The sequence below is a fragment of the Bradyrhizobium murdochi genome, assembly GCF_000472965.1.
Classification (GTDB): domain Bacteria; phylum Pseudomonadota; class Alphaproteobacteria; order Rhizobiales; family Xanthobacteraceae; genus Bradyrhizobium; species Bradyrhizobium murdochi.
This window is the reverse complement of the sequence record NZ_AXAU01000034.1, coordinates 1-42,881: the sequence shown is the minus strand read 5'-3', so window position 1 is coordinate 42,881 and position 42,881 is coordinate 1. Positions and strand designations below refer to the sequence as shown.

Below are 42,881 nucleotides of genomic sequence, written 5' to 3'. Positions count from 1 at the left end.
TCGGGCGGTACTGGCCCACAGCTAAAGTTCTCGGGTGCGCCGGTCACGGCCGGCATGTGGACTGGGTGGGCTCCAATAGGGGCCGAGCAGACGGGTAGCGGCTACGACGTCGCGTGGAAGAATGCGAGCACCGGCCAATACAACATTTGGAGCACTGACCCGAGCGGCAACTACATTACCAACCTTGTTAGCTTTGCATCTGGCACCAGCACCGCTTTGAGATCGTACGAGACCACGTTCCACCAAGACCTGAATGGCGATGGCACGGTCGGTGTTGCATCGTCGACTGCTCCTGCCGTCTTGCCATCCGCGACGGCACCAGCAACCAGCAATGCATTTGCGTTCCGTCCGGGAAGTCAGACAGTAGATAATGTGCTTTTCGATGCGGCATCAAACAGCGCAGGATTACTGAATTATTGGAGTGATGTTCGCAGTGCAGGACCTCAGTTCGCGCTGCAAACGGTGGGTACTGAAGAATTTTGGACCCCTAATCACACCGCCATAGAGGGCTCGATCTCTCATTCTCATGATCTTGTAATGCAAGGGTTCCTCACGCATTAAGGTATCAATCCGCTGAAGGCCGCCTTGCCGAGTGAGGCGTGTTTTTGAGAACTGTCCTTATGGACAGTGATAAGGGCACCCAGGTCGAGCAGCTTGACGTAGTGGAGAGGGGCCGGCGCCGACGCTGGTCCGAGGGTGAGAAGCTCAACATCGTTCTGGAGAGCCTACAGGCGCCGCGTCAGGTTGCGGCGACGGCGCGGCGGTACGGCGTTTCCCGCTCGTTGCTGCTGCGGTGGCTGGCGAAAGCCAATACCGGGCCATATCGAAGCGGCGAGAACCAAGAGGCACATGAGAGCGAACGGTCCGTCCGCGGCGGATAAGTCGGCGGTGAGGGTCGCCTGCCAGCAGCTCATCGACGACTTTCTGAAGCCCGGCTTTCTGTTTACTATCCGGCCCACGCAGTTCAACTATCCCGTCGATATCCTGGGAAAATGGCACGGCACCAAGTATCGTTTCATTCAACGCTACCGCTCAGGCTTCCCGGAGAATCTCGGCGAAGAATTCGGCGCCCCGTTCGCCCGCCTCGGACTGGATCAGCCGCAATCGCTTCGACATCCAGTGGCACCGTCACATCGGCGAATGGTTCTGTCTCCATCGTGGCCAATTGACTTAGGTTCATTTTATCGAAAGCCGAGTATTTTAACTCATGGTGTCAATATTCACCAAACGCCCCTCTTTTGCAGGATCGAGACGCAATCGAGTCCGTCCTCACCCCAACCTTCCGCGCGGCCCTGGATCTTCTGAACCGCGACATCAAGACCGAGTGCAGCGGCATACTCCCGCATGATTTTGCCGGACATGTCGGACCGCGTACCGATGTTCGTGGCCCAGTTGCTGTCGGGAGCCGTCTCACCGAAGTTCGAATGATGTAGGAACGCCGATCCACCAGGCTTCAAAACCCGCTTGATGTCGAGCAGATAGTCGCGAACGATCAACTTGTCGAAATGAACCATCGAATCCCAGCTGTAGACGAGAGTGATGCCGTCGTTCGGGATCATCTTGAGGTGATTGCCGTCGGTGACATGATAATAGAACCGCGTCCCGTCTTTGGTGTCACCGAACCGCGCGCGGCAGGCGTCGATGCACGTTTTGTTGATATCCACGAGGTGCATGAACTTAGTGTGTCGGCGTAGAAACTCGGAATTGCGGCCATGTCCGCAGGCGAGGTCGAGCACCGTGGTAAAATCGAGATCCCTAATCAAGGGGAAGATGATTTGATTCCACTGCAATTCCATAACCGGCTCTGCATCGATGAAGTAGCCCTTGGACACGTCGTGCGAGTGGCCGCACTGGATGGCCGTCTTCCACTTTACGAGTTCCTCGATCGCAGGCTCCACGTTCTTGGTCGGATCGGCCGCTAGACGTTCAAGGGCCTCTCCCCCTTTCTTGGCAATATCTGGTGCGAAAAAGTGGACCGCATGCCCAGTCGGATAAAGGTCATGGGATTTGATCAGGGCCATAGCGTGGGGGCTCAAGCTTCTGGACAGGGCACGCGTGTCGATCAATCTGATCCACGCGAAAATATCACGCGGGTTTGCCTTGATCGCCGCATCGTGATCACTTGGAACGAACATGCGTTGGAACGCGGACAACAAGAACTTCATGCTAGGTCCTTTCCTCGATCCAGTTGGGAGCAACATCAACGAACTTGCGGGCCGCCTCCGACTTGTTTCGAACCTTCGTGGGCCACGGATAGCCAGGCCCTATTTTGATTTGATAGTTGCATACTCTTCGGCGCGCTTTTTTTGCCAAGCATCATAGGCCGGGGGTGCCAGGTCTCGGGGGAGCGCCGGCTGGCGGGGCTGAACATGTCCACGATCGGATTGAAGCCGATGCTCGCGCAACCTGCAAGCGAGGTTTAGCGTCGGCCTTCGCATGGAACAATGATGGTGTCTCTTTCCAATGGCGGTGTTCCTTCGTGACGAAGACATGATGAAGCCGCTGATCATGAAAAATGTCGAGCCACCAAAAGAATTCGGTCTGAGGTCCCATTTTCCCACAAGCCGATGCTGGCCTGTTTCCGACCTCGGGTGGCCTAAGTTGAAAATCAGGGGGCCTGATTTGAATGGAAGTAGGCAGCTAACTTAGGTGGCGGCATCTCTAATTCACGCTGGAAGCGGATCGCGACGTCGCACGAACCCTCTGCGCTCAACTTTTGGTGTCAGGCCTTTTCTTGGTTAGTTACCGGCGGGGAACCGTCGCATTCCCAACCAAATTTGGCTTCGGTTCCATTCGAAGATTTTCCCGCAGCTCTTGGACTGTCGATTGTGCGTACCTTGGGAATCTCTGCGGCCGCTATGGCGGCTGGGCGTTGCTGTACTGTCGACCATTTTCATCGGACTGGCTCACAGCGATGGATGGTCAGTCTGGTCCGCCCGCTCGATGGCTGGGAGCCTCTGCCCGCCGGCCCTCCGCTTCTACCCGTGGCGGTCCTGGCGGCCACAGCGTGGGGCCTGATGCTGCTGACGGACACGTAGGGTCGCCTCGGGTCGTCGTAGTTTCCGCTCCACTCAGGGAGGCGCATAAGTTGAGCAAGTCAGCGTAGGTCACCGTAGTAGCTGTAGTGTCGATCGCTTGGCTGCTGAGCTGGACGAGCTGGGCCTTTGTCCATTCACGGCAAGCGATCGACCCCGCCGATATATCTCCGCAACCCTGGCGCCCTTATTGGGAAGCAAAGTCTTCGTTCGGTCCGGAGCAACTGGTGAGCATAGTGCCGCGAATTAAAATCCAAGCCTGCGTGAAAGCCGAGATGGCCGTCAGACCCCACATGCGACCTTCGCCACGGGTACTCCCACTCTGTGGCATTGATGATCATGCCGAGATCGATGCCGATCTGGCCAACATCATGGTCTCTGGCGTTGCCCTTGTTGGAGAAACCAAACGCCCTTTCACGGTCAAGCTTCAGCATTATCCGCCATCGGCTTCTGAAACGGGATTGATAGTGCTTTCGATTGATCATGGACAGGTGGATTAAGACCTTTATTTATTGAGCTCCCACAAGCCACGCCAAATTCTCCGATTTCAGGGTTTTCGCATGGGGTTGTGGTGAGAGGCCCCTCCCGATAAGGGAGGTCCGGAATGATTTGGTTCTTAGGATACGTGGTAGCAGTCCTGGTACTGTTTCTTTTGTGCGCCGTGCTTCTAACGCGATGCCAAGGCCAATCTTACAAATGTCACGTTGGTCGACCGCGTGGCTGACGAAGATCTCGAGGCATTTCTTGCGGCCGCGGATGGCTGGCTCATTCCCTACTGCAAGAACGTCGCCGGTGTGCCAGTGCCGAGCCGGTTCTACAATCTGCTTGCAGTCGTCGTTCTCATCTCGGGGCGGGACTCCGAAGCCGCGCTTACGGTAAAGGAAAACAGTTTGGTAGGGTTGTGAGGCCAGGCCACACATGTCAGATCAATCGGTAAGGCGATACGCGCTGGGTGTCTGTCGCAAGATGTCTCGACGGCTGAACGCGCGGTTGCGACCGCCGGCAACCTCAGTCCTGATCGCGCCTTGACGAGCTATGCCATATTGAATTAGGGGGGGCTGCTTTGCGCAATCCGAAACGAGCAGGGTCGATGTCATGAAGGATGAGCGAGGCGTCGTCCTGGTAACCGGCGCGAGCGGTTTCGTGGGCCGGCATCTGGTGCTCGCGCTGGCGCGCGATGGATGGGTTGTGCGCCGCAGCGTTCGCAAGCCATCAGGACGCGAGGGCGAAGTCGTGGTCGAATCGATCGGCGCCGCGACCAATTGGCAACACGCGCTTGCCGGCGTGGACGCCGTGGTTCACCTTGCGGCCCATGTCCACCGTCCACATGAAGAGCGCGCAGTCGAAGTCTACCGCAATGTCAACATTGAAGGCACGCTGCACCTTGCGAGCAGCGCATTGAACGCCGGTGTGCGCCACTTCATCTTTGTCAGCACCATTCTGGTGCACGGCCGCAGCAATGACGGTCGCACCCCGTTTCGCGAGGACGACGATCTGATGCCGCGCGGCCTTTATGGAATGTCGAAAGCAGCCGCCGAAGCCGGCTTGAAGACGTTGGCGCAAGGCGCCGAGATGTGCTTGACCATCATCAGACCGCCGCTGATCTATGGTTCCGGCGCAAAAGGGAATTTCGCGCTACTGCAGAAGGCGATCGGACTTGGCATCCCGCTTCCGTTTGCGGGGATTCACAATCGTCGTGCGTTCTTGGCCGTAGACAATCTGTCGTCGTTTATCCTACATCGGCTTCCGCGCCGAGACGAAAAGTTCGAGGTTTTCCTCCTAGCGGATGAGGAGCAGGTTTCCACCCCGGAATTCATCACGCGGCTTGCACACGCGGCGGGCGGTTCGGTGCGCCTTTTTCACATCCCGAGACCGCTGCTGAGCGCGCTGCTCAGGGTCAGCGGCCGCAAGGAAGTCAAAGAGAGCCTTCTCGGTTCCCTGGAGGTTGACCTTTCCAAGGCCAATGCGACGGGCTGGCGGCCGCCGATCACGCTCGATGAGGGGCTGAGACGGGCATTGCGCGAGCCCGATCACTGACCTATCGAAAGCCGTCCGGCTCTGGATTGTCGTCTCCAAGAGAATGTGCAGAAGTAGTGCTACCGTTAACTCTCCGATCAGGAGCGACGCGATGTTCGGCCGCTGAACGGTTCCTTGCACGATCGCCGCTGAACGCCTGCCACGAGGTCGCCAACATCAATTTCGTCCAGACGTCGGGCGCTGCTGACCTTCAATCGGAATGGCAGCTTGACCGCCTTTACACGGCCGTCAACGCAGCCGCGAGCACGCCGCAAAGCAGCATGATGAGTTTCATGTTATCTCCGATGATGTTAGGGTTTGCGCGATGCCGTCGCGCGGCGGTTAGGCATTCCGTTTGCGACGAGAACTATCTTCCGAACGTTGGCAGGCTGCACGTTGTAGATCGGTCGGCGCGCCTTATAGGGCCGCGATTTCGCAGTTCGCGTGATGCAGACCTGATCGGACTGGTTGCCGCCGAGGCAATGATAGGCATCTTCACCGACACACAGCGCGACATGGCCGTCGCCGTCTCGTTTGAAGGTCAGGACATCGCCAAGCATAGCGCCGCCGTCCGCCGGCTTCCCAAAAGTCGGCCCACGAAAGCGCCCAACGCGGACTATCAACCACCTCTTTGCCGGCGCGTTTGGCGACCACGGCCGCGAAAAGCCCGCACCACGGGATCGAGTCATGGCTGTACGTTTTTGCCAAACCCGACTTCCGCAGCCCATGCCAGGATCGTTGGATTGTCCTTGGAGCCGGCCGCCTCGACCGTGCCGAACAGCTTCAGGACCTCATTTTCGGGCCCGGCTCTTGGGACAGCCAGCCGTATTGCGCCGGGAGCGCCATGGCAAATTCTCCGATTCAAGGGTGATCTAGGGTGGGTTGTAGTGGTAGGAGGTTGTCATCGGGAGTGCGCCCAATGACGACCGTGGAATTGACCTTACGAAGAGGCTTGCGTTACGAGCATGTGGCGCTGGGGTTCGCCTTTACCCTGCTGCTATGCGTCTCGATGGTGCTTGTTTCGCGGGATGTCGAAGCGGCCCATCACATTGCATTCGATAGCCGCGCTATGCTGCCTGCCGCCTTTTCAGTTGCGGCGTTCAGCCTGTGCGCCTACCTTATGTTCTCGTCGAACAACGCGTTCAGTGTTGCTGTGTCGTTCTATCTTTTTGCGATTACGGCTGGGTATCTATGGCTCAGTTTCTTCACGCAGCTTTCATACGATCACGCAACAGCTCGGCTATCGGCCGTAGCCATGTGGGCGGCTTTCGCAATACCGGCCCTAACGATCAACAGATCGTTGAAATTCCGTGATTTTCTGACAATCAAGCAGATGGACTTGATATCCGTCTTTCTGATCTGCGCTTCCGCCGTGATCGCTCTACGCGGCTATTTCCTTGGCTTCCATTTCGTGGGCTTCATCGAAGGTGATCCCCTGCGGAACACTCTTATCTTGCCTACATGGATGCGTTACGCCGTCCCAATCCTGACGACTGCAGCACTACCATTTTGCTGTGCGTGGCTGCTCTTTCGAAAGCGGTATATTTTGGCCTTGGTCGCGCTCACGGTATGTTTGGCCTACTACCCCATCACACTACACAAGACGGCGCTGATGACACCGATTTGGCTGGTCTTTATCTCCATACTGTTGAAGCTTGTGCGGTGGAGGGTCGCAGTCGTCCTGTCCCTTCTCATTCCGCTCGCAATCGGGCTTGCCGCCTTAGCCGTGGCGCCGCTCTACTACACACCCATTTTTCGGGTGATAAACTTTCGGATGCTGGCGATACCGGCAAGCGCGCTGGACCACTACTTCCACTATTTTTCGACGCACCCGCTGACGAACTTCTGCCAGATCTCTATTATCGGGAAGCTGCTCAATTGCAGCCTGCCCGATCAGCTCGGCGTATTGCTGGCCCAAGAATACAAGACCGGTAATTACAACGCCTCCCTGCTTGCGACGGAAGGGATTGCATCTGTGGGGCCCTACGTTGCCCCGGTCTCTGCGTTTTTTTGCGGTCTCGTATTCGCCGCAGCGAACTTGGTCAGTAACCGCCTAAATCCATCTTTCGTGATCTTGTCGGGCGCGGCCATGTTGCCCGCTATAATGAACGTGCCGCTCTCCACCGTGGCGCTTACGCATGGAGGGATAGTTCTGGTTATTCTTTGGATGCTGACGCCAAGCGATGCGCCCAGATAATCCGAATGATGTAGTTGGTGATGATGGTCCAAATTCTCCGATTTCAGGCGTGTTCCAGGTGGGGTTGAGAAGCCACACTCTTCGCGAAAGGCGATTGGCTGGCTTGTTCGCTGTGGAGTTGTGGTGTTAGATTCTCCCGGCCGGGGAGAAATATGTTTCCCGGGGTGGCCGTCGCCGTAAAGACGGGTGCTCATGCAAGATTTGCTGCAGCTACCTCAAATAATCCAAGGTCTAGGGGGGACTCTAGCATGCTTTGGTTCTTCGGATCTGTAGCGGCAGTCTTCTTGCTGCTTGTTTTGTGCGCCGTGCTCTTAACACGCCACTTGACTAAGTGGCCGGAAGATCGGAGTGGAACTCAAAATTGAACCGACTAGTGCGGCCATTTTCTCTCTCGGTTGCCAGCAAGCAGGCCGCATTAATATTGGCGCTTCTCGCGCTGCTGATTGCATCCAACTCTCATGTTGCCTTGATTTTCCCAAGTTACATTTCGCCGCTACATTTTTCGAGGCTGTCGGACGCGGTCACAGCTATTGCGCTTAATCTCTGCCCACTCCCGCTTTTTATTCTGGCGCGATTCAGCTTTGGCTACGTGGTAGCCCTGTGGATGTACGGCATGATCGCCGGGTTCATTTTCCTGAGCTACTCGACAACGCTCGAATACAACCACGATCAGGCGAGGATATCGGCACTGCTGTGCCTCATCTCGTTTCTAGTTCCCGCACTGTTCCTCAGATTGAAAATCACGCCCTTTTCGATAATGCCAAGGACGATGGATGCGCTGATGATCGGCGCATTGATCGCGAGCGCCGCCGTCGTTGCGGCATGCGCGATGTACGGTTTCAGACTTGCTGGGCTGTTGGAGTCTTTAGCAATGCGGGAAGAAGTCGTCAGGCCGAGGCTGCTGAACTACTTAAGCGGCATCGCGTCCGGCGCGATACTTCCTTTCTGTTTCGCTTACTTTGCTCTGAACCGGCGCTGGGTGCCGACTGCGATCGCGGCTATCCTGCTGCTGTCTTTTTTCCCCGTGCTGCTGAATAAAACCGTCTTGATGGCGCCGGCGTGGCTTGTCTTTCTGCTAGTGCTCTACACGGTATTCAACCCCAAGATGGCAACTGTCCTTTCTATTCTGATTCCGCTGACCTTGGGTGCCGGGGCCTACTTTCTTCTACCCGACATTGGCAGATACGCCATTGGCTACATCAATTTTCGGATGATCGCGATACCCTCTCTGGCGCTCGACCACTATTTTGCGTTCTTCAGCACCCACCCGTACACCAATTTTTGCCAGATCAATTTCGTTCGTCTCTTTACCGATTGCCCCTACACCGAGCAGCTTGGGATAATCCTGAAGCGCGAATATGATCTTGGAAACTTCAATGGCTCCCTGTTTACAACAGAGGGCATCGCGTCGGTTGGGCCCGTGCTTGCTCCCATCTCAACCTTCGTTTGCGGCATCATTATCGGCCTAGGCAACGTCGCCTCAGCACGACTTTCGCCACCGCTGATTGCCGTTTCGAGTGGGATACTCGTGCAAGCCCTCATGAACGTGCCGCTTTCAACTGTACTGCTTTCCAATGGAGGAGCCGCACTGTTCGCGCTTTGGTTTATCTCTCACCGCGGGAAGTAGACGGCCTACGCGAGGTAAAATAGTCTGCGCCGCATGACGACATCTCACTGATTTCCCACGCACTGCGTAAAGCCGGGATTTTCATTTTGCAGCGCCACCAGCGGTATTCGTGAACAAAAATCGCATGGTAGTCGTGGTCTGCGCCTGGTTTGCGCGCCTCACGAATCGCCGCATCCGCCACACCGTCATTTGACCCCATAGCTGTGCAGACGTAATTGGTACCCGCAAATGCCGTACCAGCGACAGTGCTAAATCGTGCTATTTCAATGGCTTACGGGGACTGCATTGCGGCCGCTTAGCAGCTCCTGTAGATAGACAGCGGCAGGGTAAACCAAACACTCCGCGATCGCTCTCGGTCCGCTCTTCAACTAAGCAGCAAATGCGCTTCTTGTTTTTCGCGGCACGGGCCTAGTTCTCCGGTCATCGGGTAGCTGAGCTCATTTGCTGATCGATGTCGCGATGCCTTGAGGACGTTGACGGTCGATCTGACGAGCAAGCTAAGCAAAGTGCGATGGCCCGATAGCTAATATGGGATTGAGAAAAAGCCCGACCGATCTACTGAGTAATTCTGCCTGGAACGCGATCGCCTTTGTCGTGGCCGTAGCACTGAATCTGGTGATTCTGCCGTTCGTGGTGTTTCGCCTCGGGGTCGCTGCGTTCGGCGTCGCTGGGCTCGTCACGGCATGCGTTGCGCCCGCGCTGGCATTCAGCAACGCTCTTGCATTGTCGATGACGCGGGAGCTCGCCCTGCGGCTGGACCCGTCCGAGCGCAATGATGCGCGACGCATATTCGCGACCGCATTGATGCTGGCATTGGCAACCGGCTGCGGGATTGTGACGATCTTCGCCTTGGCCGGCGCACCGCTTGCGCGCATCGGATTTCATTTGAGTGGACCGTCCGCGGATGATCTAGGACTCGCATTTGTGCTGGCCAGTGCCGGATGGCTGTGCCAGTGCCTGTCCGCTGTCTTCCTGGCCTTGTTCACGGCGCGCCAGGACTATCGAAGGGTTGCTTCGATCAGCATCATCAGTACTGTGGTCGCAACAAGCTCCATGCTGTTGTTGATTCCGCGCTGGCCTCAAGCCTCGACGTTTCTCGGCTGTCAGGCGTTGGGTTTTGCAACGAGCCTTGTTCTAGCCTTCGGATGGTCCAGACGTGTCATAGGCGAGTGGCTCGCGCGCCCGACGATCGATCGCGGGTCGCTCGGCAACCTCGTCAAGCTGGGCGGCTGGCAACTGGCCGCACAGAGTGGCGCGCTCATTGCCGCACAGGCGGACCGTTACTTGCTCGGAGCTTTGCTGCAGCCGCAATTCGTCGGCTTTTATACGATTGCGCAGCGGCTGGAGGAGGCGGTGTATATCGGCGTCCTGAAGGTTGGCGAAATCCTCTTCCCGTTCTTCAGCGCTCTAAAGGAGACTGACGATCGCAAGGCCGATCTCCTGTTCCGCTCGTCCTGGATACTCAATGTGCTCGCCGCGAGTGCGCTTGGCGGCCTTATCCCCGTCGCCGGCCCGTTGCTTCATCTGTGGACCGGCGCGGAAGTGGCTGCCGAGGCCCAACGTGTGCTGGTGATACTGTCGATCGCCGGCATCCTTGGGTCGGGCTCGAATGTCTTTGCTTTCTATCTTCTGGCGCAAGGGCGATCGAGTTCGAATGCCTTGATCGCACTGCTCACGGGCGTGTTCACGGTGGCGACCAGTGCGATCGCTTTGCCGTATTTCGGATGGCAGGCGGCTGGCTGGAGCGCCTGCGTTGGCATGATCGCTCAATTGGTCACCGTCGTGATCTTGCTGCGCCGGCATTTCGGCCTCGCCGGTATGCGGTTGCGTCTGACCCACTTCGTGTTGATGCCGATTGGCGTCGGGATCGCAACCGCGCTGGCGTTGCGATATGGCTTCCGTAATGCGCAACTCGACCAGGCAATTGGCTGGTGGTACGTGGGGGGCTGTTATCTGCTGGCGGCTGGTATCATTTTCGTCGTCACGGTCGCGGTCTCACGGGCCGGCCCCTACGGCGCGGCCTGCTGGCGGGATCTCCGCGTCATCGCTAGCCGCTTCCTGTCCCTCAAGGCGATCTGAAGAATGTGCGGAATTGCAGGCATCATGAACCTCCGTGGCGACGCGGTCGAACCGGCGGAAATCTCGCGACTGACGAATCTCCTCGCGCATCGCGGACCCTTTGGCGAGGGAAGCTGGTTCAGCGCGAACCGCAATTTGGCGTTCGGCCACCGCAGGCTCGCCATCATCGATCCTGGCGAGGGAGGCTTTCAGCCGATGGTCTCCGGCGACGGCCGTCATGTGATCGTGTTCAATGGCGAGATCTACAACTTCCTCGAACTGCGGCGCGAGCTTGAGGCGCAGGGGGCAATCTTCCGCAGCCAGTCCGATACCGAGGTCATTCTGGCCGCATGGCAAGCGTGGCGGGAAGGCATGCTGACGCGCTTCAACGGAATGTGGGCGCTGGCGATCTACGACACCAAGACCGAAGAGCTGTTCCTGGCGCGCGACCGCTTCGGCATCAAGCCGCTGTTGTACGCGCTCACATCGGAACGCTTTGTCTTTGCATCCGAGCAGCGCGCATTGACGCGAAGCGGCCTGATCAACCCATCGCTTGATATCGACGTGGCGCGACGGCTTATGCTTGACTCCTTCGGAGTCGAAGGAAGCGAACGGACCCTTTGCCGGGAGGTGCGCCGCCTTCAGGGCGGACATTGCATGTGGCTGCGCCAGGGCAAATTGGAGGTCCGGCGTTGGTGGCGGACGGTGGATCACCTGCCGGTAGTCCCGAACACCGAAGCCGAACAGGTGGAACGCTTTCGCGAATTGTTCCAGGACGCGGTCGCGCTTCGGATGCGCAGTGATGTGCCGATCGGGACCTGTTTGTCGGGAGGGTTCGATTCGTCGGCCGTGATCAGCACCATGGCTGCGCACGAAAAGGCCGGCATGGGTCCGCGGGACAGCACCTCGTGGCGCCACGCTTTTGTGGCGACGTTTCCCGGCGCATCGAATGACGAGCGGCCAATGGCGGAGGAGGCGGCGGCTTGGGCGGATGTCGTGCCGACATTCCTCGAGATCGGGCGGGCCGACGCGCTAGCCGAACTCGACCAGATCCTCGACGACAACGATGACGTCTATATCGGACTTCCAAGCGCACCCTGGTTGATCTATCGAGAACTCAGGCGTCACAACGTGACCGTCTCGCTGGACGGTCACGGCGCGGACGAGTTGATGGGGGCCTATCTTCAGGAGGGGCAATCGGGGGCGTTCTGGATGCGAAACCTGCTCGCCGGATTTGCTTCCAGTTCGGCACCGGCGCGGCGAGGCACCGATCTGTTGCGGGCGCTGATGATCCGGCGCCAGGGAAACTATTTCCTGCGTGGCGGTCTGCGCGATGTCCCGGCGGAGCTTCCGCTGGTCGGAGAAGACGACGTGCTGCCGCGCGACTGGGGGGCATTGAACCGACGGCTCTACCGGATGTTTCACAGCACCGTGCTGCCGACCATCCTGCGAAACTTCGACCGCCTGTCGATGGCTCACGGCATTGAGGTCCGCATGCCGTTCATGGACTGGCGTCTGGTCACCTATGCGATGGCGTTGCCGGAATCCAGCAAGTCATCGAATGGCTATACCAAGGTCATTGCACGAAAGGCGATGGCTAACCTGATGCCGGAATCCATCCGGATGGGACGCCGAAAGGTCGGATTCAATTCGCCGATGCCTGAATGGTTGAATGGACCTCTGGCTGGCTGGACCGCGGATTTGCTCGTCCAGAAGGTGCCGGCATTTGCCGAGCTGGTGGATGAGGAACGCTTGCGCCGGACCGTTGGCCATCTGAGCTCCTCGAAACAGTGGAATTGGGAGTCGGTCGGCCGGATCTGGCCGTATCTGAACATGAAATGGATGCTGGCGAGGTCTTAGCATGCGGCGCATCCTGATCGGCCTAATCGACACCATCCTTGGCTGGAAGAGCCGGCTTTCCGGGGCGGTAAGTATCGGACGTGGTTCGACGATCGCATGGCGTCGCATCAGGCGCGCAGCGGGCAACGCTTTGTCGGTAGGAGAAGATTCGATCGTCCACGCTGATATTAGTTTCGAGGAAACGGGAGGCAAAATTCAGATCGGAAGCCGCACATTTATCGGACGAAGCCATCTGATCTGCTATCGAAGCCTCTCCATCGGCGACGATGTCATCATGTCATGGGGGATTACGATTGTGGACCATGATTCCCATAGCGTCGATTGGATAGACCGCCGGAACGACGTTCGCGACTGGCGTGCCGGCCGGAAAGATTGGGAGAAGATCGCGCACGCGCCCGTGGTGGTGAGCAATAGGGCTTGGATCGGATTCAATGTGAGTGTGCTGAAGGGAGTCACGATTGGAGAGGGCGCCGCAATCGGGGCCTGTTCGGTCGTCACCCGGGATGTTCCGCCGTACACGTTGGTGGCCGGGAATCCGGCCAGAGTGATCCGGACATTAAGCTCCCCGCCAGAAGCAAGTGCCGAGGGTTGAGGTCATGCGTGTTTTCCAGAACAACGGCTTATCCCGCGGATTCCAGGTCCATCGTCGCCGCTCGCCGTATCAAAGCTTCGCTGCCGGACGAGCGCAGTTTCTGGATACCAGATTTACGGCGTCCCATATCCTGCTGCCCGTACTGACCAACGCCCCGGATGCATTTTATACCAATGGCGATGACAAGGACCTGCAACTGCTCTGGGCGAAAGAGAACGGTCTGCAGACAGAAAATATGGAGCAAATTCTGCTCGCGCAGATCGAGCAACACCGCACTGAAGTGTTCTACAATCTTGACCCGATCCGTTACGGCAGCGAGTTTGTCGCGAAATTGCCGGGCTGCGTGAAGAAATCGGTTGGCTGGCGCGCTGCGCCATCCGGAAACGCAGACCTGTCGAAATACGACCTGATCGTATGCAACTTTCCTTCAATTCTCGAGAATTGGCGACAAAAGGGCTGTCGAGTGGCGTATTTCTTCCCGGCGCACGATCCAGTGATGGATGCCTATGCCGCAGTTCGAAGTGATGAAGTCGATCTCATCTTCATCGGCGGATTCTCGCGACATCACGTCAAGCGCAGCCAAGCCCTTCGGGCGGCGGCTGCAACGCCCGGTGTTCGGGCACGCTTTTACCTCGAAGATTCGCGGCTTACCCGATTGGCAAATTTTCTTCCTCCTTTGCCTGCGCTGCGCTCATATCGTCATCCGCACGAAATTCGGAAGGTTCGCGCCGATCCGTTGTATGGCCGCGATGCCTATGCCGCGATCGCGCAGAGCCGGATCGTTTTCAACGGCGCCGTGGACATGGCGGGGGAGGATCGCGGCAATATGCGATGCTTTGAGGCGACGGGCTGCGGAGCGGTCCTTCTGACCGACGCGGGGCGCTATCCGGAAGGCTTCGTCAATGGCGAAACCATGTTGCAATATTCCTCGCCTGAACAAATACCGGAATTGATCGACAAGCTGATGAGAGATGAACCCCTGGCCAGATCCATCGCTCAGGCGGGTTGCGCTATGATAAAAGAGCGCTATAGCAAACAACTGCAATGGGCGACATTTCAGGATCTGATCTGAATGGCGCGCTGGGTTAGCTAGTTTATGGTGGAACAGCGATTCACGACGTGGGAAGATGCCGTCGTTTGGCTGCGCAATCAGCCGGACCAGCGTCAACTCGTGCTTGATGCGTTCTACGACGATCCTCTGATTGTTGCCGCCAAGCGCTATTTTGCTAGTGCCGAGTGGCAGGCGGTTTCGAAGTTTTTGGAGAATCGGACTGGCAAGGCGCTCGACGTCGGCGCCGGGCGCGGAATTGCGAGCTACGCGCTGGCGCGAAGCGGCTTTGCGGTCACTGCACTCGAGCCTGACCCCAGCGTCTTGGTTGGGGCGGCGGCGATCCGCGCGCTTGCGGCCGAGGCTGGCTTGCCGATCGAGGTAGTCGAGGAGTTTTCCGAGCGTCTCCCGTTCGCTGACGGCGTGTTCGATGTCGTGTTCGCGCGGGCCGTGCTGCACCATATGCGCGATCTCGACAGCGCCTGCCGGGAAATGTTCCGCGTGCTTCGCCCGGGTGGAATCCTCATCGCCGCGCGCGAACATGTGATCAGTAGGGAATCCGATCTCGGGGCATTCCTCGATCAGCATCCCCTGCATCATCTCTATGGCGGCGAGCACGCGTATCTTCTCGATCGATATATTGGCGCGTTGAAGAATGCGGGATTTGCTGCGATCGAGGTGCTCTCGCCGCTCAAGAGCCCGATCAATCTGTTTCCCCATACAATCGAGACGCTGCGGGCGGCCGTCATGGAAAGATTGGCGGACAAGATTCCGGTCAAGCCCGTTTGGCGCGCAGCGCTCGCTTCCAGGAGCGTTTTCACCTCGTTGCTGTCGATGGCAGAGCGCTTTGATCACCGGCCCGGCCGGCTCTACTCATTTGTCTGTCACAAGGCGCCAGCATGAACGTGTGGGTTACCGGCGCCAATGGCTTCATCGGTCGGCATCTCGTTCGAGTGCTGACCGATCGGGGCTATCGCGTTCACGGCATCGGTCACGGCGCGATCGGCGACGCCGAAAGGCATCGCATCGGGCTGGTGCATTGGCTGAACGGCGAGATCGATGCGGCCAATCTCAACGCGCTTGCGGAGCGCGCTGAGCTGCCATCGACGATCTTCCATCTGGCCGGCGGATCGTCGGTCGGGTTGTCGATCGCGCAGCCGTTTGAGGATTTTTCGCGCACCGTTGCGAGTACGGCCAGGCTGCTGGAGTGGCTGCGCGGGACCGCCAGGGATTGTCGCTTGATCGTCGCGTCGAGCGCGGCAGTCTATGGAGACGGTCATGGGGGAGCGATTGCGGCGGATGCCGCAACGCTTCCGATGTCGCCCTATGGGCAGCACAAGCTGATGATGGAGCAACTGTGCCGAAGTTATGCCGTCACCTTTGGCATACGCAGCACGGTGGCGCGGCTGTTCTCGGTCTACGGCCCAAACTTGCGCAAGCAATTGCCATGGGACATCTGCTCCCGCTTGCAAGCTGGTGAACGGAACCTGGTGTTGGGAGGTACAGGTGCGGAGGTGCGGGACTGGACCGATGTTCGCGACGTCGCCCGGCTATTGGCCGTGGTCGGCGGAACGCCGCAGGCGGAGCCCTTTCGAGTGATCAACGCGGGCTCCGGGCTTGGAACGACCGTGGCACGGGTTGCCGCCATGCTTGCAGAAAGCTGGGGCGGAACCGTATCGGTACAATTTTCTGGCATTGTACGTGCCGGCGACCCGTCCAGTCTGCTGGCGGACGACGCAACGCTCCGCGCTCTGTCCTTCGACTGGACGATCCCGGCCGAACAGGGCTTTGCGGACTATGTCTCGTGGTTCAAGGGTCAGGGCCGGTGACCGAGGGTGCGCCGCTGCGTGTCGCTTTTACGCATATTCCCCGCAGGCTCTGGGCCGGCGGCTATAACTATCAAAGCAATCTATTTCAGGCGCTGAGCAAGTTCCGCTCCGGCGAGTTTGCGCCCATCCTGTTTGCCGGGGCCGGTGACGATGATGCCGATCTTGCGCCGCTCGCCGCGATACCTAGTGTGGAGGTGGTGCGATCGGCGGCATTCGACGGCCGTGCCGGTTTGGCTGCCGCGCTGGCATGGGGATTGGATCGGGAGGCGGTGGCCGATTTCCGGACGCATCGAATCGACGCCGTCTTCGAAGCTGCCCGCTTCTTTGGCTGGCGACTGCCTTATCCCGCAGTGGCCTGGTTTCCCGATTTTCAGCATCGACGATTGCCGCAGTTGTTTCCGGCGGCGGCACGGTGGCGTCGCGAAGCCGGTTTTCGAATGCAGATCGCATCGGGGCGCACCGTCATGCTGAGCAGCGAAAGCTCGCATCGCGACTTCCGGAAGTTCTATCCCGGAGCGAAGAACGAGGTCTGTGTGGTTCGTTTCGCGACCGGGCCGTCGCCGGCGTTCCTGACCGGAAATCCGGTTGAGATCGTTGCGCAGTATCAGTTGCCTGAAAAATACTTCTACCTGCCAAATCAGTTCTACACGCACAAGAATCACCAGGTAGTCGTCGATGCGCTGGCCATCCTGGCAGAACGAGGGTTCGATGCCGTGGTATGCGCCTCGGGCAGCACCGAAGACCGGCGCGAGCGAGGCTATTTCGATGAGGTCATGGCGGGGGTCCGAAGTCGCGGGCTCGAAAAACGCTTCCGCCATCTGGGAATGATTCCGCTTGCGCACGTTTACGCGTTGCTGCGGGCGTGCGCCGGGCTGATCAACCCGTCGCGATCGGAGGGATGGAGCACAACCGTCGAGGAGGCGAAATCGTTTGGGGTGCCGATGATATTGTCTGATCTTGACGTCCACCGCGAACAGACCAACGATACGGCGAGCTATTTCGGGACGGATGATCCCGCGACTCTGGCCGATCACCTGATGCGGGTATCGCAGGATTCAGAAGCTTCAATAATTCGAAACCTGGTTCCGTATCAGGACCACCGCGTGGCGGCTTTTGCAGCGGATTTTGGCAATACGGTTCAGCGTGCGATGCAGGCCTCTCTGCGGTGACGCTTCGCAGTGAGCGGTCAAGTCGATCCGCAGCCACTACATAGGTAGAGTGCGGGACACGTAGTCCTTTCAGCCTACCAATTTTGATAAATAGGGTGTTCTCCAAATTTTGGACCACAAACTTATGGGGCTGGCGGTTTGGGCCTCGATCTTAGCGGCCGCGAGGCGGTAGTTGCCGGCCAAGCTCCAGTAGGCCGCCCGAGCCTCCGGATGTTGGCAAAGATCGGCCTGCTCCAGACAAAGACGCTCCCACCGGCGATATTCTTCCGCGTTGTTACACATCGTCCCCTCCGTCACTCGGCACAAGCTTTGCCCAGGACGGTGTCGAGAATGGGGTCGGACTAGGCCAAGCGTCGGCCAACAATCAGGCGCGGGACCGAAGTCTCGCGCCCATTGTTGTCATCGCCGCAGTCGGTGAACATGTGCGGCAAGCGGCTGCCTGTTGTGTTTCGTGTTCCCCGCCCATTCAGCGCCACCGCAACCCATTAACCAACCTGACTGAAGTCGAGCGACAGCTTGTCGAAGCGCCTGATCGAGGAACAAATCAAATCTGGATAGCTTGGTCACTTTCCTTTATTGCTTTGCGGCGCTGCAATATTACTCATGAGGCGCCTGTTAAAACTGCCGACGGGTCGGGATGGGGTAACCGGGGGCTGTGGCATGACGTGGCGAATTCCGTTTGCGATTCTGATTTCGAGCGGCCCGATCCTTGCCCTGATTAATGGGGCGCTGGGTTCGATCAGCAACCCGGTTTTGACGGCGGCCGTGCTGGGTGGCTCGACGGTGGTGATCGGGCTGTTCGGCCATTACCGGGGAATTGTGCTCCGCGAGATCGACGTTCTGTTTGCGGCCCTTGTTGCGACTATTGCGGTCTCTGTGGTGCTCAACGGTCTGCCGCCGGCGCGGGATGCTGCGTTGTTTGCGCTTTCACTTGCCGCCTATCCGGCCTGTCGTGCCGTGCCCTTAGGTAAGCCGTTCGGAGCCTTTTCAGCCATAACGATTTCGATTGTTCTGCTTGGGGCGATTGTGGTCGCGGGGTCTCTCTATGGGGCGGCCGTAGACCTGCGCGGGCGTCCTGTCGTACTCGGTTTCGGGCATGCCCCGACGGTCTTTCTGATGTCACTCGGTTTCCTGCTGATCGTGATTGCCACGTCGGAAAAACTGACAATCCACCGGGCGATTTTCGCATGTGTCATTGCCTGCGGTCCGATCGTGATATTCGCTGCGGCGCAGGTTCGATTTGTATTCGTCGCGCTGTTGATTGCGTTGCTGGCGTCGTTGCTGGTGGCTCGGTCGAGGCAGCGGGTGGCCGTCTCAGTCATCGTTGGTATCTTTGTCTTGGCGGGCACGATCGGGTTTGCCGCCCGGCATCAAACCTCGATCGGATCACTTCGCGCCGCGATTGATCCGTTCAACGGCCACGCGCGATCTGAAGCGGAAGAATGTGCTGAGTCCTATAACACGGTCGAGATGCGAAAGACATTGCTGCGCTCCGCGGTTTCAAAGATGCCGGATGCTGGTTTGTTCGGACACGGCCTCTCTTCGTTCGAGCGCACGTCATGCCTGAAGATGTTCCCGCATAATGCTGTCCTGCAGGCTGCGGTCGAATTCGGTTGGCTCGGTGGAGCGGCGCTTGTGCTGATGATTGTGTTTGCGCTACGCCGGATCTGGACGGTAGCGAGAATGGACCGTGAAGGCGCCTTTGTTTTCAGCGCGTTGGTTTTTGTGCTGGTGAACGACCTTGCCTACGGCAGTCTGGTATCGTCCGGCCTGCTGTTCCTGTTCCTAGGCTACGCTGCCCGGCTCACGGAACAATCATCTCCAGTGACAGGGGCCTCCGCGTGAGATATCCCGGCCTGGCCAGGGCAAGTTGGAAATGAAGCGATGCCACATTACTACTTCGACGTAAGAGACGGGTATCATCTATCCTTTGACGAAGAGGGATACGAGCTACCGAACATCGCGTGCGTCCGGGAAGAGCCCGCGCGATCCTTGGCGGAAATGGTCCAAGATGCACTTGGGTTTACCCGAGATTTTTTGGGCAACGGCAACGCCGTGCAGCTTAACCGTGCGCCGGACGTGTAAGTTCGTTGTAAAGCTCCACAATCGAAGCTCCCACGATTTTTGCCGAATGTTTGGATACTACCTGATTGCGCGCTGACCGAGCGTACCGTGTTCGGAGTTGTGCCGAGTTGGCGAGGCGCAGAATAGCATTCGCTAATGCTGCAGGATTCTCAACGGGCACTTGCAATCCGGTGTCGTCGTCAATGACGATCTCGCGGCAACCTGGTGCATCAGTTGCTATCAGTGCTCGGCCACACGCGGCTGCCTCCAAAAGGCTAACGGGCAGGCCCTCCCGGTGGGACGGCAGTATTGCGAAATGGCAGCGCCTCCAAAGCGAGGCTATGTCGTCGATGTGTCCCAGCCAAGTGACCCCAGGACGTCTACTCCATTCTTCGACTTCCTCATAAGAGACTGATGCAGGATTCGCCGGATCTGGCTTGCCGGCAATCACGAGCCTGAAGTCGTGCCCTTGATCCCTCAGAATTTGGTGAGCCGATACCAAGGCTCGAATGCCCTTATCGGCCAACAATCGTCCTGCGAAGCCGAAGGTGATAGGTCCTTCAGGCTCGGGCAGCGGCTGAAAGAGATCGGTGTCTACGCCCGATCCGGGGATGACGACAAGGCGCTTCTCGTCCACTCCCAGATCGGCGAGAACTTTTCGATCATCCGAATTTTCAACCAAAACTACGCTGGTTCGGCGGTTCAAGAGCGGAGGCAGCATCCAGCCGATGATGGCCTTTAGAATGCGCTTCCTCCGAGCTGTCGACGTAAAGATATACCCAAGTCCAGTGAACGCATTCACTTGTGAGATGCTGCGCCCAATCACGGCAATCGTACCGTAGAAGCAGCACTGCAACCCAGACTGGTGTACGATGTCCGGTCTAATGTCGCCTTCAAGGCGTCGTAGTGCTAAGATTGTCCGGATTGCAGCAATCGCAGACAGTCGCCCACGGCTGAATGGAATGCTGTGCAAAATGAAGCCCTCTGCCTCAATCGCGGGACCATGCTCGTTAGTTCGCGTTGCGACATGAACTTCGAAGCCAGCTTTCTTCGCCGCACGAGCCATGAGTAGTCGGCCTAGCAAGAAAGCCCAGTCCTCATTTGCAACGTACAATATGCGTCGCGGATCAGTGGCGCAGCCAACGGTCATGTGTACACGGGGGCATCGAGGTGACTTGACGAGAGACTGAAACCGAAAAGGACGGCGTTTGTCGCTTTCTTAGTCACTGTCGGCCGTCCGAGCAATGGTCCGAGAGTTGTTAGCGGTCCGGACAGCACGTAGGTACCGGCATAGCAAGGAATGGTATTGAAAGAGGTTGATGAGGGATGTCGCGCCAGCGAGTCTCGGTGCCGCAATTTGGGGCTGTGGCAGTTGTACGGATATCGAGGGCTTCGCGTCAGCTCCCGACGCTGCCACCGCCCAACCGGGCAAATCCAACAGCCAGCACGAATTCAGGGCTGGATAAGACCTGGCGGGCAAGGTCACTCTCGTCAAATTTCGAAGTCGGCGCCCGCGACCACCATTCAGGGCGTAGGCCTCACGCGCCCGATGCGAAAGGTGAGGTCCTCTGTTTTGTCAGAAAACTAAGCAATTACAATTAGATGTTTGTGTTCATTCCGTGAACGAGGGCCTTGACGTTCACGCCGTGAACAGGGTACGAGTATCTCCAATGGCCCGATAGAGACGACGATGGACCGCTTGCTGCACAGCGAACAAGATAACAAGCGCATTCTGCTCAACCTTCTAACCTCCGTTCACCAGAACGGCGAGCAATCGCAGCGTCACATCGCCGCCGAACTCGGTGTCGCGCTCGGCCTCGTCAACGTGTACCTGAAGCGCTGCATCAAGAAGGGACTGGTCAAGGTGCACAATGCGCCAGCCAGGCGTTACGTCTATTATCTAACTCCGACCGGATTTGCCGAGAAGTCGCGGCTGACGATCCAGTATCTCTCAGACTCGTTTTCGTTCTTTCGCCTTGCCAAAGAGGATTGTGCCCGCGCCTTGGCAACAGCAAGGACCAACAATTTCAATCGTGTCGTGCTTGCAGGAAGGTCCGATCTTGCCGAAATTGCCATTCTTTGTGCCGCAGAGCTTGCCGTAACCGTCGTCGCTGTCGTCGATCGGGGCGGCGAGGGCAGCAAGTTTGCGGGAGTCGATCTGATCCGCTCCTACGCGGATATCTTGGGAGAATTCGACGCAGTATTGGTGACCGATCTGACAGACGCGCAAGCGGCGTTCGACGATGCGGTCGCCGCCTGTGGCGCGGATCGAGTCATGGTGCCGGCTCTACTTGGCCTGCGATCGTCGGCTGAAACGGGGAGTCACGCATGAGCCGGGCGCCCGGGATTCGATGGTATGTCGTTCAGACGCAGGTCAATAGTGAACATAAGGCCGCGCAGCACATCTTGCGTCAGGGCTTTGACGTGTACCTTCCACGATATCAGAAGCGGCGGCGCCACGCGCGCAAGCTCGATATCATAGCGAAGCCGTTGTTTCCGCGTTATCTCTTCGTCGCGATCGACATAGCGACGCAGCGCTGGCGATCGCTTCAGTCGACGTACGGAGTGACGGGTCTGGTGGGCCATGGCGACGGCCCGGCAGCGGTGCCAGAAGGAGTTGTCTCTGAGCTCAAGGCGCGTGAGGACGAGCAGGGGTTCATTAGGCTGGAATCGCAACCTGCCTTTGCACCCGGAGACAGGGTTCGCGTGCTGGCCGGTGCGTTCCTGGACAGTGCTGGCTCGTTCAACGCAATGGCAGACCGTGATCGGGTCTCTATTTTGCTCGAGATGCTTGGTCGCAAGGTCCGCGTCCTTCTTGACGCGGATATGGTCGTAGCCGCCTTCTAAGAGCGGTCGCGGCGTATCGGGCGGTGCCCGAGCGCCGTAGTTTGTCTTTCGCTCCTTAACGGAGCATCCGGGTGACAGTCGATTCACCCGGAGTGCGGTAGCATGGGATTTTTTGGCAAATGACAATTCTCGTAACGGGTGGCGCGGGCTACATCGGCGGCCACGTCGTGCAGGGGCTCGTCGAGCAGGGGCACGCGGTTGTCGTACTTGATAATCTGTCGACCGGCTTTCGAGAGGCCGTTCCGGCGCAGGTGCGGCTCATAGTCGGCGATGTCGGAGACGAAAGTCTCGTATCGACGATCATCGCGGAACATGGGATCAGCGCGATGATGCATTTCGCTGCGTCTTCGGTCGTACCTGAGTCAATCGTTAATCCGATCGCTTATTACAGAAACAACACGGTGAATTCGCTTAAGCTGATCGACTCCGCAGTGCGCGGTGGCGTGCGGCATTTCGTTTTCTCATCAACCGCTGCAGTTTACGGCAGTCCCACGGCGGGCTTGGTGGGCGAAGACCTCATCCCTCAACCAATGTCGCCGTATGGCGCATCCAAGTTGATGACGGAGAGAATGCTGGGCGATGTGGCGTCTACAAGCCACTTGACTTGCGCTATCCTGCGGTATTTCAACGTCGCCGGCGCCGATCCATTGTTGCGGATCGGCCAGTCGACCCGCGGGGCAACCCATCTGATCAAGGTCGCAGTGCAAGCTGCCCTGGGCGTCCGGAACGGAATGGAGATCTTCGGAACCGACTATCCGACACCCGACGGCACCTGCATCCGCGACTACATCCACGTCTGCGATCTCGTGAGCGCCCATATCAAGGCCCTTGATTATCTGCGCGGCGGAGGCGAAAGCGTGACGATCAATTGCGGCTACGGACACGGCTATTCCGTGCGCGAAATCATCGAGGCCGTCAAACGTGTGTCAGGCAGCGATTTTGTCGCGATCCCGCGGCCACGGCGTGCGGGCGATCCGGCCGCCATTGTTGCCGACAGCGCGCTGATCCGGCGGGCGTTGTCGTGGGTGCCTGCCTATGACGATCTCGACACAATCGTCAGGCATGCGCTCGCCTGGGAACGGAAGCTGTCAGTTCAATGACCTCTACGACAATCAAAGTCATCAAGCCGCATAGCGAACGGTCTTTCGCCGAGGATCTGGCTGACATCTGGGCGCACCGCGAGCTCTTGATGGTGCTAGTGCGCCGCGAGATATCGGTTCGGTACCGACAAGCCGTCGTAGGATTATTGTGGGTGGCGCTGCAGCCTCTGCTGACCACGGTCATTTTCACTACGGTATTCGTTGTGTTCGTGCGTATTCCCGTGCAGGAACAATCATATCCGCTGTTCGCCTTTGCGGGCATTGCAGTGTGGCAATACTTCAATCGAGTTGTAGCAGAGGGAGGCGGTAGCCTAGTCGCGAACAGCGCGCTGATCACGAAAGTCTCTTTTCCGCGGTTGATCATTCCCTTGGTCTCGCCATTGGCTGCCGCGCTTGACTCGCTGATTGCAATCCTGGTCTTGGTCATAATTGCGAAGCTTATAGGCGCGCATGTGAGCTGGACTGCATTCTTTGCACCTCTCGTGATTGCTGTCGTTGGGCTTTTCGGTTATGCGATCGCGCTTTGGGTCGCTCCGATGAACGCAGTTTATCGCGACGTTGGCATCGCGTTACCATCGATCATGCAGGTCTTGATGTATATGAGCCCAATCGTCTACCCGGCATCGCTGGTTCCGGAAGGCATCCGCTGGCTGTACGAACTGAATCCAATTGCTGTGATGGTGAACACGATGCGTTGGGTGGTGCTTGGCACCAATGCTCCATCCCTCATCGGGATTGGAATGTTCGGAGCTCTGACGGTCCTGTTGCTCTGGGGCGGCTCGGGATTGTTTCGACGAATGGAAGGCAATCTCATTGATCGCATCTGATTCCGGACCTGAGGGGACGTCACTTACCTTTTCGAGACCGGTCGGCTCCTCGTCATGACGAAAGCGATCGAAGTGCGCGGCGTCAGCAAGGAATACTTCCGAGGTGTTCACTCGGCGGGGCATACTCGAATCGCCGAGATGCTCATCGAGTGGGGACGGGGGCTTGTCGGCGGAAAGCAGGGAGACAGTCCCGCTAGGCGGGAGGCGGAGCCCTTCTGGGCTCTCAAGGATATCTCATTTACAATCGAGCAAGGACAGGTTGTTGGCATTATAGGGCACAATGGCTCAGGCAAGAGCACGCTTCTCAAGATCATCGCTCAGATTACCGCGCCTACGACCGGCGAGGTGCAACTAAACGGCCGCACCGGTACACTGCTTGAGGTTGGCACCGGCTTCCACCCCGAGCTCAGCGGGCGCGAAAACGTATTTCTCAATGGTGCGATTCTCGGCATGAGCCGTGCAGAGATCGCTCGCAAGTTTGACGAGATTGTCGATTTTTCGGGAGTCGAGGCTTTCATCGACACGCCGGTGAAGCGTTACTCCAGCGGAATGCAAACTCGGCTTGCGTTCTCGGTTGCGGCGCATCTGGATCCTGAAATTCTCATCGTTGACGAAGTGCTAGCTGTTGGCGACGCTGAATTTCAGAAGAAATGCCTCGGCAAAATGAGGGATGTGACCAGTGACGGGCGAACAGTTGTCTTCGTTAGTCATAGCATGGTTACGGTAACGAGCTTGTGCAGTCAGTGCATTCTCCTCGAGCACGGCGAAATTCGTGCACTCGGACCCTCGCATAAAATTGCCGACTTGTATTTTTCGGAAGGGGCCAGCAGCGGACCAGCACTGGGTTACAAGGAAAATGCCGCGCGTCCAGGCAATAACATTGTTCGGCTGTGCGGCGCTCGGGTTGTAAACAGCAAATTTGATGAGGTTGATGCGATAGGTCGCGACGAGCCGGTAGGAATCGAGATGACGTTTGAAGTCCTGCAAGATGGACACCGACTTGTCCCAAATTTTCATATCTTCTTGCAGGACCAATATGCGTTCGTAAGTTCGCTGCCCAACAATGACGTAATTTCGCGCGGAACCTATCGATCGCTAATGTGGATTCCGCCGCGCTTTCTCAACAACGGCCTGTTTGTTGTCGGGGTCGCGGTGAGCTCAATGAGTCCGGTCGTTATTCATTTCTTCGAGCAGGACGCGCTTCGCTTCCACGTCATCGACGATTTGTTTGACGCAAGCAGAAACGATTACATTCAGGAATTTCCAGGCGTGGTTCGTCCGGATCTTGAATGGAATTTCGTTCGGGAAAGATGAATGCAGGGTTACGTCATGGCCTCAGATTCTTCCGCTGTCGATTTGTCCGGCGGAAACAGGCCGCTGGTGTCCATAGGGATTCCGACCTTCAATAGGCCGGTGGGTCTGCGTCGGACATTGCAGCTCATCTGTGGTCAGACTTACCCGAATCTCGAAATCCTGGTGTCGGATAACGCCTCACCCGGTTCGGAAACAGAGAGGGCTGTTCAAGAATTCTCCGAGGTCGACGCGCGGATAAAGTATTTTCGTCAACCGGCCAACATCGGAGCGATTGCGAACTTCCGCTTCGTCCTTGCGAATGCGTCGGGAGAATACTTCATGTGGGCGGCAGATGATGACGAATGGGATGCAAGGTTCATCGAAACCTGTCTTGCCGCTGCAAGCCCGTCGTGCTCTGTCATGACCAAGTTCAATACGCTCTTCAGGGCGCGAAATGTTTGCGAAGAGAATCCGATTCCAGAGCTGTCGCCAAATGCGAAGCTGTTCCAGAACGTGGAGAATTACTTTTCGAACATGCAGCCCAGCCTTTTCTACGGACTTCATCCCCGCGGGTCGATTCTTTTTACCCTGAAGGGTAGCTATTTTGATTTTTACGATTGTTATGTCGTCCTTCGCATCATCCTTGAAAGCGGCTTTCGAACGATCGACCAAAATCTTTACGGTGCCGGTGTTGATGCACCCACCTACGAAGTCAAGTATGTAGATGCCAGGAAAAAACGGTTAGACTTTTGGCCATTTTTCTTGCATTCCGCTATTGCCCTTGCGCGCTGTTCGCGTTTGTCGAACTTGGAAAAAGTCAGGTTACTCTTGAGGTTGTTGCGGCTGGTGCGTACACTTAGAAGCTATCATGCGACCCGAAGTTCGTGACATGCGCCAATTTGGGGAGACTGTGCGCGTGCCAGCGATTGGCGGTGCTTTTCGATGATTGAGCTATTCGAGCCGTGGCGCTGGCGCGACGCGAAGCATTCCTATTCTCAGGCCGGCGAGGACCTGATTATCGATTTTGTTGCCAAAGCGATGCAGATCGAGGAGGTGACGTATCTTGATATCGGTGCGCACCATCCTAGCCAGTTCAGTAACACTTATCTGTTTTATAGGCGGGGGTTTCAGGGGGTGCTGGTCGAACCCGATCCTGAACTGATGGCTTCGATAAAGCGCGTGAGGCCGCGTGACGTGTGCATAGAAGCGGGCGTCGGCGTGACGTCGGCGCGTGTGGCTCAGTTCTTCGTAATGAGCACGCGAACCTTGAACACGTTCTCGGAAGCGGAAGCCAAGCGATACGAAGCCATGGGGACCCAGCGTATCGAAAAGGTTCTCCCCGTTCCATTGATCACGTTCGACGATATCTTTGCGGATCGTTTTCTTGACAAGGAGCCCACATTGGTGTCGATCGACGTCGAGGGGCTCGATTTTGATGTGCTGTCGACGCTGAATCTCAACAAGTACCGACCGGCGATCATCTGTGTTGAAACGCTTCAATACAGCGAAACGCGCGAAGAAGTGAAGGATACGCGAATCGCGCAGCTGATGTCGGACAACGGCTATTTCGCGTTCGGCGATACGTACATTAACACGATTTTTGTCGATCTCGGTCGATGGAAAAGCGGTAGCAAGAGATCGTGAGCTTTGCGCTTTTATGATCTTTACTTCGCTCAAGCTTGCCGGAGCCTATCGTATCGAACCGCAGCCGATTGTGGACGAGCGCGGAGCGTTTGCGCGCCGATTTTGTGCCGATACGTTCCGCGCTCGCGGTCTAGAGACCGACTTGGTGCAACGCTCGATCTCATTGAACGCGCGGGCGGGGACAGTGCGCGGAATGCATTTCCAGGCGCCGCCGCATCTTGAGACGAAGCTCGTGCGCTGCACGCGCGGCGCAATCTTTGACGTGATGGTCGATCTACGGGACGGCTCGCCAACCTATGGCCAATGGCACGGTGAGGAGCTAAGTGCCGACAACTGGCTCATGCTCTATATTCCGAAGGGTTTTGCACACGGTTTTCAGACCCTGGTCGACAATACCGAAGTCGACTACGAGATTACACCGGCCTATGTCCCGGGTGCTGGCGCTGGCTTTCGATTTGACGATCCCGCGCTGGCGATCAATTGGCCGGTTGCTGACATCGTCATTTCGGAGCGCGACAGATTGCTGCCATCGTCGTTTATCGGTGTCCGACTGTGATAGTCCGAGTTTCGGAGAAAACCAACATGGCCTCGTCCGAGCCATCGCGCATTCTCTATACTAAGCCCTCTATAACCGAGCTCGAGGTTCGGTATGCAGGCGATGCCGCCGCAAACGGCTGGGGCGAGCATTGCTACGACTACATCAATCGCTTCGAAACCGCCTTCAAGGACCACCTCTGCACTTCCCGTGCGATCGCCACATCGAGCTGCACAGGTGCGCTGCATTTGGGAATGGCGGCGCTGGGGATCGGCCCCGACGATGAAGTAATTATGGCAGACACCAATTGGATTGCTTCGGCCGCCCCAATCATCCATCTCGGTGCGAAGCCGGTATTTGTGGACATTCGACCTGACAGCTGGTGCATTGATCCCGAGCTCGTCGAGGCCGCGATTACGCCGAGGACGAAGGCCATCCTCGCGGTTCACCTCTATGGCAATCTGTGCGACATGGAGCGTTTACTCGCGATTGGAGAGGCGCACGGTATTCCCGTCATTGAGGACGCTGCGGAGGCGATTGGTTCCGAGTATTCCGGCAAGCGCGCAGGAAGCATGGGCCGGTTCGGCGCATTCTCGTTTCATGGTACCAAGACGGTCACGACCGGTGAGGGGGGGATGTTCGTGACGAACGATCCTGAGCTCTACGAGCGGGTTCTGACGCTTTCAAACCACGGCCGATCGCGCACGCAACCGAAGCAGTTTTGGCCCGACGTTGTCGGCTTCAAATACAAGATGTCTAACATCCAGGCGGCGCTCGGCTGCGCACAGATGGAGCGGATCGACGAGTTGATTTGCCGAAAGCGGGAAATCTTTCACTATTACCGCGATCGCCTACAGGATATTGCCGGCGTGAGGATCAACCCGGAATCCAGCAACATCGTCAACGGCGCCTGGATGCCGACCGCTGTGTTCGATGAGTCTACCGGGGTCACGCGCGAGAAGCTGGTTGCCGCGTTCGCCGCGGACAATATCGATGCCCGCGTGTTTTTCTATCCGTTGTCGGGGCTGCCCATGTTCGACGAGGTGCGGAGCAACCGGCACGCATGGGGAATCCCGACGCGAGCGATCAACCTTCCGAGCTATCACGACATGACCGCAGCGGATCAGGATCGGGTGATCGCGGTGATTAGCAGTGTGCTGCAGGGCGATTGAATAAGTATGAAGCTTCTTCTGCTCGCGGATGGTCACGTAGGGATGGAGATTGCGCGTTGGCTTATCGCCAGTTTTCGCGACGATCTTGCTTTGATCGTCACCACTGCGGATAACGACCTTGCGGCAATGGCACGCCGTGAGCAAATTCAGTGCCTGGTATTTCAGTCGTCCAGTCAGGTGTCGGATTTTGCTGCAAGCGAAGGGCTCTCTTTCGATCTCGGTCTGTTGGCGTGGTGGCCAAAAATCATTCGACGGCCGCTGATCTCTTTAACTCGTCGCGGGTTTATCAACACCCATCCGAGCCTTCTGCCTCACGGCAGGGGTAAGCACTATAACTTCTGGTCGATTGTCGATCGGGTGCCCTTTGGGGTGAGCCTGCACATGGTCGACGAGGGCGTGGACAGCGGTGATATCGTTGCGCAGCTCGAGGTCCCCTACGACTGGGAGGATACCGGTGGATCGCTGTATCGGAAGGCGAGGGAGGCGGTGCTACAGCTGGTCCAGGCGACATATCCGAAGCTCCGCTGTCTGGATTTCGAGGCGTGGCCACAGGACCTTGCCGCGGGCACTTTCCATCGTGGATCCGAGCTGGAGCCGGCAAGCTCGATCCTTCTGGAAAAGCCCTATCTGGCGCGCGACTTGCTCAACCTTCTTCGGGCCAGAACATTTCCCGGCTACCCAGCATGTACGTTTTCGGACGGCGACGACGTCTACGAGGTCCGTGTCGAGATCAAGAGGAAGTCGAGATGAGCGAGTATCCGAAGTTCAAGCGCGAATGCGCGCTTGAGATCGAACAGATGGGCGATGACCCCGAGCTGGCCCGTGTCACGCGATCATGGATGGATCGCGCCAACCGTGCGAAGTATTCCTATCATTTCGAGTGGATGGGGCGCCCCATCATTCAATATCCGCAGGACGTTCTCGCGGTTCAGGAGATCATCTGGTCGATCAAACCCGATCTCATCATCGAAACGGGCATCGCGCACGGTGGCTCCTTGATCTTCTCTGCTTCGATGCTGGAATTAAGCGCAATGGCGGGCGGGCCGCAAGACGCGCAAGTGCTTGGTATCGATATCGACATTCGCGCGCATAACCGCTCTGCAATCGAAGCTCATCCGATGGCCCGGCGCATTTCGATGATTGAGGGATCGAGTATTGCGCCTGAGGTAGTGGCCGAGGTCAGCGCCAAGACGGCGGGCAAGAAGAGCGTACTCGTTCTTCTCGATAGCAATCATACCCACGATCATGTGCTTGCCGAACTTGATGCTTATGCCCGCCTTGCGTCGATCGGAAGCTATTGTGTCGTCTTCGACACGGTAATTGAAGATATGCCCGATGATACGTTCGCCGATAGGCCGTGGAGAAGGGGCAACAATGCGAAAACCGCGGTATGGGAATTTCTCAAGCTTCACCCGGAATTCGAAGTCGACAAGAGCATACAGCACAAGCTGCTGATCACCGTGGCGCCGGACGGGTACCTCAAGCGCGTCAGTTAGCTCTGATCGGAGGCAGTGATCGTATGAAGCGTGCACAACATACAAGGATATCAGCAGGGTGACCAACGCCTCCGTCATCGGACAATTCGTTAGCGACCTGAAGGACTCGAAGTGGGCTTTCTTGCGGAAGCTTAGCGCTGTATACAGGGCCCAAGCGATGCTCTCTCTTCTTGAAGAGAGAGCATCCGTCTCGGCCGCCGAGGCTCGCGAATTTAATTCGCGGTCGCGGGATAAATGGGTGGCTGACCGCGCGAGGTCAGTGGATCCGGGATCGCGTGTTCTGGACGTTGGCGCGGGCACAGCGCCCTATCGGAACCTGTTCAAGCATTGCAAATACGAGACTCAGGATTTTGCGGAGTATGATGGCTATAAGGGCGCCGAGGGACAGTACGCTCAAATTGATTACGTTTCGGACATCACAGATATTCCAGTGCCAGACGCCAGCTTTGACGTCATCTTGTGCACTGAAGTTCTGGAGCACGTTCCACGCCCGATCGAATCGCTCGGCGAAATGATAAGAATTGCCAAACCGGGTGGGAGATTATTCCTGACCGCGCCTCTGGGATCAGGACTTCATCAGGAGCCCTATCATTTCTACGGAGGCTATACTGACCATTGGTATCGCAAGTTTCTGACTGAGCTTGGTTGCGAGATTATTTCGATCGAGCCGAACCACGGATTTTTTGCGCACCTGGCCCAGGAATGCGCCAGATCTAGTTGGCAATTTGATCGACTTAATCTCGATCACGGAGGGTATGAGGAAGAATTTGTCCGCCTGATAGGGGACGTTCTGCCGCGGTATTTTTATGAACTCGACAAGAAAATTCTGTTGAAGGAATTCACGATCGGCTTCCACGTGGAAGCAAAGCGGAAGCAAGTCAATTCTCAAGCTTGAAGAGTCGCGGTCGCGCAAACTGAATAGGCAGGTGTCGGTGAAAGTTGTCATTCTCGCAGGTGGTATGGGCACCCGAATCTCGGAAGAGACCTTGGTGCGACCTAAGCCGATGATCGAAATCGGCGGGCGGCCGATCTTGTGGCACATCATGAAGCTCTATGCGCATCACGGACTCACGGATTTCGTGATCTGCCTCGGCTACAAAGGCTACATGATAAAAGAATACTTCATGAACTTCGTGCTGCATCATTCTGATGTCACCATTGATGCCACGAAGAATAATGTGGTCTATCATCAGAGCAGTGTCGAGCCCTGGCGGATCACGCTCGTGGATACCGGCGAGACGACGTTGACCGGCGGCCGTCTCAAGCGGGTGCGCAAATACCTCGATCCGCAGGAGCCGTTCTGCTTCACCTACGGTGACGGTCTGTCCGATATCGATATCACTGCTTCCATTGCCTTTCATCGCAGCCACGGGAAACAGGCGACGGTGACTGCTGTGCGGCCGCCAGGACGTTATGGTGCGTTGGAGATCGATGGATCGACGGTGAAATCCTTCGTCGAGAAGCCGCCTGGCGACAATGCCTACATCAATGGCGGCTTCTTTGTGCTCAACCCCGCGGTGATCGACCGGATCGAGGGCGACAAGACATCGTGGGAGTCGACCCCGCTTGAGGCGCTTGCCAGGGACGAACAGCTATGCGCTCATCGGCACTATGGCTTCTGGCAGCCGATGGACACGCTTCGCGACAAGATGATGCTTGAGGAGCTCTGGCAGGCTGGTCGCGCGCCTTGGCGGCTGTGGAACTGAACTGGATGGCTGCGAACCCGCCGGCATGTCGGTCTTGTGGCGCGCCGCTGACAGCGGTGCTCATCGACCTCGGCATGACGCCGATCTCGAATGCGTTTGTTCGTGCCGATCAGGCTTCGTTTAGTGAACGATTTTATCCACTGAAGAGCTTTGTGTGTGATCGCTGCTGGTTGGTGCAGCTTGAGGACTTCGAGACGCCGGAGACGCACTTTCACGGCGAGTATGTTTATTTTTCGTCGTTTTCGGACAGTTGGCTCGCTCACGCACGCGCGTTTGTCGAAAGGGCAATCGCTCGCTTCGCGCTCGATGCAAGCTCCCGCGTCGTCGAAGTCGGCAGCAACGATGGGTATCTGCTGCAGTATTTCGTTCAGAGGGGCATACCTTGCCTCGGTGTGGATCCCGCAGCCAACTGCGCCAAAGCGGCGCGGGATTTGCGGCGTGTGCCGACCGAGGTCGCTTTCTTTGGGTCGAAGGCGGCCACGAGGTTGCGCGCAGAGGGCGGTGCTGCGGACTTGATCATCGCCAACAACGTGCTTGCCCACGTGCCCGACATCAACGACTTCGTCGCCGGTTTCAAAATTCTGCTCAGTGAGCAGGGGGTCGCGACGTTCGAGTTTCCGCATGTCCTCGAAATGATCCGCAACGTCGAGTTTGATACCATTTACCATGAGCACTATTCATATTTGTCGCTACTGGCGCTGGAACCCTTATTCGGGCGGCATGGATTGCAGCTCACCGACGTGGAGCGCTTGTCGACCCATGGTGGATCGCTTCGCCTCTATGTCGCGCATGCCGGTCGTGTCGTCGCGTCCGAGGCCATCAAGCAACTGAAGCAGGAGGAGATCCAGGCGGGACTGGACCGTCTCGCCACGTATGAGGCCTTCGGGCATCGCGTTCGGCAGCTGAAGCGGTCCTTGCTGCGCCTATTGATTGGGCTAATCGAGGAGGGAAAATCGATCGCGGCGTATGGCGCGCCTGCGAAGGGCAATACGCTGCTCAACTACTGCGGAATTGGTCGCGACTTTATCGGCTTCACCGTCGATCGCAATGTTCACAAGCAAGGCCTGCTGTTGCCGGGAACACGAATCCCGGTTCTCGCGCCTGATGAGATCGCAAAACGGCGGCCCGACTACGTTCTCATTCTGCCGTGGAACCTGCGGGAGGAAATCGTAGCGCAAATCAATCAGATCCCCGATTGGACGGGCCGATTCATCATTCCTGTGCCCGAGCCTCTGATCCTGAACAGCCATGGCAACACAAATGATGAATAGCCAAGGGGGCTACCCGACGGTCAGCGTTGTTTTGTCGGTGAAGAACGGCGGCCGTGATTTACCGCAGGCGCTCGGGACGATCCTTAACCAGTCGTTCGCCGACTTCGAGCTAATCGCGATTGATAATGGCTCGACCGACGAGACCGGCCCCTATTTGGACAGCATTACCGATCCACGCGTTCGCGTTTTCCATCAGACCGACGCTGGTCTCGCTGGCGCGCTCAACCGCGGTATCTCGCTAGCACGAGGGCGGTATATCGCGAGGCAGGACCATGACGATCTCGCAGATCCGAGCCGGATAGCCAAGCAGGTTCAGTTTCTGGAGAGCCATCCTGAGCACGCCTTGATCGGCACGCGCGCCGAGATATGGGTAGGCGACAAACCAAGCGGCCGCTTTCATGACCACCCTACGGAAGACGAGATCCTTCGATTTGATCTTATCTTCAACAATCCTTTTGTGCACTCTTCGGTGATGGTACGAAAATCGGCGCTCGATCGTGTCGGGGTATACACAACTGATCCTGCGCGGCAGCCGCCCGAAGACTATGAACTGTGGTCCCGCATTTCGCGACAATATCGCGTAGCCAATTTGCCCGAGCGGTTAACTGTTTACCGGGAGGTTCCCTCCAGCATGTCGCGGGCCGGCGCCCAACCATTTCTGCAGAAGCTCGTCACAATTTCGTCGGAGAATCTGGCGTACGCGACCGGAGTTGCGGAGCCTGAACAGGTTCACGTGGACATGGCCGCGCTCGTTCACGGAGCAGAGGCCCTGGTTTCGCCGAAACCGGACGTTGAAGGCATGTGCGCCGTCCTGGCGGAGGCGGGACATAGGATCGGTGGAGGTCAAACCAAGCCTGAGCTCGCGCAACGGGTACTTCACGCGCAGGCTCAAATCCGCCATCGGTTCATGCTTCGGCAGCAGCCGGGCTATGGCTTGGTGTGGCGTGCAGCGCGTAATATCCGAGGCCATTTGCGCCGTTTGATACCGGCCGCGCTTTGAGGGGAATTAACGATGAAGCTTCTCTTCTGCTGCGAGAGCTATTGGCCCCACCAGGGAGGGGTGCAGGTAGTTATGCGCCAGATCGCCGAGCGGATGGCGGCAGCAGGGCACGACGTGAGTGTGGCGACGCGCGTCCATCCCGATCGAAAGACGAAACGTCACAATGGCGTCCACATCCACGACTTTGAGGTGAGCGGAAACCTTGTAACCGGTATTCGAGGGGAGGTTGATCGGTACCGGCAATTACTAACCAGCTTCGATGGTGATGCCATCTTGATCAAGGCGGCACAGCAGTGGAGTTTCGATGCGCTGTGGCCTGTCCTCGATCAGATCAAGGCGCGGAAGGTGTTCGTTCCGTGCGGCTTTTCCAGTTTCTATGAGCCCTCCTTCAAGAACTATTTCCAGCAGCTTCCGGATATTCTGCGAAAGTTCGATCATCTCATCTTCTACGCAGAGCACTATCGCGACATCGATTTCGCCCGGGCAAGCGGGATCACGAGCTTCTCGATCATTCCCAACGGAGCCAGCGAAGTGGAGTTCGCACGCGAAACGCGCCGAGACGGCCGCTTGCGGCGAGAGCTTGGCATCCCCACGACCGATCTGGTTTTCCTGACTGTGGGCGCGCCCATAAACGCCAAGGGCCACGAGACTGTCGCAGAGGCCTTTGTGCAGGTCGATACTGCTGGTCGAGGTGCAACGTTGATTCTCAATGGCAACTGGCCACCGCCGGGCACCCGGTTCAGGAGCGATCACTTCCGGGCTGTCTTGCAGCGCTTTGCCAGCCTGAACTCAATGCGGAAGGGTGTTCGGCTGTTCCGCGAGGCGGGAATGACAGGCGTGATCGACCGACTCTTTCCCAAGCCGCCGGATGAGCTGACCAGGGTTGCGACAATTGCTCCGGCGCCGCCGGCGGAGACGGATAGCCCGCAGCCCAACCCCTCTGCTCCACGCTCGGCTCCCGCAAAAAAGACCGTGCTCCGCCTCGATCTGCCACGTCACAAGGTCGTTGACGCCTTCTTCGAGGCTGATCTCTTTGTTTTCGCGTCAAAGGTCGAATACTCGCCGCTGGTCTTGTTCGAATCTGCCGCGGCCGGAACGCCGTTTCTCACCGTGCCCGCCGGAAATGCCGGCGAAATCGTTCGCTGGACGGGAGGTGGATGGCTGTGCCCTGCCGACGCCGACGATCGCGGATATATCAAGGTTTCCCCATCGGTCTTGGCGCGCGAGATGGAGAAGGGTATCCATGCTCCGGACCGTCTGCGCGAACTCGGTGACGCCGGCCGTCGGGCTTGGCGCGAACGCTTCACCTGGTCGAAGATAGCGCATTCCTATGAACGCGTTTTGCGTGGAGAAACAGTAGTGTCGCCGATGTACCCTGAAGCGGCTGAGAGGGCGGTCAACGGATGAGAAAGTCCATCCAGCAAGAGGGGCCGTCGGTCAACGCTGGTGCTTCGCTTTGTTTCTTCTCATGAGATTTTGCGTTCGATGACAATCGATCCTCACCTGCTCGACTTCGAGGTACCGCTGAAAGAAGAGCGGATATTCGTAACGGGGCACAGCGGCTTTACGGGGAGCTGGCTTGTGAGCTGGCTTAAGCTTATCGGTTGCAAGATTGCCGGGCTGGCGCTTGAACCTGTAACCGAACCCAATTTGTTTTTTGCAGCAAATGTGGCTGAGGGAATTGACTCGACCATTGGTGACATCCGGGATCTCACCACGGTGCGTGAAGCGATCGAGCGCCACCGGCCATCAGTGATCATCCATCTGGCAGCACAGCCGCTGGTGTCCCGTTCCTTTGCTGACCCGGTCGAAACGTTCGCCATCAACGCGATCGGAACTGCGCACGTGCTCGAATCGGCGCGGAACACGTCTAGTGTCAAGGCGGTCGTCTGCATCACAACTGACAAGGTCTATCACGACCAGGACTGGCCATGGGGATATCGTGAACAGGATCCGCTCGGCGGGAAGGATCCATATAGCGCTTCCAAGGCCTGCGCCGAGCTGATTGCAGCCTCTTATCGTGCGACGCTGGCCGAGCGGGGCAACGGTGTGCTGATCGCGAACGCGCGGGGCGGCAATATTATCGGCGGCGGAGACTGGTCTTCCGATCGAATCGTGCCAGACTTTGTCCGCGCTGTGATGGCAGGCCAGCCGATTTCGTTGCGCAATCCGGGAGCGGTTCGTCCTTGGCAGCATGTGATGGCCCTTGTTCACGGTTACCTTGTCCTTGCAGCCCGTCTGTTGAGTGGAGATCGCATGGCCGCGGATAATTGGAACTTCGGTCCCCGCGACGAGGCCGCTCGGACCGTTCGGGATTTGGTCGAGCAACTCGGCGGTGTCTGGACTGAGCCGGAAGTTAGTTATGCTTCCGGCAGTTTCCCCGAAACGCGCTTCCTCCATCTCGACAGTACCAAGGCGCGGACCCTGCTAGGCTGGACGCCCCCTTTATTGTTTGAGGACACCGTCGAACTGACCGCTGGTTGGTATCGCGATTTTGCGGCCAATCCGGCGGAGGCCTCGAACATTACCGTTCGGCAGATTGAACACTATCGCAACGCCCTGAGGAATCATGCCGCCTGCTAGCGCTCTCATCACTGGTGCCACGGGCTTCATTGGCGCTCATCTCGTTGCTCGCCTGCTATCGGAGGGCAGCCGAGTGACCGTTCTGGCACGATCGTCCAGCGCACTGCCGCGGGAGTGGCGCGATCGCGTCAGTGTCATTACGTCCGATGATTTCAGCGAGCGGGGTTTGCGGCGGGTGCTTCACGCGCCTGTCGAGACGATATTCCATTTGGCCGCCTATGGCGTCCGACCGAACCACCGCGACATCGGTGAAATGATGGCCATCAACGTCGGGTTGCCTGCTATTTTGGTCCGGCTATGCGCTGAATGGCACGCTCGGATGATCATGGCAGGTACCTTTTCGGAATACAGCCGCCCTTCGACCCAAGACCTTCTTACGGAAAGCTCGCAGCTGGAGCAAGGCAAGCTCTATGGCTCGTCAAAAGCTGCTGGCGGTCTCATGGCAAGCGCGATCGCTAACGGCAGCGGCACCGGGTTCCGACTGTTGCGGCTCTTCAAAGTCTATGGTGCGGGTGAAGCGCCTCATCGCCTGCTGCCGACGCTGTTCAGCGGATTGATAAAACGCGAGCGTGTGGCGATATCGACCGGCACGCAAATCCTCGACTTTGTCTACATTGACGATGTTGTCGAAGCGATGTTGCGCGCCGACGCGCATTGCCGCGAGCAGGGCGGCATCGCGACTTGGAACGTTGCGACGGGCCGCGGCCATTCAGTGCGGGAGTTCGCCGAACGCGTCGCAGCGGCAATGCATGCGGATGCTTCGCTGCTTGGCTTCGGTGCGATCGATATGCGGAAAGATGACGAACCCTGGCTGGTTGGCTCGCCCGATCTGCTTCGTTCAGAACTCGACTGGCAGCCCTCGACAGGGCTAGATGAAGGTGTCCGCGCTGCGGTCGCGACACATTACAGGTCCCAGGGACAAGGATGAACGGCCACGTGATTACGGTGTCCCTGATTGGCGGACTGGGCAATCAGATGTTTCAGTACGCAGCCGGCAAGGCGCTCGCCGAACGCCATGGCGTCGGACTTGCGCTTGACCTCAGCGGTTTCCGTAATTATTCGGACCGCTCCTTCCTGTTGGACCGCCTGCGCGTGCCGGAGACAGTCGTTTCGCTGGCCCAACCCAGGGTCGCGGAGAAAGATCAAAAGCAATTTGCGCGAGCACTGTGGAAAGGGCGAGTCGATAGGCTGCTTGGCTTGGCCGGCCTGCCGAAACTTGCATCTTCGCCGCAGGAGTATCGAGAGCCGCATTTCCACTACGACCCGGCTTTCGAAGCGCTTGGCCCACGAACTGTGCTGTTTGGCTATTTCCAAAGCGAGCGTTACTTTGGCTGCATCGCTGAAAGGCTGCGCGACTGGTTTTCTCCCCGAGAACCCTTGAGCGACGCGGCCGCGGAAGTGCTCGCCCGCATCGAATGCAGCCGGCTGCCCGTATCGACGCATGTCCGCCGGGGCGACTACCTCAATCCCGGAACCGCAGAATTCCACGGCATCTTGGGCGAACGGTATTATCGCCAGGCGCTCGATCGGCTCGAGGCGGGGATCGGTCAGGAATCGACATTGTTCGTGTTTTCCGATGATCCGACCGCGGCGGAGGAGATTCTGAATTTCGTCCCGAAATCGCGGCTGGTCCTTGTCCGGGGCGATCCGCAGCGGCCTTGGGAGGACATGGCACTGATGGCACGTTGCCGGCACCATATCATCGCCAACAGCTCCTTTAGCTGGTGGGGCGCTTGGCTCAATCGCTCGCCGGATAAGGTCGTCATCGCGCCGCGCGCGTGGTTTGCGCCAAATGAACTGAAGAAGCTCAATATTCATGATCTTTACCCCCCTGGGTGGGTCTTGGTCTGATCATGCGCGACAATAATTCTTTCAACTTGCAACGAGAGTATCGCAGTGCCACTAACAGCTCGCTCGATCATTCATTTGTTACGTCGGAAAGCAAAAAAAATTGCAGACGCAACAACACCCGATCTCACACGCTCCTGGCCTGATCCTGTCCGCAATCCTGGCGCCGCCGAGTTCGAGGTCGATCTCTGGAGTCTGTCGAGCTTTCTGCTGGAAAGAGTCGTGCCTGTGGTGGGTGTCCACCCATACCCGGTTAACGAGTTGCTGCTCATGACTGCCGCAGCGTGCCGGCTGAAGCCGTCAGTGGTATTTGATTGGGGAACGCATATTGGCGTTTCCGCCAGGGTTTTTTACGAATGCGACCGGGCGTTCAAGTTCGGATATGAAATTCATTCGATTGATCTCCCGCCGGACGCCACTCACGTCGAACATCCCGGCCAGGAGCACGGCTTCCTCGTTCGCGGTCTAGACAAGGTTCATCTGCATCGGGGCAACGGCGTTGAGGTTGCACTCGATCTTTGGCAGAAACTCGGGCAACCGAAGCGGCCGCTATTCTTCGTCGATGGCGATCACGCCTACGAGTCCGTTCGTACCGAGCTGGACCGGATCTTCTCGACTGTGCCGGACGCCAGCGCTCTTGCGCACGATACGTTCTTCCAATCGGCAGAGTCGAAGTATAACGTCGGACCCGCGCGCGCCATCGACGAAATCGTCGCAAAGTACCCGTCCCGTTTCAAAGTCATCAACTCCGGGCTTGGGTTGCCAGGTATGACGTTACTTGCGAGTATTTGAGACGAGTTCTTGCCGGTAGCCGCATGGTATCGCTTTGAATTCTAAATCCTAGCGCGTACGCTTTGCACGTGCACACAAAAGTCAACACTGTGGCACAGCTCCCACTCGTTTCTATCATTATGTCGATGCGGAACAGCGCATCGACGGTAGCAGACGCGATCCGGTCGGTTCAACTGCAGGCACTGCAGGATTGGGAGATGATCGTCGTGGACGACGGCTCCAGTGATCAGAGCGGTGCGATCGTTGAGGGCTTCGGTGATGAGCGCATTCGAATCGTTCGCGAGCATTGTTCTGCTGGACTTGCGTTGCGGCTCAATCAGGCAGTTGCCCTAAGCAGAGGCGAGTTTATTGCTCGCATGGATGCGGATGATATTTGTTTCCCGGACCGATTGGTCCACCAGATTGAGCGACTGCAGCGTGACCCGCAGATCGATCTCCTCGGGTGCGGGGCGGTGGTGTTCACCAGCAGCGGCGAGCTCATTGGCGAAATGCCGATCGGGCGCACCCATCAGGACATAATCGCGCGACCGTTTGTCGGTTTTCCTCTTCCTCACCCAACATGGTGCGGACGAACGGCTTGGTTCCGCCGCCATCCATATGATTCCAAGCCTACCTATGCCGAGGACCAGGATCTGTTGCTACGAAACTTCCGGCACAGTAAGTTTGCCGGGCTCGACACGATCTTACTCGGGTATCGCCAGGACCGACTCACGCTTAGGAAATTGTTGCCTGGGCGCGCAGCACTCATTGGCGCGTCATGGCGTTATGGCCTTCGGGAAGGGAAAATCCTTCCTGCCCTTGCCGGGATTGCCGGCCACGTCATCAAAGGGGCAGTGGACGTCGCCACTGTCGGCTCGGGAATCAACCGGCCGATGCAGCGGAAGCGCTTAAGGCCGGTTTCCCATTCTACGATGCGCAGGTGGAAGAGCGTCCAAGAACATCTGAATTCTCTTTGAACCTAGCTGCGCCCCCAACCTGATGCGCCGAAATGGAAGGGCCGGTTTCGGCGTGAACTCGTGCCGCTTGTTAGGCGGGTGGGGCGCCTGTCCCTAACTCGTTCCTCTGAGCGCGATTTCTGAGCGAGATCGTTTGCTAGTCGCGCTAGTCGCATCGGCAATAGAGGATGCGCACCTCCAATAACGCGGGCGGAGAGGTCGGGACTAAAGAAGCGGATGGATTCTTGCGCGCGCAGCTATCGTTGCGGCACATGCGCTCAGAGGTGCTTCTCGCGTCTGACCAGGAAATCAAAAGTAGAGAGACTAGATTGGCTGCTCACAAGCAGTTCTCCACTCTTCCGGACCGTTAAAGTTAGCTGGTGATAGCGGAGATGCGGCTATCGCCACAGAAGTGACTAGTTCGTGGTCAATTTCGATTCGCTCACGTAGGCCTGATAGGCGAGCCGGATGCCGTTCTCAAGCTTCGTGCTGGCCCGCCAGCCGAGTTTTGCCAGGCGGCTGACGTCGAGCAGCTTTCGCGGCGTGCCGTCGGGGCGCGAGGCATCAAAACTAATCGCTCCGGTATAGCCGACGATTGCCGCGACCACGCGGGCGAATTCGGCGATCGTGATGTCCTCGCCGGTGCCGATATTAACCAGTTCACTCTCCGAATAGGTCTTCATCAGATGGATGCAGGCGTCGGCGAGATCATCGACATAGAGGAATTCGCGCCGCGGCGTGCCGGTACCCCAGACCACGACCTCCTTGGCGCCGGCAACCTTGGCCTCGTGAAAGCGGCGGATCAGGGCGGCGACGACGTGGCTGTATTCGGGGTGATAATTGTCGCCGCGGCCGTAAAGATTGGTCGGCATCACATTGATGAAGTCGGCGCCGTACTGGCTGCGATAGGCCTCCACCATCTTGATCCCGGCGATCTTGGCAATCGCATAGGGTTCGTTGGTCGGCTCCAGCGGCCCCGTCAGCATCGAGTCCTCGCGCAGCGGCTGCGGCGCCAGCTTGGGATAGATGCAGGAGGAGCCGAGAAACATCAGCTTCTCGGCGCCGTGGAGATGCGCCGCATGGATCACGTTCGAAGCAATCGCCAGATTGTCGTAGAGGAATTCGGCGCGCAGCGTGTTGTTGGCGACGATGCCGCCGACCTTGGCGGCCGCCAGAAACACCACCTGGGGCCGGTTGGCGGCAAACCACGCATTGACCGCGGCCTGATTGCGCAGATCGACCTCATTGCGGGGCGTCGTCAGCAGTTCGACGTCTTCCCGCGCCAGCCGGCGCACCAGCGCGGCGCCGACCATGCCGCGGTGGCCGGCGACGTAGACCGTCTTGCCCTTCAGCTCAAACGGCAGGCTTGCCATTGGCGACCTCCCGCCTCGCTTCGTCGAGATCGTTCGCGACCATTTCCTTGACCATCTGGGCGAACGACGTCTTGGGCTTCCAGCCCAGTTTCTCGCGCGCCTTGCTGGCATCGCCGACCAGAAGATCGACCTCGGTGGGGCGGAAATAGACCGGATCGATGCGGACCACGGTCTTGCCGGATTTTGTGTCGACGCCGGTCTCGTCGACGCCTTGGCCGCGCCACTCGATGCGGCGGCCGACTTCGGCGAACGCCAGTTCGACGAACTCGCGCACCGAACGCGTCTCGCCGGTCGCCAGCACGAAATCGTCCGGGGCATCCGCCTGCAGGATCTTGTGCATGCCCTCGATATAGTCGCGCGCATGGCCCCAGTCGCGCTTGGCCTCGAGGTTGCCGAGGTAGAGCGCCTCCTCCAGGCCGGTCTCGATGCGGGCGACGCTGCGGGTGATCTTGCGGGTGACGAACGTCTCGCCGCGGATCGGGCTCTCGTGGTTGAACAGGATGCCGTTACTGGCAAACATGCCGTAGGCCTCACGGTAATTGACCGTGATCCAGTAGCCGTACAGCTTGGCGACGCCGTAAGGCGAGCGCGGGTAGAACGGCGTGGTCTCCTTCTGCGGCACCTCCTGGACCAGGCCGTAGAGCTCCGAGGTCGAGGCCTGATAGAACCGCGTCTCCTTCTCCATGCCGAGGATGCGGATCGCCTCCAGCAGCCGCAGCACGCCGATGGCGTCGGCGTTGGCGGTGTATTCCGGGCTTTCGAAACTGACGCCGACATGGCTCTGGGCGGCGAGGTTGTAGATCTCGGTCGGCCTGATCTGCTGCATCAGCCGGATCAGGTTGGTCGAGTCGGTCATGTCGCCGTAATGCAGCAGGAACGGCACCTTGCGGGAATGCGGGTCCTGGTAGAGGTGATCGATCCGCGCCGTGTTGAACGAGGACGACCGCCGCTTGATGCCGTGGAC

Annotated in this window: 41 protein-coding genes and 1 pseudogene; 37 read left to right on the top strand and 5 right to left on the bottom strand. The window is 58.0% G+C overall.

The window, feature by feature from the left end; translation table 11 throughout:
• Window positions 1-561 (top strand): annotated as a pseudogene (locus tag YUO_RS45590) (hypothetical protein); the annotation flags it as partial.
• Window positions 562-620: 59 nt separating this feature from the next.
• Window positions 621-881 (top strand): transposase, encoded by a 261-nt coding sequence (locus YUO_RS42800; protein WP_035728292.1) that lies wholly within the window; start codon window positions 621-623, stop codon window positions 879-881.
• Window positions 882-1,220: 339 nt separating this feature from the next.
• Here the strand turns inward: YUO_RS42800 and YUO_RS44165 are convergent, their stop codons facing one another.
• On the bottom strand, window positions 1,221-2,165 hold the full coding sequence (locus YUO_RS44165) for a class I SAM-dependent methyltransferase (RefSeq protein ID WP_051379817.1): 945 nt from the start codon (window positions 2,163-2,165) through the stop codon (window positions 1,221-1,223).
• 1,097 nt (window positions 2,166-3,262) lie between these two features.
• Here YUO_RS44165 and YUO_RS46760 point away from each other — a divergent pair.
• The 3 genes from YUO_RS46760 (at window position 3,263) to YUO_RS0135010 (ending at window position 5,072) form a co-directional block, all read left to right on the top strand.
• Window positions 3,263-3,535 carry a hypothetical protein gene (locus YUO_RS46760; protein WP_156908900.1) on the top strand — a complete coding sequence of 91 codons (273 nt, stop codon included), beginning with the start codon at window positions 3,263-3,265 and terminating at the stop codon, window positions 3,533-3,535.
• Between the two features lie 216 nt (window positions 3,536-3,751).
• Window positions 3,752-3,940: a hypothetical protein gene (locus YUO_RS0135015; protein ID WP_198028159.1), complete on the top strand. Its 189-nt coding sequence runs from the start codon at window positions 3,752-3,754 to the stop codon at window positions 3,938-3,940.
• A 190-nt stretch (window positions 3,941-4,130) separates the two neighbouring features.
• Window positions 4,131-5,072 carry an NAD-dependent epimerase/dehydratase family protein gene (locus YUO_RS0135010; RefSeq protein WP_028351365.1) on the top strand — a complete coding sequence of 314 codons (942 nt, stop codon included), beginning with the start codon at window positions 4,131-4,133 and terminating at the stop codon, window positions 5,070-5,072.
• Between the two features lie 290 nt (window positions 5,073-5,362).
• Here YUO_RS0135010 and YUO_RS47405 read toward each other — a convergent pair whose 3' ends face one another.
• Window positions 5,363-5,611: a C40 family peptidase gene (locus tag YUO_RS47405; RefSeq protein ID WP_051379816.1), complete on the bottom strand. Its 249-nt coding sequence runs from the start codon at window positions 5,609-5,611 to the stop codon at window positions 5,363-5,365.
• 359 nt (window positions 5,612-5,970) lie between these two features.
• On the opposite strand from YUO_RS47405, the gene YUO_RS42785 reads away from it, so the two are divergent.
• The 11 genes from YUO_RS42785 (at window position 5,971) to YUO_RS49170 (ending at window position 19,516) form a co-directional block, all read left to right on the top strand.
• Complete coding sequence (locus tag YUO_RS42785; protein ID WP_051379815.1) at window positions 5,971-7,248, top strand: hypothetical protein; 1,278 nt, start codon at window positions 5,971-5,973, stop codon at window positions 7,246-7,248.
• A gap of 361 nt (window positions 7,249-7,609) precedes the next feature.
• Complete coding sequence (locus YUO_RS42780; RefSeq protein ID WP_156908899.1) at window positions 7,610-8,875, top strand: hypothetical protein; 1,266 nt, start codon at window positions 7,610-7,612, stop codon at window positions 8,873-8,875.
• 528 nt (window positions 8,876-9,403) lie between these two features.
• Window positions 9,404-10,954, top strand: coding sequence for a lipopolysaccharide biosynthesis protein (locus YUO_RS0134985; protein WP_283806439.1), 1,551 nt, complete (start codon window positions 9,404-9,406; stop codon window positions 10,952-10,954).
• A gap of 3 nt (window positions 10,955-10,957) precedes the next feature.
• Window positions 10,958-12,793: an asparagine synthase (glutamine-hydrolyzing) gene (gene asnB / locus YUO_RS0134980; protein WP_028351363.1), complete on the top strand. Its 1,836-nt coding sequence runs from the start codon at window positions 10,958-10,960 to the stop codon at window positions 12,791-12,793.
• A gap of 1 nt (window position 12,794) precedes the next feature.
• Window positions 12,795-13,385: an acyltransferase gene (locus tag YUO_RS48575; protein ID WP_028351362.1), complete on the top strand. Its 591-nt coding sequence runs from the start codon at window positions 12,795-12,797 to the stop codon at window positions 13,383-13,385.
• 4 nt (window positions 13,386-13,389) lie between these two features.
• Window positions 13,390-14,457: a glycosyltransferase family protein gene (locus YUO_RS0134970; protein WP_028351361.1), complete on the top strand. Its 1,068-nt coding sequence runs from the start codon at window positions 13,390-13,392 to the stop codon at window positions 14,455-14,457.
• 24 nt (window positions 14,458-14,481) lie between these two features.
• Window positions 14,482-15,336, top strand: a complete 855-nt coding sequence (locus tag YUO_RS0134965) for a class I SAM-dependent methyltransferase (RefSeq protein WP_028351360.1) — start codon at window positions 14,482-14,484, stop codon at window positions 15,334-15,336.
• Window positions 15,333-16,262 carry an NAD-dependent epimerase/dehydratase family protein gene (locus YUO_RS0134960; protein ID WP_028351359.1) on the top strand — a complete coding sequence of 310 codons (930 nt, stop codon included), beginning with the start codon at window positions 15,333-15,335 and terminating at the stop codon, window positions 16,260-16,262. The genes YUO_RS0134965 and YUO_RS0134960 overlap by 4 nt, the downstream gene beginning before the upstream one ends.
• Window positions 16,259-17,431 (top strand): glycosyltransferase family 4 protein, encoded by a 1,173-nt coding sequence (locus tag YUO_RS0134955; protein ID WP_028351358.1) that lies wholly within the window; start codon window positions 16,259-16,261, stop codon window positions 17,429-17,431. The genes YUO_RS0134960 and YUO_RS0134955 overlap by 4 nt, the downstream gene beginning before the upstream one ends.
• Window positions 17,432-18,091: 660 nt before the next feature.
• Window positions 18,092-19,276, top strand: a complete 1,185-nt coding sequence (locus YUO_RS0134950; RefSeq protein WP_028351357.1) for an O-antigen ligase family protein — start codon at window positions 18,092-18,094, stop codon at window positions 19,274-19,276.
• 39 nt (window positions 19,277-19,315) lie between these two features.
• On the top strand, window positions 19,316-19,516 hold the full coding sequence (locus tag YUO_RS49170; protein WP_035728290.1) for a DUF6894 family protein: 201 nt from the start codon (window positions 19,316-19,318) through the stop codon (window positions 19,514-19,516).
• Here YUO_RS49170 and YUO_RS45580 read toward each other — a convergent pair.
• The gene (locus tag YUO_RS45580) at window positions 19,494-20,645 is read right to left on the bottom strand and encodes a glycosyltransferase family 4 protein (protein ID WP_083754847.1); all 1,152 of its coding nucleotides are present in this window, start codon (window positions 20,643-20,645) and stop codon (window positions 19,494-19,496) included. The two genes, YUO_RS49170 and YUO_RS45580, sit on opposite strands and share 23 nt — an antisense overlap.
• A gap of 540 nt (window positions 20,646-21,185) precedes the next feature.
• Between YUO_RS45580 and YUO_RS0134935 the strand changes: the two genes are divergently transcribed.
• From YUO_RS0134935 to YUO_RS44140, 21 genes are all read left to right on the top strand, one after another.
• Complete coding sequence (locus tag YUO_RS0134935) at window positions 21,186-21,827, top strand: winged helix-turn-helix transcriptional regulator (RefSeq protein WP_028351355.1); 642 nt, start codon at window positions 21,186-21,188, stop codon at window positions 21,825-21,827.
• On the top strand, window positions 21,824-22,342 hold the full coding sequence (gene nusG, locus YUO_RS0134930) for a transcription termination/antitermination protein NusG (RefSeq protein ID WP_028351354.1): 519 nt from the start codon (window positions 21,824-21,826) through the stop codon (window positions 22,340-22,342). The genes YUO_RS0134935 and nusG overlap by 4 nt, the downstream gene beginning before the upstream one ends.
• Before the next feature lie 119 nt (window positions 22,343-22,461).
• On the top strand, window positions 22,462-23,442 hold the full coding sequence (galE, locus tag YUO_RS0134925) for a UDP-glucose 4-epimerase GalE (RefSeq protein ID WP_028351353.1): 981 nt from the start codon (window positions 22,462-22,464) through the stop codon (window positions 23,440-23,442).
• Entirely contained in the window at window positions 23,439-24,269 is an 831-nt protein-coding gene (locus tag YUO_RS0134920) for an ABC transporter permease (RefSeq protein WP_028351352.1), read from the top strand. The genes galE and YUO_RS0134920 overlap by 4 nt, the downstream gene beginning before the upstream one ends.
• Before the next feature lie 54 nt (window positions 24,270-24,323).
• Window positions 24,324-25,583 (top strand): ABC transporter ATP-binding protein, encoded by a 1,260-nt coding sequence (locus tag YUO_RS42770; RefSeq protein WP_035728287.1) that lies wholly within the window; start codon window positions 24,324-24,326, stop codon window positions 25,581-25,583.
• Entirely contained in the window at window positions 25,584-26,450 is an 867-nt protein-coding gene (locus YUO_RS44150; protein WP_051379812.1) for a glycosyltransferase family 2 protein, read from the top strand.
• Window positions 26,451-26,504: 54 nt separating this feature from the next.
• Window positions 26,505-27,206, top strand: a complete 702-nt coding sequence (locus tag YUO_RS42760) for an FkbM family methyltransferase (RefSeq protein WP_051379811.1) — start codon at window positions 26,505-26,507, stop codon at window positions 27,204-27,206.
• A 13-nt stretch (window positions 27,207-27,219) separates the two neighbouring features.
• On the top strand, window positions 27,220-27,762 hold the full coding sequence (rfbC, locus tag YUO_RS0134900; protein WP_028351351.1) for a dTDP-4-dehydrorhamnose 3,5-epimerase: 543 nt from the start codon (window positions 27,220-27,222) through the stop codon (window positions 27,760-27,762).
• 26 nt (window positions 27,763-27,788) lie between these two features.
• Window positions 27,789-28,913 (top strand): DegT/DnrJ/EryC1/StrS family aminotransferase, encoded by a 1,125-nt coding sequence (locus YUO_RS0134895; RefSeq protein ID WP_028351350.1) that lies wholly within the window; start codon window positions 27,789-27,791, stop codon window positions 28,911-28,913.
• 6 nt (window positions 28,914-28,919) lie between these two features.
• Complete coding sequence (locus YUO_RS45575; protein WP_028351349.1) at window positions 28,920-29,663, top strand: formyltransferase family protein; 744 nt, start codon at window positions 28,920-28,922, stop codon at window positions 29,661-29,663.
• A complete protein-coding gene (locus YUO_RS0134885) occupies window positions 29,660-30,409 on the top strand; it encodes a cephalosporin hydroxylase family protein (RefSeq protein ID WP_028351348.1) in 750 nt (249 codons plus the stop codon). Before YUO_RS45575 ends, YUO_RS0134885 begins: the two co-directional genes overlap by 4 nt.
• A 58-nt stretch (window positions 30,410-30,467) precedes the next feature.
• A complete protein-coding gene (locus YUO_RS0134880) occupies window positions 30,468-31,304 on the top strand; it encodes a class I SAM-dependent methyltransferase (protein ID WP_051379810.1) in 837 nt (278 codons plus the stop codon).
• Window positions 31,305-31,341: 37 nt separating this feature from the next.
• Window positions 31,342-32,115: a glucose-1-phosphate cytidylyltransferase gene (rfbF, locus tag YUO_RS0134875; protein WP_028351346.1), complete on the top strand. Its 774-nt coding sequence runs from the start codon at window positions 31,342-31,344 to the stop codon at window positions 32,113-32,115.
• Between the two features lie 5 nt (window positions 32,116-32,120).
• Complete coding sequence (locus tag YUO_RS0134870) at window positions 32,121-33,386, top strand: class I SAM-dependent methyltransferase (protein ID WP_035728299.1); 1,266 nt, start codon at window positions 32,121-32,123, stop codon at window positions 33,384-33,386.
• Window positions 33,376-34,386, top strand: a complete 1,011-nt coding sequence (locus YUO_RS42750) for a glycosyltransferase family 2 protein (protein WP_198028158.1) — start codon at window positions 33,376-33,378, stop codon at window positions 34,384-34,386. The genes YUO_RS0134870 and YUO_RS42750 overlap by 11 nt, the downstream gene beginning before the upstream one ends.
• 12 nt (window positions 34,387-34,398) lie before the next feature.
• Complete coding sequence (locus tag YUO_RS42745) at window positions 34,399-35,793, top strand: glycosyltransferase family 4 protein (RefSeq protein WP_051379808.1); 1,395 nt, start codon at window positions 34,399-34,401, stop codon at window positions 35,791-35,793.
• Between the two features lie 39 nt (window positions 35,794-35,832).
• Window positions 35,833-36,969, top strand: a complete 1,137-nt coding sequence (gene rfbG / locus YUO_RS0134855; RefSeq protein ID WP_198028157.1) for a CDP-glucose 4,6-dehydratase — start codon at window positions 35,833-35,835, stop codon at window positions 36,967-36,969.
• The gene (locus tag YUO_RS0134850) at window positions 36,956-37,897 is read left to right on the top strand and encodes an NAD-dependent epimerase/dehydratase family protein (RefSeq protein ID WP_028351343.1); all 942 of its coding nucleotides are present in this window, start codon (window positions 36,956-36,958) and stop codon (window positions 37,895-37,897) included. Before rfbG ends, YUO_RS0134850 begins: the two co-directional genes overlap by 14 nt.
• Complete coding sequence (locus YUO_RS0134845) at window positions 37,894-38,820, top strand: alpha-1,2-fucosyltransferase (protein WP_051379807.1); 927 nt, start codon at window positions 37,894-37,896, stop codon at window positions 38,818-38,820. The genes YUO_RS0134850 and YUO_RS0134845 overlap by 4 nt, the downstream gene beginning before the upstream one ends.
• A 45-nt stretch (window positions 38,821-38,865) precedes the next feature.
• A complete protein-coding gene (locus tag YUO_RS0134840) occupies window positions 38,866-39,609 on the top strand; it encodes a class I SAM-dependent methyltransferase (RefSeq protein WP_156908898.1) in 744 nt (247 codons plus the stop codon).
• Between the two features lie 119 nt (window positions 39,610-39,728).
• The gene (locus YUO_RS44140) at window positions 39,729-40,565 is read left to right on the top strand and encodes a glycosyltransferase family 2 protein (RefSeq protein ID WP_283806440.1); all 837 of its coding nucleotides are present in this window, start codon (window positions 39,729-39,731) and stop codon (window positions 40,563-40,565) included.
• 395 nt (window positions 40,566-40,960) lie between these two features.
• Here YUO_RS44140 and fcl read toward each other — a convergent pair whose 3' ends face one another.
• Entirely contained in the window at window positions 40,961-41,917 is a 957-nt protein-coding gene (gene fcl / locus YUO_RS0134825) for a GDP-L-fucose synthase (RefSeq protein WP_028351339.1), read from the bottom strand.
• The coding region (gene gmd, locus YUO_RS0134820) for a GDP-mannose 4,6-dehydratase (RefSeq protein WP_028348552.1) at window positions 41,898-42,881 on the bottom strand (984 nt) is incomplete at its 5' end. The genes fcl and gmd, both read right to left, overlap by 20 nt.

Bases quoted from the DNA above. Each gene is read 5' to 3' on its own strand.
- fcl (WP_028351339.1), bottom strand. From the start codon at position 41,917: ATGGCAAGCCTGCCGTTTGAGCTGAAGGGCAAGACGGTCTACGTCGCC.
- YUO_RS0134960 (WP_028351359.1), top strand. From the start codon at position 15,333: ATGAACGTGTGGGTTACCGGCGCCAATGGCTTCATCGGTCGGCATCTC.
- YUO_RS0134920 (WP_028351352.1), top strand. From the start codon at position 23,439: ATGACCTCTACGACAATCAAAGTCATCAAGCCGCATAGCGAACGGTCT.
- YUO_RS42800 (WP_035728292.1), top strand. From the start codon at position 621: ATGGACAGTGATAAGGGCACCCAGGTCGAGCAGCTTGACGTAGTGGAG.
- YUO_RS48575 (WP_028351362.1), top strand. From the start codon at position 12,795: ATGCGGCGCATCCTGATCGGCCTAATCGACACCATCCTTGGCTGGAAG.
- YUO_RS0134970 (WP_028351361.1), top strand. From the start codon at position 13,390: ATGCGTGTTTTCCAGAACAACGGCTTATCCCGCGGATTCCAGGTCCAT.
- YUO_RS45575 (WP_028351349.1), top strand. From the start codon at position 28,920: ATGAAGCTTCTTCTGCTCGCGGATGGTCACGTAGGGATGGAGATTGCG.
- YUO_RS42760 (WP_051379811.1), top strand. From the start codon at position 26,505: ATGATTGAGCTATTCGAGCCGTGGCGCTGGCGCGACGCGAAGCATTCC.
- YUO_RS42785 (WP_051379815.1), top strand. From the start codon at position 5,971: ATGACGACCGTGGAATTGACCTTACGAAGAGGCTTGCGTTACGAGCAT.
- YUO_RS0134985 (WP_283806439.1), top strand. From the start codon at position 9,404: ATGGGATTGAGAAAAAGCCCGACCGATCTACTGAGTAATTCTGCCTGG.
- rfbC (WP_028351351.1), top strand. From the start codon at position 27,220: ATGATCTTTACTTCGCTCAAGCTTGCCGGAGCCTATCGTATCGAACCG.
- YUO_RS0134965 (WP_028351360.1), top strand. From the start codon at position 14,482: ATGGTGGAACAGCGATTCACGACGTGGGAAGATGCCGTCGTTTGGCTG.
- YUO_RS44150 (WP_051379812.1), top strand. From the start codon at position 25,584: ATGCAGGGTTACGTCATGGCCTCAGATTCTTCCGCTGTCGATTTGTCC.
- YUO_RS0134885 (WP_028351348.1), top strand. From the start codon at position 29,660: ATGAGCGAGTATCCGAAGTTCAAGCGCGAATGCGCGCTTGAGATCGAA.
- YUO_RS0134935 (WP_028351355.1), top strand. From the start codon at position 21,186: ATGGACCGCTTGCTGCACAGCGAACAAGATAACAAGCGCATTCTGCTC.
- YUO_RS0134895 (WP_028351350.1), top strand. From the start codon at position 27,789: ATGGCCTCGTCCGAGCCATCGCGCATTCTCTATACTAAGCCCTCTATA.
- YUO_RS42770 (WP_035728287.1), top strand. From the start codon at position 24,324: ATGACGAAAGCGATCGAAGTGCGCGGCGTCAGCAAGGAATACTTCCGA.
- galE (WP_028351353.1), top strand. From the start codon at position 22,462: ATGACAATTCTCGTAACGGGTGGCGCGGGCTACATCGGCGGCCACGTC.
- YUO_RS44140 (WP_283806440.1), top strand. From the start codon at position 39,729: ATGTCGATGCGGAACAGCGCATCGACGGTAGCAGACGCGATCCGGTCG.
- YUO_RS44165 (WP_051379817.1), bottom strand. From the start codon at position 2,165: ATGAAGTTCTTGTTGTCCGCGTTCCAACGCATGTTCGTTCCAAGTGAT.
- YUO_RS0134950 (WP_028351357.1), top strand. From the start codon at position 18,092: ATGACGTGGCGAATTCCGTTTGCGATTCTGATTTCGAGCGGCCCGATC.
- YUO_RS42745 (WP_051379808.1), top strand. From the start codon at position 34,399: ATGAAGCTTCTCTTCTGCTGCGAGAGCTATTGGCCCCACCAGGGAGGG.
- YUO_RS0134850 (WP_028351343.1), top strand. From the start codon at position 36,956: ATGCCGCCTGCTAGCGCTCTCATCACTGGTGCCACGGGCTTCATTGGC.
- YUO_RS47405 (WP_051379816.1), bottom strand. From the start codon at position 5,611: ATGCTTGGCGATGTCCTGACCTTCAAACGAGACGGCGACGGCCATGTC.
- asnB (WP_028351363.1), top strand. From the start codon at position 10,958: ATGTGCGGAATTGCAGGCATCATGAACCTCCGTGGCGACGCGGTCGAA.
- YUO_RS0134845 (WP_051379807.1), top strand. From the start codon at position 37,894: ATGAACGGCCACGTGATTACGGTGTCCCTGATTGGCGGACTGGGCAAT.
- YUO_RS0134870 (WP_035728299.1), top strand. From the start codon at position 32,121: ATGGCTGCGAACCCGCCGGCATGTCGGTCTTGTGGCGCGCCGCTGACA.
- YUO_RS45580 (WP_083754847.1), bottom strand. From the start codon at position 20,645: ATGACCGTTGGCTGCGCCACTGATCCGCGACGCATATTGTACGTTGCA.
- YUO_RS49170 (WP_035728290.1), top strand. From the start codon at position 19,316: ATGCCACATTACTACTTCGACGTAAGAGACGGGTATCATCTATCCTTT.
- nusG (WP_028351354.1), top strand. From the start codon at position 21,824: ATGAGCCGGGCGCCCGGGATTCGATGGTATGTCGTTCAGACGCAGGTC.
- YUO_RS0135010 (WP_028351365.1), top strand. From the start codon at position 4,131: ATGAAGGATGAGCGAGGCGTCGTCCTGGTAACCGGCGCGAGCGGTTTC.
- YUO_RS42750 (WP_198028158.1), top strand. From the start codon at position 33,376: ATGATGAATAGCCAAGGGGGCTACCCGACGGTCAGCGTTGTTTTGTCG.